The following is a 57,373-nucleotide window of genomic DNA, read 5'->3' on the forward strand; positions in this document are numbered from 1 at the left end:
GCCATGGGCAGGTTGAAGCGGAGGTAAGACTTCGTGGAGGACCGAACCCACCAGGGTTGAAAACCTGGGGGATGACCTGTGGTTAGGGGTGAAAGGCCAATCAAACTCCGTGATAGCTGGTTCTCCCCGAAATGCATTTAGGTGCAGCGTCGTGTGTTTCTTGCCGGAGGTAGAGCACTGGATAGGCGATGGGCCCTACCGGGTTACTGACCTTAGCCAAACTCCGAATGCCGGTAAGTGAGAGCGCGGCAGTGAGACTGTGGGGGATAAGCTCCATGGTCGAGAGGGAAACAGCCCAGAGCATCGACTAAGGCCCCTAAGCGTACGCTAAGTGGGAAAGGATGTGGAGTCGCAGAGACAACCAGGAGGTTGGCTTAGAAGCAGCCACCCTTGAAAGAGTGCGTAATAGCTCACTGGTCAAGTGATTCCGCGCCGACAATGTAGCGGGGCTCAAGCGTACCGCCGAAGTCGTGTCATTCATACACATAGCCCCAACGGGCGTATGGATGGGTAGGGGAGCGTCGTGTGCCGGGTGAAGCCGCAGCGGAAGCTAGTGGTGGACGGTTCACGAGTGAGAATGCAGGCATGAGTAGCGATACACACGTGAGAAACGTGTGCGCCGATTGACTAAGGGTTCCTGGGTCAAGCTGATCTGCCCAGGGTAAGTCGGGACCTAAGGCGAGGCCGACAGGCGTAGTCGATGGACAACCGGTTGATATTCCGGTACCCGCTTTGAAACGCCCAATATCGAATCCATTAATGCTAAGGCCGTGAAGCCGTTCCGGACCCTTCGGGGAAAGGAAAGTGGTGGAGCCGTCGATCCAAGGTGGTAGTAGGTAAGCGATGGGGTGACGCAGGAAGGTAGTCCAGCCCGGGCGGTGGTAGTCCCGGGGTAAGGGTGTAGGCCGTGTGATAGGCAAATCCGTCACACATTGAGGCTGAGACCTGATGCCGAGCCGATTGTGGTGAAGTGGATGATCCTATGCTGTCGAGAAAAGCCTCTAGCGAGTTTCATGGCGGCCCGTACCCTAAACCGACTCAGGTGGTCAGGTAGAGAATACCGAGGCGTTCGGGTGAACTATGGTTAAGGAACTCGGCAAAATGCCCCCGTAACTTCGGGAGAAGGGGGGCCATCACTGGTGAGGGAACTTGCTTCCTGAGCTGGGGGTGGCCGCAGAGACCAGCGAGAAGCGACTGTTTACTAAAAACACAGGTCCGTGCGAAGCCGTAAGGCGATGTATACGGACTGACGCCTGCCCGGTGCTGGAACGTTAAGGGGACCGGTTAGTCACTCTTCGGGGTGGCGAAGCTGAGAACTTAAGCGCCAGTAAACGGCGGTGGTAACTATAACCATCCTAAGGTAGCGAAATTCCTTGTCGGGTAAGTTCCGACCTGCACGAATGGCGTAACGACTTCTCGACTGTCTCAACCATAGGCCCGGTGAAATTGCACTACGAGTAAAGATGCTCGTTTCGCGCAGCAGGACGGAAAGACCCCGGGACCTTTACTACAGTTTGATATTGGTGTTCGGTTCGGCTTGTGTAGGATAGGTGGGAGACTGTGAAGCGGCCACGCCAGTGGTTGTGGAGTCGTCGTTGAAATACCACTCTGGTCGTGCTGGATGTCTAACCTGGGTCCGTGATCCGGATCAGGGACAGTGTCTGATGGGTAGTTTAACTGGGGCGGTTGCCTCCTAAAGAGTAACGGAGGCGCCCAAAGGTTCCCTCAGCCTGGTTGGCAATCAGGTGTTGAGTGTAAGTGCACAAGGGAGCTTGACTGTGAGACCGACGGGTCGAGCAGGGACGAAAGTCGGGACTAGTGATCCGGCGGTGGCTTGTGGAAGCGCCGTCGCTCAACGGATAAAAGGTACCCCGGGGATAACAGGCTGATCTTCCCCAAGAGTCCATATCGACGGGATGGTTTGGCACCTCGATGTCGGCTCGTCGCATCCTGGGGCTGGAGTCGGTCCCAAGGGTTGGGCTGTTCGCCCATTAAAGCGGTACGCGAGCTGGGTTTAGAACGTCGTGAGACAGTTCGGTCCCTATCCGCTGCGCGCGCAGGAATATTGAGAAGGGCTGTCCCTAGTACGAGAGGACCGGGACGGACGAACCTCTGGTGTGCCAGTTGTCCTGCCAAGGGCATGGCTGGTTGGCTACGTTCGGAAAGGATAACCGCTGAAAGCATCTAAGCGGGAAGCCTGCTTCGAGATGAGTATTCCCACCTCCTTGAGAGGGTAAGGCTCCCAGTAGACGACTGGGTTGATAGGCCAGATGTGGAAGCCTCGTAAGGGGTGGAGCTGACTGGTACTAATAGGCCGAGGGCTTGTCCTCAGTTGCTCGCGTCCACTGTGTTAGTTCTGAAATAACGAACAGCTGTGTCTGCACCAGCATCGTTAATTTCATAGTGTTTCGGTGGTCATAGCGTTAGGGAAACGCCCGGTTACATTCCGAACCCGGAAGCTAAGCCTTTCAGCGCCGATGGTACTGCAGGGGGGACCCTGTGGGAGAGTAGGACGCCGCCGAACAAATTTTGAGAAAAGCCCCGTACCGGGATCCGGTACGGGGCTTTTCTGCGTTTACTGGCGTTTAGGGTCGAGCCATGCGCTATGACCTCATCATCTTCGACAACGACGGCGTGCTCGTCGACAGCGAGCCGATCTCGAACACCATCCTCGCGGAGCACCTCACCGAGCTGGGCTTCCCCACCTCGTACGAGGAGTCCATTCGCGACTACATGGGCTCCGCCATGCACCGCATCCACGAGCTGATCCAGGAGCGGACCGGGCAGGCGCTGCCCGCCGACTTCGACGACGCGTTCCACGCCCGCGTCTTCGCCGCCTTCGAGCGGGAGCTCCAGCCGGTGGCCGGGGCCACCGACGTGCTCGCGAAGCTGGTGGCGGACGGGGTGCCGTACTGCGTCGCCTCGTCCGGGAGCCATGAGCGGATCCGGGTGGGGCACCGCAAGACCGGGCTCGACGAGTGGTTCGAGGAGGAGTGGGTGTTCTCCTCGCAGGACGTCGGGCGCGGGAAGCCGGCGCCGGATCTGTTCCTGTACGCCGCCGAGCGCATGGGTGTCGCGCCGGAGCGGTGTGCCGTCGTCGAGGACAGCCCGCTCGGGGTGCAGGCCGCGCGGGCCGCCGGGATGGACGTCTACGGGTTCACCGCCATGACGCCCGAGGACCGGCTCCAGGGCTGTACGGCCCTCTTCTCCGACATGGCACAGCTGCGCGAATTGCTGGGGTGACCTGTCTACCCAGGAGTAGCTTGCGGGCCTAAGCTCTGCGGCCATGACAGACGTACACCTGCGGCGGGGCCGGGCGTCCCTCGCGCTCAGCTTCTGTGCGCAGGGGATCGCCTTCGCCCTCCTGGTGACCCGCATCCCCGCGCTCCAGGACCAGTACGGGATATCCGACGGCCTGCTGCCGGCGTTCCTCGCGGGCGTGCCGATCCTGGCCGGGGTCGGGAGCGTCACCACCGAGCACCTGGTGAAGCGGGTGGCGCCCAGTGTGGCGCTTCGGTGGGTGCAGCCGCTCGTGCTGCTCGCGCTGGTCGGGGTCGCGGCCGGGGACCAGATGTGGCAGGCGGCCGTCTCGCTCGGGGCGTTCGGGCTGGCCGTCGGCGGGCTCGACGCGTGCATGAACATGCTGGGGATCAGCCTTCAGCGCGCGTATGGGCGCAGCATCATCCTGGGCTTCCACGCCGCGTTCAGCCTCGGCGGGATCGTGGGCGCCTCGCTCGCGTGGGTGGGGGCGCACTGGGACCTGTCGCTGCTCACCTCGTATCTGCCGGTCGTCCTCGTGCTGCTGCCGCTGTGTCTGGCCGGGAGCCGGTGGTACGTGGACGGGGCGCCGGCCGCCGGCGCTTCCAAAGCCTCCGAGGCCTCCGAGGGCTCCGAAGGCGATGCCGCGGGCGGCCAGCCCGTGGCCTTTCGGCTGCTGCTGCCGCTCTGCCTGGTGATGGCTTTCGCCTACATCGGCGACTCGACCGTCTCCAACTGGAGCGCGAAGTACCTCCAGGACGTGCTCGGCAGCTCCGAGCAGCTGTCGACCGTCCCGTACAACGTCTACATGGTCACCACCCTGCTGGGGCGGGCGGCCGGGGACCACGGGGTGCGGCGGTTCGGGGCCGTGGCCGTGGTGCGGGGTGGGGCCGTGCTCGCGAGCGCCGGGTTCGCCGTGGTCGCGTTGGCGCCGGGGCCGTGGACCGGGATGCTCGGGTTCACCATGCTGGGGTTCGGGCTGTGTGTGATCGTGCCGCAGACGTACGCGGCGGCGGGGCGGCTGTTCCCGAACGCCTCGGACGCGGCGATCGCGCGGCTCAACGCCTTCAACTACGTGGGCTACCTCTTCGGGTCGCCGCTGGTCGGCGGGGTCGGCGGCGCGTGGAGCTATCGGGGCGCCATGCTCATACCGATGGTGCTGGTTCTGTTGACGCTGGTGTACGCCCGGTCGTTCGGCGCGGAGGGCGCCCGATACGGTGGCGGGCATGAGCGGCCGCGCACTGTTGATGTGGGATGACGCTGTCACGGCGTACGACTTCGGACCGAGCCATCCGATGGATCCGGTACGGCTCTCGCTGACCATGGGGTTGGTGCGGGCGTACGGGCTGGACAAGGCGCTCGACGTGGTGGCCGCGCCGGCGGCGGGGGATTCGACGCTGCGGCTCGTGCACCGCGAGGACTATGTGGCGGCCGTACGGGCCGCTTCGGCGGATCCGGGCGCCGCGGACCAGGCGTACGGCCTGGGGACCGTGGACGATCCCGCGTTCGCGGGAATGCACGAGGCGTCGGCGCTGATCGCCGGGCAGTCCGTGGGGGCCGCCGAGGCGGTGTGGCGCGGGAACGCGGCGCACGCGGTGAACTTCGCGGGCGGGCTGCACCACGCGATGCCGGGCGGGGCCGCGGGGTTCTGCATCTACAACGACGCGGCGCTCGCCATCGCCCGGCTCCTTGAGCTGGGGGCGGAGCGGGTCGCGTACGTGGATGTGGACGTGCACCACGGGGACGGGGTGCAGACGGCGTTCTGGGACGACCCCAGGGTGCTGACGATCTCGCTCCACGAGCATCCCCGGCTGCTGTTCCCCGGGACGGGGTGGCCGGAGGAGACGGATGCCGACGGGACGGCCGTCAACGTGGCGCTGCCGGCCGGGACCGGGGACGAGGGGTGGCTGCGGGCGTTCCACTCCGTGGTGCCGGAGCTGTTGGCCGAGTTCCGCCCCCAGGTGCTGGTGACGCAGCACGGCGCGGACACGCACTTCGAGGATCCGCTGGCGCATCTGGCGGTCTCGCTGGACGCCCAGCGGGCCGTCCAGGAGGCGTGCCACGCGCTGGCGCACGAGCATGTGGCGGGCGGGAAGTGGGTGGCCCTCGGGGGCGGGGGGTACGCGGTGGTGGACGTGGTGCCGCGCTCGTGGACGCATCTGGTGGGGGTGGCGGGGCACGCTCCGGTGGATCCGGAGTCGGTGATCCCGGCGTCGTGGCGGGACGAAGTGTTCGCCCGTACGCGCCAGTTGGGGCCGGGGCGGATGACGGACGGGCGTACGGTGCTGTGGCGGGACTGGGAGTCGGGCTACGACCCGGCGGATCGGCTGGATCAGGCGATTCTGGCTACTCGGCGGGCGGTTTATCCGTTGCGGGGGTTGTTGGCGTAGGGGGGATTCCCCACCCCGCCCCTTCCCGAAAGCCCTCTGGCGGGCGGCCTGGTGCTTCGTCTGCGGACCGTGGTGGGCTGGTCGCGCAGTTCCCCGCGCCCCTGAATGGCCGCTGCGCGGCCAGTCCCCCCCGTTACGCCAACTGTGCGGTCTCCGGCCTGATTCGGCCCCCCGGAGCCCCGACTGCGAGAGCATCGTCCCCGTGTTGAGCACCGGGGCGCTGCGGGCGCATCTGTTGGCTGCGCGGCTGGCCGGGCCTGTGGCCACCTCGCGGGAGGAGAGCCTGCGCAGCTATCGGCTGTTCGCGGCCCGGGACCCTCGGGTCACACTCGGCCTCGACCCCGAATGGGGCTGGGGCGAGCGTGACTTGCTGCGGCTCATGGCGGACAAGTGCGGGGTGAGTCCGGATCCGGCGCATGTGTCGGGGCCGGATGTCATCGATCCGGAGCGGACGCTCGCCGGGCTCGACGCGCTGGCCGCCAGGATCCACGACGTGGCCGCGCGGCGCGGCGCCGTACTCTTCGGAACCGGGCATCCGCACCGGCTGCTCGCCTTCTACGCCGCCCTCGCGGACGCTTTGTCGGCGGCCGGATGTGATGTTCTCACCCCCGCGCAGGGGCGATGTGTCGACATAACGACCCGGTTCGGGGTACGTACGTACAACCTTGACTACGTACGAGGAGTCGCGCTGGTGCGTGAACCCGGCGTGCGGGGTCCCGCCAGTGAGACCGGCGCACACACCCATTCACCGCTGCCGGTTCGGGTCGCCCTGGGGGCCGCGGCGACCCTCCGCGGGCGGCTGCCGGACCTGGTCGTCGGAGATCACGGATGGGTCTGCGGGGCAGGTCAGCTGGGTATCGAGGCGGTCGGTCTGGCCGATACGGACGATCCCGCGCTGTTCGTCGGAGAGGCCGAGGGGCGGGTGTCCGTAGCCGTTCCGCTTGATGACGCTGTGCGGTCTGATTACTACCGGCCGCTTACGCGCTATGTACTCAATCGAGCGTGTCTGTCACAGTAGGCGGCCGTCGGTAGCTCCTCTTCCCCACTCGCACCACCCGCCCCTAGTCTGGGGAGTGAGCGCACAGCGACGAAGAGTCACCGGAGGGGAAGCCGGTGCGCGTCGGGTGCGGAAGGTACAGGTGGGTCATGGCTGCTGATCAGAGGCCTCTGAACGAGGTCGTGTTCCTGACCGTGGCGGAAGTCGCCTCGGTGATGCGAGTGTCGAAGATGACCGTGTACCGCTTGGTGCACAGCGGTCATCTGCCGGCGATCCGGGTGGGCAGGTCCTTCAGGGTCCCGGAACAGGCGGTGCAGGAGTACCTCCGAGAGTCCTTCGTGGGGGTGGAGACAGCCTGACGGTGCCCTCGGTTACGACCTCTGCGCTCAGGCGGGTAGGCTAGCCCCTCGTAGGTCGTGTGGGCCCAGACGCCCCGCACCGAGTGAAGAGAAGTGAGCGAGGGTAGTCGTGGGCTCTGTTATCAAGAAGCGGCGCAAGCGGATGGCTAAGAAGAAGCACCGCAAGCTGCTCAAGCGCACCCGCGTTCAGCGTCGCAACAAGAAGTAAGCGACAGCTGTACGTGAACTCGCAGCCCTTCCGCCGTCCTGGTGGGAGGGCTGCGGTGCGTTTACCGGCCGCATATCCCGCACGCCCTTTCGGTATCCCAAAAGCCGGTGCCGCGCGCTTTCCGGCGGGCCTTTCGGCGCCGCTTTACCGGCCACGAGCGACCACGCGGTCATCACCGGGCAACATCCAGCCGCTACGGTGGCGCCAAGAGTGCACCTCAGGCCAAAGGAAGGCGCTGATCTTGGGGAAGGTCGTGCTCGTCACCGGAGTGGCCCGGCAGCTCGGAGGCCGTCTCGTACGGCGCATCCAACGTGATCCGGAAGTGGACCGGGTGATCGGCGTGGACGCCGTGCCGCCCGGCCACCATCTGGGCGGAGCCGATTTCGTACGGGCGGACATACGGCAGCCCGCCATCGCCCGTGTGCTGGCCGAACATGCCGTCGACACCGTCGTGCACATGGACGTGACCGGCACGCCGCTGGGCGCCGGCGGGCGGACGTCCGTGAAGGAAACGAACGTCATCGGCACCATGCAGCTGCTCGGCGCGTGCCAGAAGTCGCCTTCGGTGCGGCGCCTGGTGGTGAAGTCGAGCACCAGTGTGTACGGGTCGGCGCCGCGCGATCCGGCCGTGTTCACCGAGACGACCCCGCCCAAGTCGCTGCCGAGCGGCGGCTTCGCGAAGGACGCCGTCGAGGTCGAGGGGTACGTACGGGGCTTCGCGCGGCGCCGGCCCGATGTGGCGGTGTGCGTGCTGCGGTTCGCGAACATCCTGGGGCCGGGCGCGGACTCGCCGCTCGCCGAGTACTTCTCGCTGCCGGTGCTGCCGACCGTGTTCGGCTACGACCCCCGGCTCCAGTTCGTCCACGAGGACGACGTCATCGACGTGCTGCGCATCGCCTCGCACGAGCCCCGGCGCGGGACGCTCAACAGCGGCACCTTCAACGTGGCCGGGGAGGGCGTGCTGCTGCTCTCGCAGTGCTCGCGGCGCCTGGGCAGGCCGACCGTGCCGGTGCTGCTCCCGGCGGTCCGCTGGGTGGGCTCGGCGCTGCGCTCGGTCGGCGTGAGCGACTTCTCGCCCGAGCAGATCAGGCTGCTCACCCACGGCAGGGTGGTGAGCACCGCGCAGATGCGGGAGACGCTGGGGTTCGGGCCGAAGTACACGACGGCGGAGGCGTTCGCCGACTTCGCGCGCAGCCGGGGCCCCGGGCTGCTGCCGCCGGACGCCCTGGCGAGGGCCGTGGACGGGGTGGCGGCGCTGCCCTTCCGGCCGTTCGCCGGGGGTGCTCCGGCCACTTCCACCTTGTCCACTCCCGGCGCGGAATGAGGAGCTCAACCACGATGGCGGACGCCAAGGTCATTCCGTTCGACGACGACCGCTCGCGCGGCGGTGCGCAGCGCCCGGGGCGCCGCCGCTCCGGCGGGCGGCGGGGTACGGCCCCGGAGGCGGCTGCCGCCCCGGTGAGCGCCCTGCCGGGCCAGCAGACCGTCCCCCAGGGCCCGGAGGGCGGCCGGGGGCCGCAGGAGGCCGCTGACGCCGTCACCCCGCAGCGGGACGCCTCGCGCGACGGTTCTTCGCGGGACGGTGGCCAGTCCGGCGAGGAGGTGTGGGAGCGGCCGGGTGGCGGCTGGGACCGGCGGGTCGCGGGCGGGCTCGCGTTCCTGCGGCGGCGGATCACCGGCGAGTACGAGGTCGACGAGTTCGGCTACGACAAGGAGCTCACCGACCAGGTCCTGATGTCCCTGATCCGCCCCTTCTACGAGAAGTACTTCCGGGTGGAGGTGAAGGGCGTCGAGAACATCCCGGCCGAGGGCGGGGCGCTGGTCGTCGCCAACCACTCCGGGACGCTGCCGCTGGACGGGCTGATGATGCAGGTGGCGGTGCACGACCACCACCCGGCGGGGCGGCATCTGCGGCTGCTCGCGGCGGACCTGGTGTTCATGCTGCCGGTCGTCAACGAGCTGGCCCGCAAGGCCGGGCACACCCTGGCCTGCGCCGAGGACGCCCAGGCGCTCCTGGAGCGGGGCGAGGTCGTCGGGGTGATGCCGGAGGGCTTCAAGGGCATCGGGAAGCCGTTCAGCGAGCGGTACAAGCTCCAGCGGTTCGGGCGGGGCGGGTTCGTGTCGACCGCGCTGCGGGCCGGGACGCCGATCGTGCCGTGCTCGATCGTCGGGGCCGAGGAGATCTACCCGATGCTCGGCAACTCCAAGACGCTGGCCCGCCTCCTGGGCTTCCCGTACTTCCCGATCACGCCCACGTTCCCGTGGCTGGGGCCGGCCGGGCTCGTGCCGCTGCCGACGAAGTGGACGATCCAGTTCGGCGAGCCGATCCCGACCGACGGGTATCCGCCGGAGGCGGCGGAGGACCCGATGCTGATGTTCAACCTGACGGATCAGGTGCGGGAGCAGATCCAGCACACGCTGTACAAGCTGCTGGTGCAGCGGCGGTCGGTGTTCTTCTGACCTGGTTCTTCTGACCTGTTTTCCGACCCTGTTTTCTGGCAGTGGTACGTGTGTGGGGCGCGCCTGGTGAAACGGCGCGCCCCACACACGTAACCGGTGGAGCTACCTCGCGTCCTCGCCCTCGATGCCCAGGCCCGGGAGCAGGCCGGGGAGGAGCGGGGGCAGGGTGACGTCCGGGACCGGCGGCTTGGCCGGGGTGGTGCCGGACGTCGGTGGGGCGCTCTTCGACGGGGGGTCGAGGAGGCCGCCGGTGTTGCCGCCGAGCAGGCCCTCGTTCGGCTTGGTGCCCGGGGTGGAGGGCTGCGGCTTGGTGCCGCCGCCCACCGTGCCGTGCGCCGGGGCCGAGGAGGCCGGGGCCGGGCGGGCCGTGTGGCTCGCCTCGCCCTGGTGCGTCGTGTCCGTACGGCCATGGGTCTTCGTCTTGGCCGGGGGGAGCATCGAACGCAGTGGCTCGACCTCTTGGTCTATGGCGACGAAGACGGAGGTGACCTGGTCGCCGACATCGGTGAGCTGCGTGGGCAGTTTGCCGCGCAGCTTGCTCCAACTGTCGCGGTGCGCCGAGGCGAACGACGACAGGGCGGCGATGGGGCCGAGCGAGCCGTCCTTGGTGTACGCGGCATGGAGCAGGCGGTGGCCTTCGGTCACGTCGTGCTGCATACCGCTGAGCGCGCGGCGGACCTCGCTCAGCTGCTCGTGGTCGAGGTCGCCGGCGCGACCGCGCTCCATCAGACGACGGGCCTCGCTGAGCCGGGTGGAGGCCTGATCGAGGTAGATCTTGCCGCGGTCGGCGTCGTCGTCCGCCAGGTTGAGCTTGAGGTCCTCCATGCCGCGCTTCAGCCCGTACAGCGAGTCACCGGGGAGGGCGTCGGAGCTGGCAGCGGCTACGCCGCTGAACGCGCCCGCGGCCACCCCGATGCTCAGGCCGCCCGCAGCGATGCCCTTCGACCAGCGGGAGCGGGGGCGCAATTTCCGGAGCGGGGCCGCCCGGTGGGCGCCCCGGCCGGTCCGCTGCTCGGGCATCAGAGGGTCGGTGGCGCCACCTGAAGCGAACATCTGCTCCATGGCGGCCACGAGCAGCGCCCGCTGCTCCACCTTCACCTGTGGGTCCATCTCTGGTTTCGGCAGTTCGCCGAGGACGGTCGCCAGGGTCAACAGGTCGGCTTCCGCCGCCTGTTCGGCCGCGACGGCCGGATTGGCGGGTGGCTGCTGGGCCGCCGAGGCTTCTTCCAGGGCCTGGGCGAAGGCGTTCGCCCGCCGGTGCGCCGATACGTTCGCGATCACTGGCGGCACCTCCTCTCGTCATCACGGTCGACTCCCCAAGGGGCCTGGAAGGTTGCACGCCTTGAGCACATCCACACGATCGAGTGATCGACCCTGGACATGGCGTGACCACAGGGAGCCTGCATCCGGCACAACGACGGACGCGGCACTTGGGTTACGGACGAAGGATGATCGGACCACAGTGTGACCGGGCAGCACTGAGTGCTCACCGAAGGTGAGTTGGACCGGGCCGTCCGGAGGCCTGCGCGGCCTCCGGGATCGGCGGACGTCTAGCGGGCGTCTTCGGGGAGGAGCCGGGCGAGAGTGCGCACGGCGCGGTACTGGAGGGTCTTGATGGCGCCCTCGTTCTTGCCCATGACGCGGGCGGTCTCGGCGACCGAGAGGCCCTGGAGGAAGCGCAGGGTGACGCACTCCTGCTGTTGCGGATTGAGCTTCCGTACGGCTTCGAGGAGCGCGGCGTTGGAGAGGGACTCCAGGACGGAGTCCTCGGGCGAACGCTCCACTTCATTGGCGTCGAGCATTTCGCCGGTGGTCACTTCCAGGCGGAAGCGGCTCGACTTGAAGTGGTCCGCGACCAGGTTGCGCGCGATCGTGACCAGCCAGGCGCCGAAATCGCGGCCCTGCCAGGTGAAGGTCGAGATCCGGCGCAGGGCGCGCAGGAAGGTCTCGCTGGTGAGGTCCTCGGCGGTGGCCTTGCCGCCTACGCGGTAATAGATGTACCGGTACACGGTGTCGCTGTACTGGTCGTACAGCCGTCCGAAGGCGTCGGCCTCGCCCGCCTGGGCGCGTTCGACGAGGTCCATCATGCGGGCGCTGTCGCTGTCCGCGCTGGGGCGGCGGGCGGTCGGCGTCGCGGACGTGCCCGTGCTGCGGCCGCCGCTCCGTCTTCCGACCGCGGCACCACCGTCTGCCAGCGCGTAGCAGGCACCGAGGGGTGAGGCGGTGGCGAAGGCGGGGGCGGTGACGTACGCGGTGGGGACGAAGACGCGCAGACGGTCGACGACCGCTGCGCGCAGCGTAGCCAGGCCCGAGGCGTCAACCCCGACGTGTGGGTACACGGGACTCCCAGAGGCAGAGCTTCCATCACGTGCAGTGCGGGACCGTTCACCCGCCGTGGCGATGTGTGGGTTCCGGTATGCGTCTGAGGAGAATAACGCTTCGTGCAGGGAGCGCTACACCCAGTTGCTCAAATCGTCGATTCCGTCGCTTCTGTTACGTCTATGGGACGGATTGGGTTGCGGAGTGTGAGCGGGTGGTGGCGTTGTGGTGATCGATGTTGATCGGTTGGGGGGTGGGATGTGGCCGAGTGGGGGGTGGGGGACTGGTGGGGGGTCCCTGCGGGTAAGTGGTCCCGGATTGGGCCCCACCCCGCCCCTTCACCTGGACCCTCCGGGGGTGGGTGGGGGCTGAGGTGGTCTCCCGGGGGCTCCGCCCCCGGACCCCGCTTTCGGGGCTCCGCCCCGGCCTTCGTTCGTCTGCGGGCCGCGTGTGGCTGGTCGCGCAGTTCCCCGCGCCCCTCAGGGGGCCGTTCCTCGCGCGCTGGAGGGGCTGGAGGTGCCGCTTTTAGGGGCGCGGGGAACTGCGCGACCAGCCCCCACCGGGCCCACAGATGAAGCGCAGCCGCGGAACCGTCTCAGCGCCTGCGGCGGTGCAGGGCCACCGCTGCCGCCGTGCCGCCCGCCAGGGCGCCCACCCCCGCCGCCGCCGGGATCCCCACCTTCGCCGCCTTTCGGCCCGTCCGGTAGTCGCGCAGGCGCCACTCCCTCGCTCGGGCGTGCTTGCGGAGTTTCGCGTCGGGGTTGATGGCGTAGGGGTGGCCCACCAGGGACAGCATGGGGATGTCGTTGTGGGAGTCGCTGTATGCCGCGCAGCGTGTGAGGTCCAGGCCCTCCGCCGCCGCCAGGGCGCGTACCGCCTCCGCCTTGGCGGGGCCGTGCAGGGGCTCGCCCACCAGGCGGCCGGTGTAGACGCCGCTCACGGACTCCGCGACCGTGCCGAGCGCGCCCGTCAGGCCGAGGCGGCGCGCGATGATCGTCGCGGTCTCCACCGGCGCGGCCGTCACCAGCCACACCTTCTGGCCCGCGTCCAGGTGTGCCTGGGCCAGCGCGCGTGTGCCGGGCCAGATGCGGTCCGCCATGTACTCGTCGTAGATCTCCTCGCCGATGGTCATCAGCTCGGAGACGCGGTGGCCCTTGACAATGGACAGGGCGCTCTCGCGCGCGTCCTGCATGTGCTCGGGGTCCTCGACCCCGGCGAGCCGGAACCACGCCTGCTGCCAGGCGAACCGGGCCAGGTCGCGGCGCTGGAAGAACTTCCGCTTGTACAGGCCCCGCCCGAAGTGGAAGATCGCCGCGCCCTGCATCACCGTGTTGTCGAGGTCGAAGAAGGCGGCGGCCAGGTCGTCCCCGACGACGGGGAACTCCGGAGCCGAGGGGGATTCGGAATCCGGCTCGGCTTTTCTCCTGGCTTCCGCTTCCGCGAGTTCCGCCAGCTCCTGTTCGGACTTGCGGGCTGCCTCCGCTGCGGCCTCGCCGGCCAGCACGCTGCGGGCTGTCGCCGAGCGCCTACGAGGGGTGAGCCATCCCAGTACGGCCATGTCGTGAGCATAGCCAGTATGTTCGGTCCCGCCCGACACGCCGGGATGCGGTGGCGTGAACTCTGCGAGGCGGGACTGTTAAACGGGTCGGACGGGACTGATCCCGCTTATGGGCGGGCCCCCTTCGCCGTAGGCGGAGAATGGACTCATGAGTCCTCTCTTTCGGCGGGGGAAGTCCCCGCAGAGCCCCGACCGGTCCGCCCCGCCGCTCGTCACGCTCATCGGCAAGCCCGGCTGCCATCTCTGCGACGACGCCCGCGTCGTCGTCGAGCGCGTGTGCGCCGAGACCGGTGCGGTGTGGGAGGAGAAGGACATCACTCAGGACGAGGCGCTGCACCGCGAGTACTGGGAGCAGATTCCGGTCGTCCTCGTCGACGGCGCGCAGCACACCTTCTGGCGCGTGGACCCCGCGCGCCTCAGGAGCGCGCTGAGCGTGTGAGGTGCGTGAGGTGGGTGCGGCGGCTGTGTGCGCGTCCGGGCCCCGCCCGCCCGTGATCGAGTGGGTGATCAGCGGTAGTTGTGGTTACCATCGAGGTCGTTTTGTCGTGTTCGGGGGTGACATCGTGGAGAGGTGTGTACGGTTTTGCCCCCTTCGGGTTCTCAACGGACCGACTCCGCTGTCGGTTCCCGGAAATCGGCGCCGGTTCGCGTGAGCCCGGTCACTTTGCTCGGACAAAGCGGACACCATCTTTGTGCACGCGTTCACAAAGACATAGCCTGCATTCGACGGGGCGGTCCTGGGACACATGGCCGCCTGCCTCGCTCATCCCGCAGGAGCACCGTGGCAACTGGCCGAACTCACCGACCGGCGACCCGTAGCCGAGGAATCCCCGAGGCCACCGTCGCCAGGCTTCCGCTGTATCTGCGTGCGCTGACCGGACTGTCGGAGCGCTCCGTACCCACGGTCTCCTCCGAGGAGCTGGCCGCGGCCGCGGGGGTCAACTCCGCGAAGCTGCGCAAGGACTTCTCGTACCTCGGCTCCTACGGGACCAGGGGCGTCGGCTACGACGTCGAGTACCTCGTCTACCAGATCTCCCGCGAGCTCGGCCTGACCCAGGACTGGCCCGTCGTCATCGTCGGCATCGGAAACCTCGGCGCGGCTCTCGCCAACTACGGCGGGTTCGCCTCCCGTGGCTTCCGGGTCGCCGCGCTGATCGACGCGGACCCCGCGATGGCGGGCAAGCCCGTCGCCGGGATCCCGGTGCAGCACTCCGACGAGCTGGAGAAGATCATCAGCGACAACGGTGTCTCCATCGGCGTCATCGCGACGCCGGCGGGCGCCGCGCAGCCGGTCTGCGACCGCCTGGTCGCCGCCGGTGTCACCTCCATCCTGAACTTCGCGCCGACGGTCCTGTCGGTGCCCGAGGGCGTCGACGTACGCAAGGTCGACCTCTCCATCGAGCTGCAGATCCTCGCCTTCCACGAGCAGCGCAAGGCCGGTGAGGACGCGGCCGCGGCCGAGGCCGGCGGTGGCTCTGAGGTAGTGACGCCCGCGGTGCGCGGCGGCGCGGCCGTGGACCGGAAGGGACCCGACGGGGACATGCCCGCCGTGATGCCGGCATGAGCCTCCTGGTCGTCGGCCTCAGCCACCGCAGCGCCCCCGTCAGCATCCTTGAGCGGGCCTCGCTGTCCGCGGACACGCAGGTCAAGCTGCTTCAGGACACCCTCGCCGCGGAGCCCGCGGCCGAGGCGGCGGTACTGGCCACCTGCAACCGGATCGAGCTGTACGCGGACGTGGACAAGTTCCACGCGGGCGTCGCCGAGCTCTCCACGCTGCTCGCCCAGCACAGCGGCGTCGGCCTGGAGGAGCTCACTCCGTATCTCTATGTGCACTACGAGGACCGGGCCGTCCACCACCTCTTCTCGGTGGCGTGCGGGCTGGACTCGATGGTCGTGGGCGAGGGGCAGATCCTCGGCCAGATCAAGGACACGCTCGCGCTGGGGCAGGAGCTCCACACCGCCGGGCGGCTCCTCAACGACCTGTTCCAGCAGGCCCTGCGGGTCGGCAAGCGCGCCCACAGCGAGACCGGCATCGACCGGGCCGGACAGTCCCTGGTCACCTTCGGCCTGGAGCAGCTGGCCGTCGGCGTGCCGGTGGAGACCTGGGCCAAGGACAAGCGCGCCCTGGTGATCGGCGCGGGATCGATGTCCTCGCTGGCCGCGGCGACGCTGGCGCGCGCCGGAGTGCGCGAGGTGATCGTCGCCAACCGCACGCCCGGCCGTGCCGAGCGCCTGGTCGAGATCCTCGCGGAGTCGGGCACGGCCGCCCGCGCCGTGCCGATGGGCGATGTCGCGCGCGAGCTGACACGAGTCGACGTGGCGGTTTCCTGTACGGGCGCGACCGGTCTGGTCCTGACGGCTCAGGCCGTCGGCGAGGCGCTCGGCGCCCCGGTCGCCGCCGCGCCGGCTCCCGCGGGCCACGCGCCCGCCGCCGAGGGCTGCCCCGTCGACTTCGCCGCCACGGCCGCCGCCGGCGCCGGACTCGCCGCGTACACGGCGGTCGCCGAGGCCGCCGACGCCGTACGCGAACAGGGCGAGCCGGTCGACGCCGACTCCCTGGAGCTGCACGGCAGTTGGGCCGACAACGCCACCGGCGCCCGGCCCGCCGCGCGCCGCCGCATCCCCGCGCAGAGCGGCCCGGTCCGGCTCGCGCTGCTCGACCTCGCCATGCCGCGCGACATCGACGCCGCCGTCCACCGCATCCCGGGCGTGCGCCTCGTCGACATCGAGTCGCTCGCCGAGGCCTCGGCCGACGCGCCGATGGCCGCCGACGTCGACCAGGTCCGCTCGATCGTCTCCGACGAGGTCGCGGCCTTCGGCGCCGCCCAGCGCGCCGCGCACATCACGCCGACCGTGGTCGCGCTGCGCGCGATGGCCGCCGACGTGGTGGCCGGCGAAGTGGCGCGCCTGGAGGGGCGGCTGCCCGACCTGGACGAGAAGCAGCGCGCCGAGGTCACCCAGACCGTGCGCCGCGTCGTCGACAAGCTCCTGCACGCGCCGACCGTGCGGATCAAGCAGCTGGCGGCCGAGCCCGGCGGCGCCGGGTACGCGGACGCGCTGCGCACTCTCTTCGACCTCGACCCGGAGACGGTCGCCGCCGTGTCGCGGGCCGATCTGAACGACGTCGACGTCAAGAACCGAGACGCGAAGAACCGAGGGCGGTCATGACCCAGAAAGCACTGAGGCTGGGGACCAGGCGCAGCATGCTCGCCATGGCCCAGTCCGGCCAGGTGGCCGACGCCGTACGGCAGTTGACCGGGCGTCCGGTCGAGCTGGTGGAGATCACCACGTACGGCGACACCTCGCGCGAGCACCTGGCGCAGATCGGCGGCACGGGCGTCTTCGTGACCGCGCTGCGCGACGCGCTGCTGCGCGGTGACGTCGACTTCGCCGTGCACTCGCTCAAGGACCTGCCGACCGCGCAGCCCGACGACCTCGTGCTCGCCGCCGTGCCGGTCCGCGAGGACCCGCGCGACGTGCTCGTGGCGCGCGACGGGCTGACCCTGACCGAGCTGGCCGCCGCCGCCGAGGGCCGTCCGGTCCGCATAGGCACCGGCTCGCCCCGGCGCATGTCGCAGCTGAACGCGTACGCGCGCAGCCACGGCCTCGCCGTCGAAACCGTGCCGATCCGGGGGAACATCGACACCCGGATCGGATTCGCGCACAGCGGTGAACTCGACGCGGTGGTACTCGCCGCGGCCGGGCTCAACCGCATCGGCAGGATCGGTGAGGTGACCGATTTCCTTCCGGTCGACACCATGCTGCCCGCCCCCGGCCAGGGGGCACTGGCGATCGAGTGCACGGCAGCAGATGCCGACCTCGCCGCCGCGCTCGCCGAGCTCGACGACCCGTACACCCGGGTCGCCGTGACCGCCGAGCGGTCCCTGCTCGCCGCCCTGGAGGCCGGCTGTTCCGCACCTGTGGGTGCCTACGCCGACCTGCTGGCCGACGGACAGGTTGTTCATGAGATGCGCCTGCGCGGCGTCGTCGGTACCACCGACGGCTCGACGCTGGTGCAGCTGTCCATCACCGGTCCCGTACCTGCGTCGCACGACGAAGCCGTGGCGCTCGGTCGCGAACTCGCGGTCGAGATGCTTGCCAAGGGTGCGGCCGGTCTTATGGGGGAGCGAGCACTTTGAGCCCCACCAACTCCTCGAACCTTCCCGCCGTCTCCGCGCACGGGTGCGTCACCTTCCTCGGTGCCGGCCCAGGAGACCCGGGACTGCTGACGCTGCGCGCCGTGGAAGCGCTGGCGTCGGCCGATGTCCTGATCGCCGAGCCGGCTGTGCTCGACGTGGTTCGCGCGCATGCGCGGGCAGGTGTGGACACGCCTCAGCTGACGGTAGTTGACGAGACGTCAGCAACCGTTGGTGTCCCCGTGTTGCGGGACGCCGCCAATCTTGTCATGGAGGCCGCACGCTCCGGCAGGCGGGTGGTGCGTGCGGTAGCGGGCGACCCGGGCCTGGACGGCAGGGCGGGCGACGAGATGCTCGCCTGCGCCTCGGAGGGCATCCCCTTCGAGGTCGTGCCGGGTGTCGCGACGGCGGTGGGCGTACCCGCGTACGCCGGTGTTCCGCTCAGCGACACCTCGGGCGGCGCCGATGTGCGCTTCGTCGACGCGCGCAGCGCGGGCGAGCGCTGCTGGACCGAGGTCGGCGCGAGCGACGGCACGGTCGTCGTCTCCGCGACCCTGGAGACCGTGGCCGCGGCGGCGGGCGAACTCGTCGCGGCGGGCCGCAAGCCCGACACCCCGATGACGGTGACGGTCGCCGGTACGACCACGCGCCAGCGCACCTGGAACGCGACGCTCGGCTCGGTCGCCCAGGTCCTCAAGCAGGCGAAGGTGCTGCCGTCGCCGGACGGGCACCAGCCGGTCATAGCCGTGGTCGGTGAGCGCACCGCCGCGGCCCAGCGCGACCGGCTGTCGTGGTTCGAGTCCAAGCCGCTCTTCGGGTGGCGTGTCCTCGTACCGCGTACGAAGGAGCAGGCGGCGTCGCTCTCCGACCAACTGCGTTCGTACGGTGCGGTGCCGCACGAGGTGCCGACCATCGCCGTCGAGCCGCCGCGCACGCCGCAGCAGATGGAGCGCGCGGTCAAGGGCCTGGTGACGGGCCGCTACGAGTGGATCGCCTTCACCTCGGTGAACGCGGTCAAGGCGGTGCGCGAGAAGTTCGAGGAGTACGGGCTCGACGCGCGCGCGTTCGCGGGCATCAAGGTCGCGGCGGTCGGCGAGCAGACGGCGGCGGCGCTGGTGGAGTTCGGCGTCAAGCCGGACCTGGTGCCGAGCGGCGAGCAGTCGGCGGCCGGCCTCCTTGAGGACTGGCCCCCGTACGACCCGGTCTTCGACCCGATCGACCGCGTCTTCCTGCCGCGTGCCGACATCGCCACCGAGACGCTGGTGGCCGGGCTGATCGAGCTGGGCTGGGAGGTGGACGACGTCACGGCCTACCGGACCGTGCGCGCGTCGCCGCCCCCGGCCGACACCCGTGAGGCGATCAAGGGCGGCGGGTTCGACGCGGTGCTCTTCACGTCGTCGTCGACCGTGCGGAACCTGGTCGGGATCGCGGGCAAGCCGCACAACGTGACCGTGATCGCGTGCATCGGCCCGGCCACGGCCAAGACGGCCGAGGAGCACGGGCTGCGGGTGGACGTGATGGCGCCCGAGCCGTCGGTGCTGAAGCTGGCGGAGGCGTTGGCGGAGTTCGGGGCGGCGCGGCGGGATGCGGCCGTGGAGGCCGGGGAGCACGTGACGCGGCCGAGCGAGCGTCGGCCGGGGGCGCGGCGCCGTCGCACCACCTGAGCCCGTGGGCGGCCCGGGGGCAGAGCCCCCGGCCCCCCGGCGGGCTTCGCCCGGCCCTGTTCGTCTGCGGACCGTATGTGGCTGGTCGCGCAGTTCCCCGCGCCCCTAACTACCCAGGGGCGCGGGGGTGAAGCCCCCGGCAGCTTGCCCCGACCCACCACCCGGCCGCCCGGGGCAACCCGGGGTGGGGCAAAACCCCCCGGCCCACCGGCGTAGCGTAGGCGCATGACCTACGGATCCTTCCCCGGTGCCCGCCCCCGGCGGCTCCGCACCACGCCCGCCATGCGCCGCATGGTCGCCGAGACGCGGCTGCACCCCGCCGACCTGATCCTCCCCGCCTTCGTGCGCGAGGGCATCACGGAACCCGTCCCCATCCTGGCCATGCCCGGCGTCGTCCAGCACACCCTGGACACGCTCCGGAAGGCCGCCGTGGAGGCCGTGGAGACCGGGGTCGCCGGGATCATGCTCTTCGGTGTGCCGGAGGACGAGAAGAAGGACGCCGCCGGGACCGCAGGCACCGACCCCGACGGGATCCTCCAGGTCGCCATCCGGGCCGTGAAGGCAGAGGTCGGGGACGACCTCGTCGTCATGTCCGACCTCTGCCTCGACGAGTACACCGACCACGGCCACTGCGGCGTCCTCGACGCCGACGGGCGCGTCGACAACGACGCCACCCTGGAGCGGTACGCCGAGATGGCCCAGGTCCAGGCCGACGCCGGCGTCCACGTCGTCGGCCCCAGCGGCATGATGGACGGTCAGGTCGGCGTCGTTCGTGATGCCTTGGACCAGACCGGCCATGAGGACGTCTCCATCCTCGCCTACACCGCCAAGTACTCCTCCGCCTTCTACGGGCCCTTCCGGGAAGCCGTCGGCTCCTCCCTCCAGGGGGACCGGAAGACGTACCAGCAGGACCCCGCCAACGTCCGCGAGTCCCTGCGCGAGCTCGCGCTCGACCTCGACGAGGGCGCCGACATGGTCATGGTGAAGCCCGCGGGCCCCTACCTCGACATCCTCGCCAAGGTCGCCGAGTCCGTGGCCGTACCCGTCGCCGCGTACCAGATCAGCGGCGAGTACGCGATGGTCGAGGCCGCCGCCGAGAAGGGCTGGATCGACCGCGACAGGGCGATTCTGGAGACTCTGACGGGAATCAAGCGGGCCGGTGCCAACTTGATCCTTACGTACTGGGCGACGGAGGTCGCCCGCGGGTTGTAGGACGATGGGGGTCCAGCGGTGGCGGAACAGGCGTTGGACGTACGGGACTTCGACGACGTCGTCGACTTCATCACGCCCGTCGACAACGTCTTCGTGCGCGCCCATCTCGGGGTGCCGGACGTCGACGTCGACTCCTGGACCCTGTCCGTCGAAGGGCTCGTCGAGCGGCCGTTCCACCTGCGGCTCGACGACGTCCTGGCCCTGCCCGCCCGCCGGTTCACCGCCTTCCACGAGTGCTTCGGCAACCCCTTCAAGCCGGACGTGCCGACCCGGGCCGTCGCCAATCTGGTGTGGACCGGGTTCGATCTCTCCGCCCTCCTCGACCGGGCAGTGCCGCTCGCCTCCGCGCGGCACGTCTGGTTCGAGGGCGCGGACACCGGGTCGTTCGACGGCGAGGACGGGCTCTCGTACGTGAAGGACCTGCCGCTTGAGACCGCCCGGCGGGACGTCTTCCTCGCGTACGAGATGAACGGCGAGCCGCTCACCGTCCGGCACGGGCACCCGCTGCGGGCCGTCGTGCCCCGGATGTTCGGCACGAACTCGGTGAAGTGGCTGACCCGGATCATCCTGGCCGACGAACGGCCGGACCACATGTTCACCACGCGCTTCTACACCCGCGTCCACCCCGGCGAGCAGACCGCCCGCCCCGTCCGCTCCGTGGACGTCGGCAGCAAGATCCTGAGCCCTCAGGATGGTGATCAACTGCCCGGTGAGCACGTGGAGTTGGTCGGGCGGGCCTGGAGTGTCGGCGAAGTCGTCTCCGTCGACGTCAGTGTCGACGAAGGGCCCTGGCGGCCCGCCTCCCTCGAACCCCTCGGGGCCGACCCCGCCTGGCAGCCCTTCACCCTCGCCCTGCGGCTCCCGCCCGGCCGCCACCGCGTCCGCGCCCGCGCCACCGACCGCGACGGGCGCGTCCAGCCGCCGCCCGGTGTCCGCAACTCGGTCCACGAGATCACGGTCACGGTCAGCGGCGGGGGAGCGGGAGCGTGACCGGCCGTCCGGACGGGTGGCCGGTGCGCGGGCTCAGCTCCGTCACCGCGAGCGTGGTCGTGGTGGACGCGTAGAGGTACGTGCCCCGTGGGTGCACCGCGACGCCCGTGCAGTGCGGGACCGTGAGGCCCGGCAGCCGCTCGGGCGCGGTGTCCGGGGCGAGCAGGCCGTCGGGGGCCAGGGCGGTCCGGTAGAGCGCTCCCGTCTCCCGTTCGGCGAAGTAGACGCAGCTGGCCGCCGGGTGGACCGCGAGCGGGCCCGGACCCGGCAGCGGCTGCCGGGTCAGCGACGGCCCGTCGGAGTCCGCACGGCCGTCCGCGCGCAGCGCGAAGACGTGCAGGGCGTGCCCCCGGGGATCGCTGACGTAGAGGTGGGTGCCGGCGGGGTGGACGGCCAGGCCTTTGTGGAGGGGGGCCGTGCCGCGTACCCAGAGCGTCGTCGTGGCGCCGTCGTCCGGTCTGCCGTCCGGGCCCAGCGGTACGCACGAGACGGCGGCCTTCTCGTCCCGGTCGGCGACGTAGAGGAGCGGCAGGGACGGGTGCGCCGCCACCGCTGCGCCGGAGCCGGCCCCGGTCGGCGTGAACACCTGCCAGCCGGCGCCGCGCGTGGGCCGGCCGGTCGCGTCCAGGACGTGCCACAGCAGGCGTTCGCCCGGCGGGTCGGTGACGTACAGGCGGGCGCCCGCGCGGTCCGTCGTCAGCCCGTACGGCCGCACCCCCGGGGTCCACTCGGCCGGGGCCTCCGGGCGGCCGTCCTCGCCCAGCGGGACGCGCAGGATGCCGTGCGGCTCGCCCACGTACAGCCATGTCCCCTCGGGGTGGACGTGGAGCTCCGCCCGGACGGGGCCGTCCCCGTCCTCCCCCGCGCCCCACTGGTCCTGGTCCCGGCCCACTGGCACTCCCGCCGTCGTCTGCGTGTCCGTCCTGACAGAGCTAACGAGTCCGGCGTCGAGCCGGGGCGCAGCCGCGCGGCCGGGTCACCCGGGCGGGCTCAGGGCGCGGCGGCCGGACCAATGGACGGACCGGCATATGTAGGCGGCACCGATATGCGTACGCTGCCCGTTAGTTGGACGTCCTATGAAACGACTGGGGGCCGAATCATGTCCGTCGCCGCTGCTGTTCCCGCCGCCGCAACACCCACCCTCGCCGCGCGCGCCGCGTCCGTGGGCTCCTCGCCCGTACGGGAGATCCTGGCGCTCACCGCGCGGCCCGAGGTCATCTCGTTCGCGGGCGGGCTGCCCGCGCCGGAGCTGTTCGACGTGGCGGGCATGCGCGCGGCGTTCGACGCCGTGCTCGCGGACGAGAGCAGGGCGGCGCTGCAGTATTCGACGACCGAGGGCGACCCGGGGCTGCGGGCGGCCACCGCCGCGCGGCTCACCGGGCGCGGACTGCCCACCGCAGCCGGGCAGTTGCTCGTCACCACCGGATCGCAGCAGGGCCTCACCCTGCTCGCGGCGGCGCTCGTCGAGCCCGGGGACACGGTCCTCGTCGAAGACCCCTGCTACCTCGCCGCGCTGCAGGTCTTCGGGTTCGCGGGCGCCCGGATCGTCGCCGTGCCCTCGGACGAGGACGGCCCGGACCCCGCCGCGCTCGACGAACTCGTCGCCAGGGAGCGGCCGAAGCTCTTCTACTCGGTGCCCACCTTCCAGAACCCGACCGGGCGCACCATGACCGCCGAGCGGCGCCGCGCCGTCGCCGAGGTCGCCGTCCGGCGCGGGCTCTGGGTGGTCGAGGACGACCCGTACGGGGATCTGCGCTACGAGGGCGAGAGCGTGCCGTGGATCTCGTCGTACGAGGGCGCCGCCGACCGGACCGTCCTGCTCGGCAGCTACTCGAAGATCATGGCGCCGGGGCTGCGGCTCGGCTGGCTGCGGGCGCCCGAGGCGCTGCTGCGGGCCTGCGCCGTCGCCAAGCAGGCCGCCGATCTGCACACCCCGACCGTCAACCAGCTGGCCGCCGCCCGCTATCTGGCCGACCAGGACCTGGACGCGCACGTCGCCAAGGTCCGGGCGGCGTACGGCGAGCGCCGGGACGCCATGCTCGCCGGGCTCGCGGACGCGCTGCCCGAGGGCTCCTCCTGGAACCGGCCCGAGGGCGGCATGTTCCTGTGGGCCACGCTGCCGCCGGGAAGCGACGCGACCGCCTCCCTGAAGGAGGCGGTCGCTCATGACGTGGCGTACGTCCCCGGCGCGCCCTTCTTCGCGGGGACGCCCGACCCGACCGCGCTGCGGCTGTGCTTCGTCACCTCGGCGCCGGACGAGATCGCGGAGGGGCTGCGGCGGCTGGGGCGGGCGCTGCGACGGGGCTGATGGCGCCGGTCGGCTACCAGGCGCTGATCGCGCCCATGTTCGACTGCCAGTAGGTGGCCATGGCCTGGGCGTCGACGACGCCGACCGGCTTGGACAGCGAGGCGTAGGCCGAGCGGCCGACGGACTCCATGCCGACCGCACCGCGGAAGTACACGACGACCTGGCTGGTCATGTACGGGTCGGTGCCGTCGGGCTCGCCCTGGGTGCGCACCATCGCGTACGCGGACTGGCCCGGGGCGAGCGTGACCACCGCCTGCGGGATGGTGTCCTTGTCGACCGGGATCGGCGACTGGGCGTTGGAGAACTTGATCGCCGGGGCGTCGTAGGCGTTGCAGGTCGTCTTGCCGGTGTTGGTCGCGGTCAGCAGGATGTGGTTGATCGGGCGGGAGATCGGGGTCGCGGTCAGCTTCATGTTGGAGCCGGTGCAGGTGACCCGCTTGGACGAGCCCGAGCCCGACTGGCCGCCCGACTGCTTGCCGTCCGACTTGGCGGGCTTGGCCGTGCCGTGGCCGCCGGTGGTCGAACCGGACCCGCCGGAGGTGCCGCCCGTGCCCCCCGTGCCGCCCGTCGTCCCGGCCGAGTCGCCGCCGGTCGTGGCGCCCTGGCGGCCGCCGTCCGTGCCGGAGGTGGCGGGCGCCGAGGCGGACGGCTTCGACGCCGCCTTGTCCGACTCCTTCGAACCGGAGTCGCTGCCGCAGGCGCTGAGGGACAGCGCGGCGATGAGGGCGGTGGTCGCGGCGGCGGTGATGCGGAGGTTGGTACGCATGGTGGATCGAGCTCCCCGTTGGTCGGTGCGTGAGTAGTACGTGAGTGAGCGGGTCAGGTGTGAAGGCTGAGGACCAGCACGATGACCGTGACCACCGAGGTGGCCAGCATCGCGGCGGCCATCGAGTCCGCCAGGTTGACCCGGATGCGGAATCGCATTGCCTGCTCCCCGGTGGTGCCGGTGTGGCTGGTTGCTGCACCTACCTTGCGGGCCGGTCGGCGGCGATCGCAATCAGCAGGGGACAATGAGGGAAGCTGGAACGCGGGAACACGCTCTGACCTGGGGAAACTGCCTTCCCCTGGAACGCGTTCCCGGGACGGACAGGGGAGGGAAACGGCTCGTGGCTACGGCTGAGTCCGAGGATTTCGCGGCGTTGCTCAGGGAGTTGAAGGACCGTTCGGGACGGAGCTACGGCGTCCTCGCGGGCAAGCTCCATGTGAGTACGTCGACGCTCCACCGGTACTGCAACGGTGACGCCGTGCCCAATGAGTACGCCCCCGTCGACCGGCTGGCCCGGCTCTGCGGGGCGACCCGGGAGGAGTCGGTCGAGCTCCACCGCCGCTGGATCCTGGCGGACGAGGCACGCCGGCGCGCGCGGGCGGGGAACGGGACGGCGGGAGCGGCCGAGGCGGCGCCGGTCGCCGAAGCGCGTAAGGACACGGCCCCGGCGGCGGCCGCGGAGCCCGCCGCCGAAGCGGCCCCCGAACCGGACCCCGCCCCCGGGCCCGGCCCCGCCCCTGACTCCGCCCACGAACCCGAAGTCGTCGCCGTGCGCGCCGACCCGGGCGCCCCGCGCCGTACCGGCCGGATGAGCAGGCGCACCCGGCTCGGCCTCATCGCCGCCGGGGTCGTCGTCGCGCTCGGCGTGCCCGCCGTGGCCGTCGCGACCCTGAACGGCGGGTCGGGGGACGGCAAGGGCGCCAAGAGCGAGACCGTCGCCGACGCCAAGGCGAGCGGGGGCACCGCGCCGAAGGCCACGCCCCCCAGGTCGCCCTCGCCGGACGCCTCCTCGCCGAGCCCGTCGGCGCCCGCGTCCGGCACCCCGTCCCCGAAGCCGCAGCCGCCCTCGCCCAAGCCCGTCACCGGCACGCCCGTGAGCGTCGGCGTCAGCTCGTACCAGTGGGACGGGCCGTGCGGGAAGTTCTATCTGCTCGACCAGAAGCCGGAAGCGGTGCCGCCGTCCACCCCGCTGGACAGCCGCACCTGGGCGCGGACGCTGGGCGCGGTGGACGGCGGGCACCTCATGCTGCAGCTCACCGCGACCGGCAAGTCGCAGGAGTCGGTCGTCATCAACGCCCTCAACGTACGGGTCGTCGAGCGCAGGGAGCCGCTCGACTGGAACGCGTACTCGATGGGATCGGGGTGCGGGGGCGCGGTCACCCCGCAGTCCTTCGACATCGACCTGGACAAGTCCCAGCCGCTCGCCAAGCCCGTCGCCGGCCTGCAGGGCGAGACGAAGGTGCCCGCCGTGGACTTCCCGTACAAGGTGTCCACGACGGACCCGCAGGTGCTCAACCTCGATGTGCACACCGACGCGCACGACGTGACCTGGTACCTGGAGGTGGAGTGGAGCAGCGGCGACCGCTCCGGCAAGGTCAAGGTCTACGACGCCGGCGGCAAGCCGTTCCACAGCAGCGCCATCAAGGGCCGCCCGGCGTACGAGTACCGGACGGACACCGATGTGTGGGAGCGGCTCGTCACATGAGCCGCTCCCCGCACCGGGGTTGATCAGAGGCGCTCGGGCGTCCGGATGCCGAGCAGGGCCATGCCCTGGTGGAGCGTCCGGGCGGTCAGGTCGCACAGGAGCAGACGGTTCTCGACGACGTCCTGCGCCGGGCGCGGCTTGATGACCGGGCACTGGTCGTAGAACGTCGTGAACAGCGAGGCCAGCTGGTACAGGTAGGCGGCCAGCTTGTGCGGCGCGTACTCGGCCGTCGCCTCCGTGAGCAGCTCGCCGAACGCGTCCAGGTGCAGACCGAGGGCCCGCTCCGCCGGGGCGAGTTCGAGCTCCGGGTGGGCGGCCGGGTCCGCGCCTTCCGCCTTGCGCAGGATCGACTTGATACGGGCGTACGCGTACTGGAGGTAGACGGACGTGTCGCCGTTCAGCGACACCATCTGGTCCAGGTCGAACTTGTAGTCCCGGTTCGCCGACGTCGACAGGTCCGCGTACTTCACGGCGCCGATCCCGACGTACCGCCCGTTCTCGACGATCTCCTCCTCGGTCAGGCCGATCTTCTCGGCCTTCTCGCGCACGACGGCGGTGGCCCGCTCGACGGCCTCGTCGAGGAGGTCCTCCAGCTTGACCGTGGCGCCCTCACGCGTCTTGAACGGCTTGCCGTCCGCGCCGAGCACCGTGCCGTAGCCCATGTTGTGCGCGGTGACCTCGTCACCGAGCCAGCCCGCCCGGCGGGCCGCCTCGAAGACCATCTTGAAGTGCAGCGACTGGCGGACGTCCACGACGTAGATCAGCGTCGTGGCGTTCAGGTCGGAGACGCGGTTGCGGATCGCGGAGAGGTCGCTCGCCGCGTAGCCGAAGCCGCCGTCCGCCTTCTGCACGATCAGCGGCACCGGCTGGTCGTCCTTGCCGCGGATCTCGTCGAAGAAGACCACCAGCGCGCCCTCGGAGCGCACGGCGACACCGGACTCCTCCAGGAGCCGGGCCGTCTCCGGCATCAGGTCGTTGTACGCGGACTCGCCGACGATCTCGTCGTCCCTGACCTCCATGTCCAGCTTCTCGAAGACCGAGTAGAAGTAGACCTTCGACTCGTCCACGAACTGCTGCCACAGCTCCAGGGTCTCCTTGTCGCCCGACTGCAGGGCGACGACCCGCTTGCGGGCCCGCTCCTTGAACGCCTCGTCGGAGTCGAAGACCGCACGCGACGCCTTGTAGACCCGGTTCAGGTTGCTCATCGCCTGCTCGCCGTCGACGTCGGCCGCGGGGGCCAGCTCGCCGGGGTTCTCGATCAGGTACTGGATGAGCATGCCGAACTGGGTGCCCCAGTCGCCGATGTGGTGCCGGCCGATCGTCTTCTCGCCGGTGAAGTCGAGCATGCCGCGCAGCGCGTCGCCGATGACCGCCGAGCGCAGATGGCCGACGTGCATCTCCTTCGCCACGTTCGGCTGGGCGTAGTCGACGATCGTGACGCCGGGGTTCTCCTTCAGCGGCACGCCGAGCCGGTCGTCGGCGGCGCGCGCGGCCAGCGTCTCGGTGATCGCCCTGTCGGTGAGCGTGATGTTGAGGAAGCCGGGGCCCGAGACCTCGACGTCCTTCAGGACGTCACCGGCGTCGAGCGCGTCGGTGACCTTCACCGCCAGTTCGCGCGGGTTGCCCTTGAGCTTCTTGGCGAGCGCCAGGATGCCGTTGGCCTGGAAGTCGGCCCGGTCGCTTCGTCGCAGCAGCGGGTCGGTGGCACCGGCCTCCGGCAGGGCTGCCGAGAGGGCGTCCGCCAGGCGCTGCTGGACAGTGGAAGCGAGGGAAGGGACCGAAGCCATGGGTTCCGTTTCCTGTCGGTCGGCCGCTCGTAAACCGGTTTCGCGAGCGGGATGCGTACAGGACGATTCTCCCACGCGAGCGTCTCCCGTTTCTCCGGGAATACGGGCAACCCCGGAGGTGGTGGTTCCGTCTGGGACAATGGGCGGGCCAGCCTCTTCAAGGCGTACGAGAAAGAAGGACGTGCCGACCGTGGCTCAGAGCAGCACCGAGACCGACTGGGTCTCCCGTTTCGCGGACGAGGTCATTGCCGACTCGGAGCGTCGTGCGCCTGGCAAACCGGTCGTCGTCGCGTCCGGTCTCTCCCCCTCCGGCCCCATTCACCTGGGCAACCTCCGCGAGGTCATGACCCCGCACCTGGTCGCCGACGAGGTCCGCCGGCGCGGGTACGAGGTCCGCCACCTGATCTCCTGGGACGACTACGACCGGTACCGCAAGGTGCCGAACGGCGTCCCCGGCATCGACGACTCGTGGGCCGAGCACATCGGCCGCCCGCTCACCTCGGTCCCGGCCCCGGCCGGCTCGGCGTACCCGAACTGGGCCGAGCACTTCAAGGCCGCGATGACCGAGGCCCTGGCCGAGCTCGGCGTCGAGTACGACGGGATCAGCCAGACCGAGCAGTACACCTCCGGCGCCTACCGCGAGCAGGTCCTGCACGCGATGAGGCACCGCGGTGACATCGACGCGATCCTGGAGCAGTACCGCACCAAGAAGGCCCCCGCCAAGAAGGGCCAGAAGCCGGTCGACGAGGCCGAGCTGGAGGCCGCCGAGGGCTCCGGCGCCGCGGCCGAGGACGACGGCACGGGCAGTACGGGCTACTTCCCGTACAAGCCCTACTGCGGTGGCTGCAACAAGGACCTCACCACCGTCAGCGCCTACGACGACGAGAGCACCGAGCTCACCTACACCTGCTCGGCGTGCGGCTTCTCCGAGACCGTCCGGCTCAACGAGTTCAACCGCGGCAAGCTGGTCTGGAAGGTCGACTGGCCGATGCGCTGGGCGTACGAGGGCGTGATCTTCGAGCCGTCCGGCGTCGACCACTCGTCCCCGGGCTCCTCGTTCCAGGTCGGCGGCCAGATCGTGTCGATCTTCGGCGGCGAGCAGCCGATCGGCCCGATGTACGCGTTCGTCGGCATCAGCGGCATGGCCAAGATGTCCTCCTCCAAGGGCGGCGTGCCGACCCCGGCCGACGCGCTGAAGATCATGGAGCCACAGCTGCTGCGCTGGCTGTACGCGCGCCGCAGGCCCAACCAGTCCTTCAAGATCGCCTTCGACCAGGAGATCCAGCGGCTGTACGACGAGTGGGACAAGCTGGAGGCCAAGGTCGCCGACGGCACGGTCCTGCCCGCCGACGCCGCCGCCTACGCGCGCGCCGCCCGCACCGCCGCCGGTGAGCTGCCGCGCACCCCGCGCCCCATGGCGTACCGCACGCTCGCCTCGGTCGTCGACATCACCGCCGGCCACGACGAGCAGACCATCCGCATCCTCAGCGACCTCGACCCGGCGAACCCGCTGTCCTCCCTCGACGAGGTGCGGCCGCGGCTTGACAGGGCCGAGGCGTGGATCAACACCCAGGTGCCCGCGGACCAGCGGACCGTGGTGCGCGAGGAGCCCGACGCCGAGCTGCTCGCCTCGCTCGACGACCAGGCCCGCGAGTCGCTGCGGCTGCTCGTGGACGGCCTCGACGACCACTGGTCGCTCGACGGCCTGACCCACCTGGTCTACGGCGTGCCGAAGGTCCAGGCCGGGTTCTCCCCGGACGCCACCCCCAAGGAGCTGCCGCCGGAGATCAAGACCGCCCAGCGGACGTTTTTCGCGCTCCTGTACCACCTGCTGGTCGGCCGTGACACCGGCCCGCGCCTGCCCACGCTGCTTCTTGCCGTGGGCTCGGACCGGGTGAGGAAGCTGCTGGCGGCGTAGCGCTGTAGTTCGACTGCGGGCCGTCTTGGGCTGAGCGCGCAGTTCCCCGCGCCCCTGGGCAGTTAGGGGCGCGGGGAACTGCGCGAGCAACCACAGACGGCCCGCAGACGCATAACGGCACCCCCGCGGAGCGCGCCGCGGCTACGCGATGTGGTCCGCCTCCAGCTCCGCGTGGTAGCGCTGCTTGAACTCCGGCATGAGGCGGCGGAGCAGGGCCGCGCCGCGCGGATGCGTCGCGCCGTGCCCGTCCGCGAGGTGTATCTCCAGCGCCTCGACCGTCGGATAGTCGTTGAGCTCGTTCACGTAGTCGACGAAGACCTTGTACGCCATGTCCGCGAACGCCAGGTCCTCCGGCGCCGGCTCCTCGGCGTACACCGGCGCCGCGTTCGGCGCGTGCTGCGTCTGCTGCTCGGGCGCGTTGCCCAGCGGGCGGGTGCGGCCCGGGCCCGCCGGGACCATCACCGGGGTCGGCTCCAGACCCTCGACGTACTGGGGGTCGTACGTGCCCTCGTACGCCTCCTGGGAGAGCTGCTGCGCCGCGAACCAGGGGCTCTCGTCGGGGACGGCCTCCTGCGGACCAGGCTGCGGTCCCGGCTGCGGCTGCGGGGCCTGCTGCTCCTGGGCGTACTCCGGCCGGGGGGCGGGCACCGGCTGGGGCTGGGGTGCGGGTGCCGCCGGGAGCTCGACCGGCTGCGGGGTCGCGCTCACCACGGGGGTGACCGGCGGGGCCGTGGGCAGCAGCGTCGGCTCGATGCCCGCCGCCGCGAGGCCTGCGGGGCCGGTGTCGGCCAGCGGCACGCCGAACTTGGCCAGGCGCAGCGGCATCAGGGACTCGACGGGGGCCTTGCGGCGCCAGCCGCGGCCGTAGCGGGCCTGGAGGCGGGCGCGGTAGACGAGGCGGTCCTGTTCGAGCTTGATGACCTGCTCGTAGGAGCGCAGTTCCCACAGCTTCATGCGGCGCCACAGGCGGAAGGTGGGGACCGGCGAGAGGAGCCAGCGGGTGAGGCGGACGCCTTCCATGTGCTTGTCGGCGGTGATGTCCGCGATGCGGCCGACCGCGTGGCGGGCGGCCTCGACGGCGACGACGAACAGGACCGGGATGACGGCGTGCATGCCGACGCCGAGCGGGTCGGGCCAGGCGGCCGCGCCGTTGAAGGCGATGGTCGCGGCCGTCAGCAGCCAGGCGGTCTGCCTCAGGAGCGGGAAGGGGATGCGGATCCAGGTCAGCAGCAGGTCGAGCGCGAGGAGCACGCAGATGCCCGCGTCGATGCCGATCGGGAAGACGACGGAGAAGTTCCCGAAACCTTTCTTCTCCGCGAGGGCGCGCACCGCCGCGTAAGAACCCGCGAACCCGATCCCGGCAATGACCACCGCACCCGCCACCACCACCCCGATGAGTATGCGATGCGTGCGCGTCAGCTGCGTCGCGGCCACCCGCGATCCCCCTCCGTCGTGTACAACCGGCGCGCAAAGCCTGGCACATGGATACGGAGTCCTGCCCACAGGGGAGGGCAGGACTCCGTATCGAGCCCGGCTCGTTACCGGTTGCTGCTGTAACCGGCTGCCGCTACTGCTTGCCGCCGTTGGCGGTGACGACCGAGGCCACCGCCTCCTTGGCCGCGCTCTGCGCGTCCTTCATCAGATCACCGGCGTCCGGCGCGTCCGCGCCCTGGTAGCCCGCGCCGTTGTAGTCGAGCACGACCACCGCGTTCGCCGTCCGGGCCACGACCACCGCGTACTTGAAGTCCTCGTCCGTCTTGTGCAGGTCGTAGCTGATCGCCGTCGCCTCGTCGCCGATGCCGCTGACCGGCGTCGCCTTCACGTTCTTGGCGCCGTCCGCCGCCTTCGTCGAGGCGAGCAGGCGGGCGTACTCCTTCGCCGCGCGCTGGTCGCCACTGCCGATCGCCGCGTCCGAGCCGTACCGCTTGAACGAGACGTCCAGCCAGCGGTACTGCGAGCCCTTCACACCCTTGTCGTCCAGACCGTTCCACGAGCAGGTGCCCTGCGAGGCCACGTCCGTCGACTTGCCCGCCGTACCCGACTTCGACTTCGCCTTCGGCACCAGATTGTCGATCGTCTTCTCCGACAGCGCCTTGCACGGGTCGGGCAGCTTGGCGTACTTGGCCGGGGCGACGGACGGCGACGAGGACTGCTTGCCGCTCGGCGTGGCGGCCGAGGACGACGACCCCGAGTCCTTCTTCTTCTCGCCGCCGGAGTCCGACGAGCAGCCCACGGCGACGAGCATCACGGGGACGGCGGCGCAGGCGAGCACACGGGCGAGCCGCGTGCGCGGGGCGGTGGCGGGGGCGGGTCGGTGCATGGTTCTACGCGTTCCTTCGCTGGTCGCTGCTGGCTGGTCGCTCATGGGGTCGATCGGATGGCCCGGCGCGCTCACTCGCCGAAGAGCTCGGCGAGCTTGGCGGCCAGGGCCTGGGTCTTCTCCTGGAGTTCCTGGCTGTCGGGGGCGGCGGCGTTCGGAGAGCTCGGCTGTTCCGTGTACTCGACGGTCACGATCACATTGGACGTACGGAAGACGACGGTGACGGTACGGCGCTGGGCGGCCGATCCGCTCGCCGTGAGCGCGTCGTCCAGATACGCGGCGTCGCCGAGCCCGGTGAGGATACGCGGCCGGAGCCCGTCGGGGGTGGTGGCGGGCGGGCCGGAGGAGACCGGAGGGGAGGGGGTCGCAGTGGTGGGGGTCGGCGCGGCGGAGGAGGCGGCCCGGCTCTGGGCGCGCAGCCCGGGGGAGGGCTTGCCGGAGGGCTTCGCGGAGGGGACGGCGCCGGTGGTCCCCGGCTTGCCGCTGCCGCCGGTCCGGGGGGTGCCCCGGGGGGTGTCCTTGCCCCCGTCCTTCGGGGCGGGCAGCTTGGCGGCCGACTCCTTCTTCCCGTAGACGGCCTTCGCCCGGTCGTCGTCGCTGACGGCGGGGTCGTACGAAACGACCCGCTCGAAGTCGACGAACAGCCGGCGCGCCCCGTCCGGCGCCTCGTCCTTCCAGCGGCAGCCCACGCGCCGGTCCGTGTCGTACGTGAGCTCGGCGGCCCCCGCGTACGCCTTGGCCTTCTGGTCGTCCGGCAGCTCGGCGGCGCCCGGCAGCATGTCCTTGAGGACGCCCTTGTTCACGGCTCGGCACGGCTCGGGCAGGGTGCGGTACCGGCCGGGCGGCGCGGCGGCCGCCTTGGGCACGCCCGCCTTGGAGTCCGTGGCGGTGCCGTCGGTGCCGGAGCCCGAGGAGCAGCCCGCGACGAGCGCCACGAGGAGCGCCACACCGGGCACGTACGCCTTTCGCTGCACGGTTCCCAGGCTCCCTTCAGAGGAAAAGCGGTTGCCGCCGGAAGGCGGCGGCTGGACACAATGTCTATCGCACGCGCTGCCGTGAACGCCGGTCCACTGTCCTGTTTGTGGTCTTTGGTGACGGTTTTTGCGCACCAGGCGCATGATGGCGCAAAGGAATGTTTCGGGAAAACCAGTCAAATCACCCAACTGGGGTGACTGTGGAGACTCGGGAGACTCGGGGGAACGAGGAATTATGTCGTACGTAGAGGTACCGGGCGCACAGGTCCCGATCCGGATGTGGGCGGACCCGGCGACGGTCGAGGACGGCGCGATGCAGCAGCTGCGCAACGTCGCCACGCTGCCGTGGATCAAGGGCCTGGCCGTGATGCCGGACGTCCACTACGGCAAGGGCGCGACGGTGGGCTCGGTCATCGCCATGCACGGCGCGGTCTGCCCGGCGGCGGTCGGCGTCGACATCGGCTGCGGCATGTCCGCGGTCAAGACGTCCCTGACCGCGAACGACCTCCCGGGTGACCTCTCCCGCCTCCGCTCCAAGATCGAACAGGCTATTCCGGTCGGGCGGGGGATGCACGACTCCGCAGTGGACCCGACCCGCTTCTTCGGCTTCGCCACGGCGGGCTGGGACGACTTCTGGGGACGGTTCGAGGGGGTGGCGGACGCGGTCAAGTTCCGTCAGGAACGGGCTGTCAAGCAGATGGGAACGCTCGGATCCGGAAATCATTTCATCGAGTTCTGTCTCGATGAGTCGGATTCGGTCTGGCTGATGCTGCACTCCGGGTCCCGGAACATCGGCAAGGAGCTGGCCGACTTCCACATCGGCGAGGCCCAGAAGCTCCCGCACAACCAGGGTCTGGTCGACCGCGACCTGGCGGTGTTCATCGCGGACACCCCGCAGATGGCGGCGTACCGGAACGATCTCTTCTGGGCGCAGGAGTACGCGAAGTACAACCGCGCGATCATGATGGCGCTCTTCCAGGACGTGGTCCGGAAGGAGTTCAAGAAGGCCAAGGTGACCTTCGAGCCGGTGATCAGCTGCCACCACAACTATGTGTCGGAGGAGCGGTACGACGGCATGGACCTGCTGGTCACCCGCAAGGGCGCGATCCGCGCCGGATCCGGGGACTACGGGATCATCCCGGGCTCGATGGGCACCGGCTCGTACATCGTGAAGGGCCTCGGCAACGCGGCGTCCTTCAACTCCGCCTCGCACGGCGCCGGCCGCAAGATGAGCCGGAACGCGGCGAAGCGGAAGTTCACGACCCGCGACCTGGAGGAGCAGACGCGGGGCGTGGAGTGCCGCAAGGACTCCGGCGTCGTGGACGAGATCCCGGGCGCGTACAAGCCGATCGAGAAGGTCATCGACCAGCAGCGGGACCTGGTGGAGGTCGTCGCCAAGCTGAAGCAGGTCGTGTGCGTGAAGGGCTGAACGGGTCGTCGGGCAGTGGCCCGACGATCCCCTCGGCCGTGGTGCCCGCGGGCTACAGCTCGCGGTGGACCTTGGTGTTGGAGGCCTGGGCTCGGGGGCGGACCACCAGGAGGTCGATGTTGACGTGCGGGGGGCGGGTGACCGCCCAGGTGATCGTTTCCGCCACGTCGTCGGCCGTCAGGGGCTCCGCCACGCCCGCGTAGACCTTCGCCGCCTTCTCGTCGTCGCCGCGGAAGCGGGTCGTGGCGAACTCCTCCGTCTTCACCATGCCGGGCGCGATCTCGATCACCCGGACCGGGCGGCCGACGATCTCCAGGCGCAGGGTCTCGGCGATGACCCGGGCGCCGTTCTTCGCGGCGACATAGCCCGCGCCGCCCTCGTACGTGGCGTGGCCCGCCGTCGACGAGAGGACGACCACCGTGCCGTCGCCGGACGCGTCGAGCGCGGGGAGCAGGGCCTGGGTGACGTTGAGCGTGCCGATGACGTTCGTCTCGTACATCTGGCGCCAGTCGGCCGGGTCGCCGGTGGCGACGGGGTCGGCGCCGAGCGCGCCGCCCGCGTTGTTGACGAGGACGCCGATGGTGCGGAAGGCGCCCGCGAAGGCGTCCACGGCCGCGCGGTCGGTGACGTCCAGGGCGTACGCCGTGGCCTGGTGGCCCGCCGCGTTGATCTCGGCGGCCAGCGCCTCGATGCGGTCCTTGCGGCGCGCGGTGAGCACCACGCGGTAGCCGGCGGCGGCCAGTTGCCGCGCGGTGGCGGCACCGATACCGCTGCTCGCGCCCGTGACGACGGCGATGGGGGTCCCGGTGGCGGTCATGGCGTACTCCTCGCGCGAATGATCGGAATGCGGTCAGGATAGGCCGGGCCGGGTGAGGGCCGGGGGGGCGGGGCGGGCGTCGAGGTCCTCCCTTGGCGGGGGTGGCTGCCGGGCGCGGGCGGACTGTCCTCAGCGGCCGCGTGGGGCGTACACGATGACCGCCATCCCGGCCAGGCAGACCAGCGCGCCGGTGATGTCCCAGCGGTCCGGGCGGTAGCCGTCGGCGACCATGCCCCAGGCCAGTGAGCCCGCGACGAACACCCCGCCGTACGCGGCCAGGATCCGGCCGAACTCGGCGTCCGGCTGGAGGGTCGCCACGAACCCGTACACGCCGAGCGCGATCACCCCCGCGCCGATCCAGATCCAGCCCCGGTGCTCCCTGACGCCCTGCCAGACGAGCCAGGCCCCGCCGATCTCGAAGACGGCGGCGAGGAGGAACAGGAGCACGGAGCGGGCGACGAGCATGGGGACAGAGTCGCACGCATCGGGGTGGCAACCCAGGAATATAAGCCGCTAAAGGTATCTTTCGGGCATGGTTGGGATGCGTGGAATGCGTCGGATGCGCTGGATGAGTGGGATGCGTGGGGGGTTCAGGCGGTTCACGGGGTTCTCGGGGTACTCGTGGCTCGCGGTGGGGGCCGCCGCCGCGCTGGTGGCCGTGTGCGGGCCGTCGGCCGGGGTGGCCCACGGCGGCGCCGCGCACGGCGGTGTGGGCGATCCCGTGGGCCGCATGGGTGTCGCGCCCGCCACCGGTGTGGCGCTGGTTGGTACGGATACGGTCGGCGGCTTCGGCGGCTTCGGTGTCGGGGGAGCCCCGGCGGCTTCGGATCCGGGCGCCGTCGCACCCGCCTCCGAGGCCGATCTCGCCTACCACGGGCACATCTCCCTCTGGGACGGGCGCGTCGGCGTGTGGGTCGAGCCGTCGAACCACGGGCCCGCCGCCGTCCCGGACGCCACCGTGCGCCTGCGGTTCTCCGCGCCGCTCTCCGGGGCCGAGCAGCTGCCGCCGGGGTGCCTGCGCGGCAGTCCGGAGACGGTGCTCTGCTCCACGGGTGCGATGCGGGCCGCCGGGGCGGGGCGGGCGTTCGCGCTGGACCTGCGTGTCGCGGGCAGCCCGGCCGAGGTCGTCGTGAACATCAACACCTCCTGGAGCGGTGGCGCGGGCGACCGCAACCCGGACAACAACACGCACCGGGTGCTGGCGCCTGCCACGGGGGACAAGTACGCGTATTGAGTGGGTTTCCCGGCGGCCTTGGGAGCCGTCGCGGCGGGGCGGGCTGCTGAAGTCGCCCCCGCGAGCGGCTCCTTACGCCTGCCCCGCCGCGACGGCTCCCCGCTCGCCCGTCCAGTGGTGCAGGGCCTCTTCGAGGGCGGTGGCGTCCGGGGTCTCGCTCGCCCATGCCACATGGCCGTCGGGGCGGACCAGGAGCGTGGTGCGGCGGGCGCCGTTCCAGTGCGCCCGTATGAGCCGCCGTGCGGGCGCCGTGGCCGCGGGTGTCGCCGCCGTGTGTCCGTCCTCGGGCGTCACCAGGACGAACTCGCCCTCGCGCAGCAGCTCGTACAGGCGGCCCTCCGTCAGCGTCAGGTCCGGGACACGCGTCCCCGTGAGTCGGTGGGCGCCGCGCCGTGCCGGGTAGGCGATCCCGATGCCGCTGATCCGGCCCATCGCCTTGTCCCGCGCGGGCCGCACCCCGTTCAGGAGGCGGGCCAGGAGGGAACGGGCCGTCCGCTGCACGGGGTTGTGCGCCATGGCGAGCCGGACTATCGCGCCGCTGGTGCGCAGCACCGCCGCGCCGACGGGGTGCCGCTCCTCGTGGTAGCTGTCGAGCAGCGCCTCGGGGTCGGCGGTGTCGCCGCGCAGCACGGCGGTGAGCTTCCAGGACAGGTTGGCGGCGTCCTGGATGCCGGTGTTGAGGCCCTGTCCCCCTGCGGGGGAGTGGCAGTGCGCGGCGTCGCCGGCGAGGAAGACGCGGCCCGTCCGGTAGCTGGGGACCTGGCGCTCGTCGCTGTGGAAGCGCGAGAGCCAGCGGGCGTCGTGCATTCCGTAGTCCGTGCCCAGGGCCTGGCGGGTGATCTCGCGGACGTCGTCGAGGTCGATCGGGGCGCTGTCGGGGACCTGGTGCTTCCTGTTCCACCCCATCACCCGGTAGTAGCCGTCGCCGAAGGGGACGATGAAGGCGAACGCCTCGTCCGAGCCCGCCACGCTGAGCGATCCGCCGGGCTCCTCGGCGAGCTTCACATCGGCCAGCACGATGGAGCGGATCACCGAGGTGCCGGGGAAGGGCAGGTCCAGGGCGTGGCGCACGGCGCTGCGCAGGCCGTCGGCGCCGACGAGATAGCGGGCGCGGAGGTGGGTCTCGGCGTGGTCGCCGCCTTCCTCGGCTCCCCTCACCTCGGCGGTCACCCCGTCCTCGTCCTGCCGCAGGCCTATCAGCTCCGTCTCGTGGCGGAACTCCACCCCCGCCTCCCGCGCCCGGCGTTCGAGGAGGTGCTCCACCTCGTACTGCGGTGTCACCAGCAGATACGGGAAGCGCGAGCGCAGGCGGCTCAGGTCGAGGGAGAGGCGGCGGAACGCGCTCATCCGGTCGACCGCCGTGCCGGTGGCGACCAGCTCGTCCGCCAGGCCCCGGGCGTCGAGCAGCTCCAGCGTGCGGGCGTGGACACCGAAGGCGCGCGTCATCGTGCTCGTACCGCGCGGGCGGCGCTCTATGAGCGTGACGCCCAGGCCCGCCGCCGCGAGGTCCCCGGCGAGCAGCAGGCCGGTCGGGCCCGCGCCCACGACGAGAACATCGGCGGTGTCGGTAGTGCCGGTGGTGGTGCCGTTCATAGCGACCTCCTCGGTGCCAACGCTTGTTGGTCAACGCTTGTTGGCAAATGTAGAGCCGTCGGGTCTGGCGTGTCAACACCTGTTGGCCTACAGTTGTTGACATGACAACCGACGCCCCCACCGCCGGGCCCCGCCGCTCCGACGCCACCAAGGCCGCGATCCTCGAAGCCGCCCGCGAGCGCTTCGCGGCCGACGGCTATGAGCGCGCGACCATCCGCGCCATAGCGCGTGACGCGGGCATCGACCCGTCGATGGTCATGCGCTACTACGGGAACAAGGAGGGCCTGTTCGCCGCCGCCTCCGAACTCGACCTGCGCTTCCCGGACCTGGGCGCACTGCCGGACAAGCACATCGGGGCCGCCCTCGTCACCCATTTCCTCGACCGGTGGGAGGGTGACGACGTGCTGACCGCGATGCTGCGCGTCGGCGTCACCAACGCGGCCGGGGCCGAGCGGATGCGGGCTGTCCTCGGCGACCAGCTGGGGCCGGTCGCGGCCGGGATCTGCCCCGACCCCGCCGACGCGCCGCGCCGCGCGGCCCTGGCCGCCTCGCAGATCCTCGGGATGGCGCTCGCGCGGTACGTGCTGAAGTTCCCGCCCGCCGTGGAGATGACCAGCGAAGAGGTGATCGCCTGGCTCGCACCCACCGTGCAGCGCTACCTCACGGCGGAGACGCCCTGACCCCGCCCCTGGGCAGTCCCTGCGTCGTACAATTTCTGCATGCCGCAGAAGAAGGACGGCCGTGCCCGTCTCATGACCGAGCTCGGTGTCGAGTCGCGTCGCTACATGGCCTCGTACGCCCTGTTCAACCAGGCGCTCGCGGACCATCTGCGACTGCACCCCACCGACCTGCAGTGCCTCAACCTGCTGGGACTTGAGCCCGGGCCCGTCACCACGGGGCGGATCGCGGAGCTGACCGGGCTCACCACCGGGTCGGCCACCCGGCTCGTCGACCGCCTGGAGAAAGCCGGATACGTCACGCGCAGGCGCGACACCGAGGACCGGCGCAAGGTCCTGGTCGAGGCGGTGCCCGAGCGGATGGCCGAGTTGGGTGCGGTGTGGGGGAAGCTGAACGGGGCGTGGTTCACCATGTTCGACGCGTACGACGACGGCGAGATCGCGCTGCTCATCGCCCATATGCGGCGGACGGTGGAGCTCTCCGGTGCGCAGATCGAGCGGCTCAGGGGCGGGCAGTTCTGAACCGGCGGATGACTGAGCGGATGACTGAGCGGCTCTGACGAGTCGCCAGCACCCGCCTGCCTCGCTGTCAGTGTCCGCCCGTCGCCGCCCCGCCGAACTCCGCCATCGCGTCCTCGACGATCGCCTCCAGGCGGGCGTGGTGGGCGCCGCGCCAGTACACGCGCTCGCACGCCGTGCACTGGGCGAAGACGTCGTACGCGCTGCGCGTCCCGTGTTCCAGGAGCTCGCGGACGGAGTCCTTGCCGGCCTCCCGGAGTGGCGCGTTGCAGGCGGTGCAGCGGGTCCACGGGGCGAGCACCGGCGCGAACCGCCCCAGGACGTCGCGGAGTTGCTCCTCGGGGCGGCGGCTGTAGACGTACGCGCCCGCCCAGATCTCGCGGCGCCGCAGCAGCCCCCGGTCCCGGGAGAGCAGCACGCGCTGTTCGGCCGCCGAGAGCGTGGCGAGCGCGGGGTCCCCGATGTCCTCGCTCTCGTACGCCGCGTCGACGCCGAGGAGCCGCAACCGGCGGGCCAGCGTGCCCAGATGGACGTCGAGGAGGAAGCGGAGCGGGGCGCCGGGGACCTGTTGGGGGCGGTCGACGGCGTACACCTCGACGCTCTCGTCCGCGCGCGGGATGTGCGAGACGGGCACCTCGTGGCCGTCGACGAGGAGCCGGCCGACCTCGGTCAGCGGGACGCCGAGCGACTCGACGACATGGCCGAGCGTGGACGAGCCGTCCGTGACCACGGCCGTACGCCCCGCGCGGCGCTCCGCCGGGACGAAGAGGTGCAGCTCGGGGGCGAATCGACAGTGGATCTCGGGTCCGTTCACGACGTCAGGATGCCATCGGGTGGCGGGCGGGAGCCACGTATTTGGGGCGGCCCCGGGCGCGCCCCGGCGGGCTACGGGCGGAACGCCTCGGCGTTCTCCGCAGCCCAGGCCGCGAACGTACGGGACGGGCGGGCCGTCAGTTCCTCGACGCCGCGCGTGACCGCGTCGGGGCGCCCGTCGTACGAGGCGAAGTAGGCGAGCAGCGCGTCGGCGACGGCGGCGTCCATGTACGCGGCCATCGACTCCTTCCACGCTTCGGGGCTCACCGTCTCGACCGCGATCTCGCGGCCGGTGGCGGCGGCGAGCGCGGCGATCTGCTCGGTGGCGGTGAGGGATTCGGGGCCGGTCAGGTGGTACGCGGCGCCGCGCAGCCGGGGCTCGGCGAGCACCGCGTGGGCGGCGTCGGCGACGTCCGCCTCGTGGATGGGGCTGGCCTGGGTGCCGGGGTAGGGGAGGGCGACCGTGCCGGTGGACCTGATCGACCAGGCCCAGCCGGCCGCGTTTCCGGCGAAGGCGCCGGGCCGCAGGAACGTGGCGTCGATGTCCGAGGCCTTCAGGGCCTGTTCGACGGCGAGGTGGTGGCGCGCGATCGGGTTGTCCTCGGCGCCCGCGTACAGGACGGAGCTGGAGGAGAGCAGCACGATGTGCTCGACTCCGGCCGCCTTCGCGTCGGTGAGGAAGGCGTCGATGTGCGCGGGGTTGGCGTACAGGAAGACCTGGCGGACTCCGGCGAGGGCGGCCGGGAAGGTCTCCGGATCGTCGAGGCTGAGCCGTACGGTCGCGACGTCCGGGGGCAGGTCGAGCTTTTCGGGGGCGGCGGAGGCGGCGCGCACGGGGGTGCCGGCGGCGCGGAGCAGCGAGATGAGGGTGGAGCCGACGGTGCCGCGGCTGCCGGTGACGAGGACGGTCATGGGGTTCGCCTTCTTTAAGAGGGGTTAGTGGGTTCGTTCCGCAGGAGCTGCGCTTCGCAGTATCTGCGTAACGCAGATAAATATCCGCGAAGAAGGCCCACCGGTCAAGTGGATTCCGGTGAGCCTTCGTGTCTCGTTGTGGCGCGGGGTTACTCGGCGGGGTGCGCGTCGGTCCGTTCCACGACCCGGAAGTGGCTCATGATCCGCCGGTCCTCGTCGAGGACGTGGAAGGCGACCCCGGGCGGCGAGACGATGTTGACCAGGCCTTCTCCGGTCTCCCACGGCATCCGCAGCGTCGACGTCACGCCCGGCGCGATCAGCAGCGGCAGCCCGGCGAAGGTGGTCGCGGCGGAGGTGTGGGCGTGCCCGACGAGCACGGCGGGCACATGCGCGCGCCCCGCCAGGAGCTCGGCCAGCCGGTCGGCGTTGGAGAGGTTGATCGAGTCCAGGTACTCGTGGTGGATCACGGTCGGCGGGTGGTGGAAGGCGATCAGCGCCGGGGTGTCGTCGAGCGCGTCGAGCGTACGGGCCAGCCACTCCAGGGTGGTGTCCTCCAGGACGCCGCCGTCCTCGCCGGGGATCGTCGAGTCGCACATCAGGATCGCGTAATCGCCCACCCGGTGCAGGCGGTTGACCGGTGCGTACGGGTCCGGGGCCGCGCCGCCCGGCTCGCCCGGCAGATCGAGCAGGCCCTTGCGGTACGCGGCGCGGTCGTCGTGGTTGCCGGGGCACGTCAGGACCGGCGCGTCGATACGGGCGAGCAGCTCGGCCGCCTCGGCGTACTCGGCCGGGGTGCCGTGGTCCGCTATGTCGCCGGTGACCAGGACGGCGTCCGGGCGGCGGGACATCGCGTTGATGTACGTGACGACCCGCGCGGCGCGTTCCGCGGCTCGCGCGCCCCCGTCGAGATGCAGATCGCTGATATGGGCAAGCAGCACGGGATCCCCCTGAATGACCTCACCGCAAGCTAATGGTTAATTGGCTTGCTTCCATTAGGACCCTAGGACTCTAGGGGGTGCGTGGCGGTCCGTACAAGAGCCGATCACGTGCCGGTGGCCCGGCCCTGGGGCGGCACTGGCCTCCTGGGGCGCGGAGTGCCTACAGTGCCCGGATGAAGATCATCGACCTTGAGCCGGGCGACCCGCGCCTGGCGGACGACCTGCTGCCCGTCCTGCGCGAGCTGCGCCCGCACCTCACCGAGGACCTGTTCCGCGAGATCTACGCCGAGGGGTACGGGCAGGGGCTGCGCTTCTCCGCCGTGTACGGCGAGGACGGGGTGTGCGTGGGCGCGGCCGGGTGGCGGATCGTCGCCACCACCGTCGCGGTGCGCAAGCTGTACGTGGACGACCTCGTGACGGCCGAGACGGCGCGGTCGCGGGGCGTCGGCCACGCGCTCCTCGCCCATGTCGAGGGGATCGCGCGCGCCGCCGGCTGCACGTCCCTGAACCTGGACTCCGGCACGCACCGCACGGACGCGCACCGCTTCTACTTCCGTGAGCGGATGGCGGTCACGGCGTTCAACTTCGACAAGAAGCTGGGCTGAGGAGCGCGCGGTGTCCTAGCGGTGTCCTAGCCGAGCGGCTGCTCCGCGAGGTCCTCGGGGCCGAGGTCGAGGCACCAGTCGTGGGACTTGAGCGGGTGGCCCGGCGGGTACTCGAACTCGACCTCGCCCAGGAGGCGGAACCCGGCCTTGCGGAGGACGACGTTCGACGCGGCGTTGTCGACGGACGGGTAGGCGTGCAACTCCCGCGGCCCGCCGGCCTCCCGCGCGGCCCGCGCGACCGCCACGATCGCGGCGACGGCGAGCCCGCGGCCCTGGAACTCCGGCAGGATCCCGTACCCCGTCTCGTACACCTCCTTGCCCCGCCACTCGCGCGGCCAGTACCCGACCGACCCGACGGCCTCGTCCGTCCCGGCGAGCGAGACCCGGAACATCCGGCCCTCGACGGGCTCGCGCTGACTCAGCGCGACGTACCGCTGCTGCCGGGCCAACAGCTTCTCCTCGTCCTCCGGGCCGCCGATGTGGGCGGTCATGGCGGGGGAGTTGGAGTGGTGGAGGAGGGGGAGGTCGTCGATGGACCACGGGGTGAGGTGGATGAGGGTGTCCATGGGGGGGACTGTAGGCGGGGGGTCTGACAGCGACACCGGTGAACTGTTTTTGTCTGCGGGCCCGGTGGGGGCTGGTCGCGCAGTTCCCCGCGCCCCTTTTTGGCCCGGTGTTCGGCTGCGGGTCGGTTGTGGTTGCTCGCGCAGTTCCCCGCGCCCCTTAGGTAACTCCGGCCCCTCGGGCGTTCGAGGTGCGGGCCCCTTCAGGGGCGCGGGGAACTGCGCGACCAGCCACAGTCGGCCCGCAGACGAACGGAGACCCGGGGCGGAGCCCCCGGGAAACGAGCCTCCACCCCCCGCCCACCCCCGGAGGGTTAAGGGAACGGGCGGGGTGGGGGGAAATCACCGGTGCCCCCGCCCGCACCACCCCAATCCCCCCGCGTACAACGCCAACACCACCCCCACCAACGGGTAATACACCACCGGCAGCGCAGCCATCCCCAGCGCCGAGCCCACGGGCGTCAGGGGCAGCAGCAGACCCACCGCCGCGAGGGCGGACGCCGCCAGGGAGACCGGGCCGCGGCGGCCACGGCCCGTGCGGAGCAGGAGCATCACCAGCGCCTGGGTGAGCAGGTTCTCCGTGAACCAGCCGGTGTGGAACGACGCCTGGCCCTCCGCGTCGCTGCCCGCCCGCACCGCCCACGCCAGCACGGCGAACGTCGCGAGGTCGGCGGCGGCGTTGAGCAGACCGAAGCCGGTGACGAAGCGCAACACCTCGCGCGGGCGCAGCCGCAGCGGGCGGCGCAGGGCCGCCGGGTCCTGGCGGTCGTACGCGAACGCCAGCTGCGCCGCGTCGAAGCACAGGTTCTGGACCAGGACCTGCGCCGGGAGCATGGGCAGGAACGGCAGGAGCAGCCCCGCCGTCAGCATCGCTATGACGTTGCCGAAGTTGGAGGAGAGGGTGATCCGCAGATAGCTGGCTATCGTGCCGCCGCTGCGGCGGCCCGCCGCGATCGCGTGGTCCAGGGACGTGAGGTCCTTCGCCGCGAGCACCACGTCCGCCGCCTCACGCGCCACGTCCACCGCGTCGCGCGGGCAGATCCCGACGTCCGAGGCGCGCAGCGCGGGCAGGTCGTTGACGCCGTCGCCGAGGAAGCCGGTGACATGGCCGCGCTCGCGCAGTACGCGGACGATCCGGGCCTTCTGGTCGGGCGTGCAGCGGGCGAACACCGTGGTGCGGGCGGCCAGTTCGGCCAGTTCGGCGTCGGGCAGTCCATTGGTTCGGTCGGCCGTGACCACCTCCCCGGGCGGCAGGCCCAGCTCGCGGCAGGCCCGCGCGGCCGTTCCGGGGTGGTCGCCGGTGAGGACCTTGACCTCGACGCCGCTGCGGGCCAGCGCGGTCAGCGCGGCGGCGGCCGTCTCGGCGGTCGCGTCGCGCAGCCCCACCAGGCCGACGAAGGTGAGGCCGCGCTCGTCGGCCGTCGTGTATGCGCGCGTCCGCGCGGGCCGTTCGCCGAGCGCCACGGCGAGCACCCGCAGCCCGTCGTCGGCACGGGCGGCGGCGAGCGCGGTGATACGGGAGCGCTCCCCGGCGCCGAGCGCGCACCGCTCCAGGACCTCCTCGACGGCGCCCTTGACGATCAGGGTGTGGCTGCCGAGGCGGTCCGGGGTGCGGACGACGGCGGTGGACAGCCGGCGCACCGGGTCGAAGGGGAGGGCCGCGACCGGGTCGTGCTCCAGCGCGTCGAGCCCGCCCGGCAGCCGCTGCTCGGCGGCGTCGAGGAGGGCCTCGTCGAGGGCGTCGGCGGCCGGGACCTCGGCGAGCTGGAGCGTCCACAGGCTGTTGGCGGCCGCCCAGCGCAGGACGTCCGGGTCCTCGGCGCCGGACGCGTCCAGGGCGCGGTCGAGGACCGGGCGGTCCTGGGTGAGCGTGCCCGTCTTGTCGACGCAGACGACGTCGACGGCGCCCAGGTCGTGCAGCGCGGGCAGCCGTTTGACGATCACCTCGTGCGTACGGGCCAGGGTGGCCGCGCCCCGGGCCAGCGCCGTGGTGACGATCACCGGCAGCATTTCGGGGGTCAGCCCGACGGCCACCGCCACGGCGAACGGCAGGGTCTCCAGGCCGCGCCCGCGCAGCGCCGCGTTCGCCATCAGGACGAGCGGCGGCGTGAGCAGCATGAATCTGATCAGGATCCAGGAGATGCCGTACACGGAACGGTCGAAGGCGGTCGTACGGCGATCACCTCCGCGCACCTTGCCGTAAGCCCGCCTGCCGTAAGCCCACTTGCCGAAGGCCCGCCTGCCGAAGGCCGCCCCACCGTCGGCCGCCCCACCGAAGGCCGCCCCGCCGTCGTCCGCCTCCCCGTGCGCCGCCGCGAACCGCGTGTCCGCGCCGGTCGCGACGACCACTCCCGTACCGCTGCCGGAGGCCACGCTGCTGCCCTGGAAGCACAGCTCCGGGCGGTCGAAGCCGCTCCCGCCCGGGGACGGCTCGTCGGCCGGGTACTTGCGCACCGGGGCCGACTCGCCGGTCAGCGCCGCCTGATGCATCGTCAGCCCGGTCGCGCGCAGCAGTCGCAGATCCGCCGGGACCAGGTCGCCCGGGCCGAGCCGGACCACATCGCCCACCACCACCTGGTCCACCGGGATCTCGCGCGGCGCCGGGTCCGCGTCCGGGCCCGCCCGGCGCACCACGGTCGCCGTGGTCGCCACCAGCTCGCGCAGCCCGGCCGCCGAGCGGTCCGCCCGGTACTCACCCGCCGCCCGCAGCACACAGCTCACCGCCACCAGGACCGCGATGACGGCCGCCGTGCCCCACGCCGCGACCAGCGCCGACACCACGGCCAGCGACGCCAGCACCGCCGTGAACGGGTCCCGCAGACTCCGTACGAGCCGGAGGGGCCAGGACGGGGTGCGCCGGGTGGGCAGCACGTTGTCACCGTCGCGCGCGAGGCGGGCGTCGGCCTCGGAATCCAGCAGCCCGCGCGGCCCGGAGTCGAGCGCGCGCAACACCTGCAGCGGGGTACGCCGCTCAGGCGCCCAGGTCACGGACGAGTCCCGGAGTCGCGCCCGACCCGAGCCGGTCGTCCAGCCGCGCCACGAGCCAGCGCACCAGCTCGACCACCTCGGGGTCGTTCACCAGGTAGACCACCCGGCGGCCCTCGCGGCGGGAGCGGACCAGCCCGGCGAGCTTCAGCTTCGCCAGGTGCTGGCTGACGGCGGGCAGCGCCCCGCCGACGCGCTCGGCGAGCCCGGTCACGTCCGACTCGCCGTGGCTGAGCGCCCAGACGATGTGCAGCCGCGCGGGCGAGGCGAGCAGCCCGAAGACCCCGGCCGCCTCGCCGAGCACCTCGGCGGACGGATCGGCGGACGGGTCGGCGGGCGCGTCGCCCGACGAACTGGTCAGCTTCTTCACCGGCGCCTCCTGCCCGTGTCCCTACGTGATTCCGTACGTGATTCCGTACGCGATCCCGTACGCGATTTCGTACGCGATGAAGTCAGGCGGCCAGTCTAGGCGCGGCCACTGACACCGGGCCTTGTCCCCGGCCGCCCCGTCCTCCGCCCCCTCGCTCTACAGCGGTACGAGCGTGACCTCGGTCGCCTTCACGCTCGACCAGACCGCCACGCCCTCCGCCAGCCGCAGCTCGGCCGCCGCCTCCGGGGTGATCTCCGCGACCAGGTCCGGGGCGTCCGGAGAGCCGATCAGGACGCGCAGCCGGCTGCCGGTCGCGGTGATCTCGCGGACCGTGCCGGGCCAGGTGTTGCGGGGACTGCCGCCGGGCCGTTCGCGGTGGACCGCGACCGACTCCGGCGCGATGATCGCCAACGCGCGGCTGCCGGCGGGCAGTTGCTCGGCCGCGACGATCCGGCCGCCGCCGGGCAGCGCGAGCCCGTCCGCGCCGGCCTCGCCCGGCCAGGCGTTGCGGCCCAGCATCCGGGCCACCCAGGGGGAGCGCGGGTGGCGGGTCACCTCGGCGGGCGGGGCGTCCTGGAGGGCGCGGCCGCCGTCGAGCACGAGGACGCGGTCCGCCAGCGACACCGCCTCGACCGGGTCGTGGGTGACGATCAGGCAGACCCCGCCGAAGCCGTCGAGGTGGGTGCGCAGGGTGTGGCGGACGCGGGCGCGGGTCGTCTGGTCGAGGGCCGCCAGCGGCTCGTCGAGCAGGAGCAGCCGGGGCCGGGCCGCGAGCGCCCGGGCCAGTGCGACCCGCTGGGCCTGGCCGCCGGAGAGCTGGCCGGGCCTGCGGTGGGCGAGGCGGCCCACGCCGAGCCGGTCCAGCCACGCCTGCGCCTCCCGTCGGGCCTCGGCGCGCGCGACGCCCTGGGCGCGCAGCCCGTACGCCGTGTTGGCGAGCGCCGTCATGTGCGGGAACAGCGCGCCGTCCTGCGGCACCCAGGCGACCCCGCGCCGGTGCGGCGGCAGGCCGGTCACGTCCTGGTCGCCCAGGCGCAGTCCGGCACGCGCGCGTGGGGTGAGTCCGAGCAGGGCGCGCAGGAGCGTGGTCTTGCCCGCGCCGTTCTCGCCCACGACGGCGATGGTGGTGCCGGGCGCGGCGTCCAGGGTCAGCTCGGTGAACCCGCTGACCTCGGCGTGGAGCGCCCAGCGCCCGGCGGGGGAGGGCGACTTCGGGGCATCGGTGGACGTGGGCCCGTCGGACTCGTACGCGCGACTCTCCTCCGTACCGCGACTCTCCTCCGTACGTAGTACGGATACGGAACGCGTCCCGCCCCCTGTCCAGCGGCCGCGCAGGGCGACCAGGACCGCCATCGCGATGGCGAGCAGCAGCAGGGAGACGGAGGTCGCGGCCTCGGGGGAGTTCTGGAGCAGCAGATAGACCTGGAGGGGGAGGGTCTGGGTGGTGCCGGGGAGGTTGCCCGCGAAGGTGATCGTGGCGCCGAACTCGCCCAGCGCGCGCGCCCACGTCAGCGCGGCCCCGGCGGCGAGGCCGGGCGCGACCATCGGCAGCGTGACGGTCAGGAACACCCGGAACGGGGAGGCGCCGAGGGAGGCCGCGGTCTCCTCGTAGCGGGGGCGCAGCCCGCCGAGCGCGCCCTCCAGGCTGATCACCAGGAACGGCATGGCCACGAAGGTGGCGGCGACCACCGCGCCGGAGGTGTGGAAGGGCAGTGTGATGCCGAAGGTGTCCTCCAGCCACGGCCCGAGCAGCCCGCGCCGCCCGAAGCCGAGCAGCAGCGCCACACCGCCGACGGTCGGCGGCAGCACCATCGGGAGCAGTACGAGGGAGCGCACCAGCGCCTTGCCGGGGAAGTCCACGCGCGCGAGGAGCCACGCCAGCGGCACCCCCAGCACGAGGGAGAGGCCGAGCGCCCAGAAGGAGACGAGGAGGGACAGTCGCAGCGCCTCGGTGACGCCCGGGCTGGTCAGATGCGTACCGAGGTCGCCCCAGGAGGTGCGGGCCAGGATGCCGACGAGCGGCATCAGCAGGAACGCCACGGCGACCAGCGCGGGCACCAGCAGGGTGACGGGGGCGCGCAGGCCGCGGGAGCGGGCGCCCCTGCTCCAGCGGTCCGACCGGCTGCTCTTCATCGCGGCTTCCTGGGGCTTCTTGCGGCTGCTTGCGGCTTCGTGGGCTTCTCGGGGTGGTGCGGGGCCGGGGCCGCCCGTTTCGCCCCCCGTACGGAACGGGCGGCCCCGGCAGGGGAGTTACGGCTTCTGGAAGCCCGCGTCCTGGAGGATCTTCTGCGCCTCGGGGCTGCTGAGCCACTGCACGAACGCGGCCGCCGCGTCGGCGTTCTTGGAGGCCTTCAGGGTGGCGGCCGGGTACTGGGCCACCGCGTTCTGCGCGTCCGGGATCTCCACCGCGTCGACCTTGCCGGTGGCGGAGGCGGCGTCGGTCTTGTAGACGATGCCCGCGTCCGCCTCGCCGAGCTCGACCTTGGTGAGGACGGCCCGTACGTTCGGCTCCTGCGAGACCGGCTTGACCGTGATCTTCTGCGCGTCCAGGACCTTCTTGCTGTAGCGGCCGACCGGCACCTCGGGCGCGGCGAGCACGACCTTCAGCTTGGTGTCGGCCAGGTCCTTGAGCGCGCCGACCTTCTTCGGGTTGCCCTTGCCGGTGGCGATGACGAGCCGGTTCCTGGTGATGACGGTCGCCGCGCCGGTGTCCGACTTGAGCCCGTCCATGGTCTTCGTGTCGGCGGTGACCAGGGCGTCGGCGGGGGCGCCCTGCTTGACCTGGGCGGCGAGCTCCTGCGACCCGGCGAAGGAGAACGTCACCTTGGTACCCGGGTGCCCCTTCTCGTACGCGGCGCCCGCCGCCTTGAAGACGTCGGTCAGCGAGGCGGCGGCGAGAACCGTGAGCTTCGCCGCGGGCGCCCCGGTGGAACTCTTGGCGGTGCCCGGGTCGTTCTTCTTGTTGTCGTCGTCCTTGCCGCAGGCGGCGAGGGGGACGAGCAGCGCGGCGGTGACGACGGCGGCCGCGGCGCGGCGCCGGGTGAGGAAGGGGGCCATGGGGGCGGTACTCCTTGGGTGCTGAGCCGCGCCGGTGACGGCGACGCCGCTGGAACGTGGACGTACGGGGGTGTCCTGAGCGGGCGTGTCTAAGCGCGGTCGATGTGCACGCTGGTCGACTTCACGCGGGCGGTGGCCTGCATGCCGACTTCGAGCCCCAGCTCCTCGACGGCCTCCCGGGTGAGCAGCGAGACCAGCCGGTGGGGACCGGCCTGGATCTCGACCTGGGCGGCGACATCGCCGAGCTTCACGGCGGTGACGATGCCCGGGAAGGCGTTACGGGCGGAGGTGTACGAGACGTCGTCCTCGCCGGTGCCGTTCTGGGCGACCTCGACGGAGAACGCGGCCAGGTCGCGGCCGTCGATGAGACGGCGGCCGCTGTCGTCGCGGTGGGTGGCGACGCGACCCGCGTCCGCCCAGCGGCGGGCGGTGTCGGGGCTGACCCCGAGCAGGCGGGCGGCCTGGCCGATCGTGTAGGACTGCATGTGCCACAAGATAGGCCAGTTCAGGCCGCATTTACAGATGCTTTGGGCGTATGTACATCGCAGATGAGATGCCGGTGGAGGAAGCTCCAGGGGGTGTGGGGGTCGGTCCTGGGGGTGGTTCCGGCGTGGGTCGGCTCAAGCCGCACCCCATCGCGCCCTCCACTACCGCGAGCACGCCCTCAGCCTGGGCGTCCCGGAGGGGCGATCCTCGTAGAACCTGAGCGCCCCGCGCCCGACCTACCGGCTTACGGCCACACCAAGCAATAAGGCTGATGCCCAGCCTCATGCAGCCGTACAGAAAAGTCCTGCCACTCGTGCAGCAGCTGGTAGACGTTGAACGCGTCGCGCGGGCCGCCGCGGTCGGGGACCGTGGACCAGATGAAGGCCGCCGCGCCCACCGTCTCCTCGCCGACGCCCCGCAGCGGGTCCACGACCGTCATCGGGAGTTTGACCACCGCGTAGTCGGGGTGGAGGACCACCAGCTCCAGCGGGGGGACCTTGTGCAGCGGTATGCCCTGGATGCCGGTGAGGACCATCGCGGCCACCGTCTCCGGCTTGATCTTGGTGAACATGCCGCCCATGCCCAGCTCGTCGCCGCCGAGCTCCTCGGGGCGCATCGAGATCGGCACCCGGGCCGCGGTGGCTCCGTCGGGCGCGCCGAAGTACTTGTAGGTCACCCCCACTCGGCCACTTCCGTTTCCCGGACCCGTGACGCGGTCGATCCGTTCGATGCGCTCTTCCGCGTCGCGCCGGTGCCGTCCCCGCCGACGGGCGCGCTCGGGACCCCGGTCATCGGTCCCCTCGCCCAGTCCGCCACCGCGATGCATATCTTTCACCCGATTGCTTGTAGCCCGACTGCTTTGTAGACGGTGCGGCCCCCGGCGCGCAACCCGATCATCGTGTCAGTGACCTCCCCCACCGGGGTGCGGTGAAACACCTGTCCGCAAGAACGTCCGGGCCTCTGCCACCATGGCCTGTGTGAGCTATCCGTACGAATACGACGCCCCAGTTTCGCAGACGCTATTCGACCGCGCGTCCCTCGTGACGCCCGGCGGCGTGAACTCCCCCGTCCGCGCCTTCCGCGCCGTGGGCGGTACGCCCCGGTTCATGGTGTCCGGCAAGGGGCCCTATCTGACCGACGCCGACGGGCGCGAGTACGTCGACCTGGTGTGTTCCTGGGGTCCGATGATCCTCGGGCACTCGCACCCGGACGTCATCGCCGCCGTGCAGGAGGCCGTCGCGCGCGGCACCTCCTTCGGTACGCCCGGTGAGGGCGAGGTGGCGCTCGCCGAGGAGATCGTCGCCCGGATCGAGCCCGTCGAGCAGGTCCGGCTGGTGTCCTCGGGCACCGAGGCGACCATGTCCGCGATCCGGCTCGCCCGCGGCTTCACCGGCCGCGCCAAGGTGATCAAGTTCGCCGGTTGCTACCACGGTCACGTCGACGCGCTGCTCGCCGCCGCCGGTTCCGGCGTGGCCACGTTCGGGCTGCCGGACACCCCGGGTGTCACGGGCGCCCAGGCGGGCGACACGATCGTGCTCCCGTACAACGATCTGGACGCGGTCCACGCGGCCTTCCACGCCCACCCGGGCGAGATCGCCTGCGTGATCACCGAGGCCTCGCCCGGCAACATGGGCGTCGTGCCCCCGGCGGACGGCTTCAACGCCGGTCTGAAGGCGGCCTGCGCCAAGAACGGTGCGCTGTTCATCTCCGACGAGGTCATGACCGGCTTCCGGACGTCGAAGGCCGGTTGGTACGGCGTCGACGGGGTCAAGCCCGATCTCATGACCTTCGGCAAGGTCATGGGCGGCGGCTTCCCGGCCGCGGCCTTCGGTGGCCGCGCCGACGTGATGGCCCACCTCGCCCCGGCCGGACCCGTCTACCAGGCGGGCACCCTCTCCGGGAACCCTGTCGCCACCGCCGCGGGCCTGGCCCAGCTGCGGCTGCTCGACGACGCCGCGTACGCCAAGGTCGACGCGGTGTCGAGCGAGATCCAGTCGCTCGTGACGGCCGCGCTCGCCAAGGAGGGCGTCGCCCACCGGCTCCAGACGGCGAGCAACATGTTCTCCGTCTTCTTCACCCCCGACGGGGTGCGCGACTACGAGGGCGCGAAGAAGCAGGAAGCATTCCGCTTCACCGCCTTCTTCCACGCGATGCTGGCGAACGGCGTCTACCTGCCGCCGTCCGCCTTCGAGTCCTGGTTCGTCTCGACCGCCCACGACGAGCGCGCGATCGAGCGCATCGCGGCCGCGCTGCCCGCCGCCGCCCGTGCCGCCGCGGAGGCCACCGCATGAGCCAGAACCACACCGAAGACATCACCGTCGTGCATCTCATGCGCCACGGCGAGGTGCACAACCCCGACGGCGTGCTCTACGGGCGGCGCTCCGGCTACCACCTCTCCGAGCTCGGCCGGCAGATGGCCGACCGGGTCGCCGAGCACCTGGCGGGCCGCGACATCACGCACGTGGTGGCGTCCCCGCTGGAGCGCGCCCAGGAGACGGCCACCCCGATCGCCAAGACGCACGGCCTTGACCTCGGCACCGACGAGCGGCTGATCGAGGCGGGCAACGTCTTCGAGGGCAAGACGTTCGGCGTCGGCGACGGCGCCCTGCGCAAGCCCGCCAACTGGAAGCACCTCACCAACCCGTTCCGCCCGTCCTGGGGCGAGCCGTACGTCGAGCAGGTCGTACGGATGATGGGCGCCCTCGACGCGGCGCGCGACGCGGCCCGCGGCCACGAGGCGGTCCTGGTCAGCCATCAGCTGCCGATCTGGACCGTGCGCTCCTTCGTGGAGCGGCGGCGGCTGTGGCACGACCCGCGCAAGCGGCAGTGCACGCTCGCCTCGCTGACGTCGTTCACGTACCGGGGCGACAAGATCGTCTCGGTGGGCTACAGCGAGCCCGCCCGCGATCTGGTCCCGTCGCACCTGCTGGCCGGGGCGAAGCCGGTCAAGGGGAAGGCGAAGGCCTTCGGCGCGTGAGCGCTTCGCTTTGATGGAGGGCGCTGTCCGCCGGCCGGTGGGGGCTGGTCGCGCGGTTCCCCGCGCCCCTGAGGGGCACGGGGAACCGCGACCCCCTCGTCGCCCTGCGTAGACCGAATCTGACGACCCGTACGATTTGCGAAGATTTGTGCGACTGTACGGAACCATCGCACGCTCACAGGCATCTCATCTGATGTCCACAGGGCTGTGGCCGGTGTGGACACCGGGGACGACGATGCGATGGGGACGAACGGTATGCGTGGGATCAGTCGAAGGGGAATGCTCGGGCTGGGACTCGGGGCCGCCGCGGCGGTCGGTGTGGCCGGTTGCGGCGGCGACGACTCGGGCGGCGGCAAGGCCGGTAGCGGCGACGGCAACGGCAAGGGCGCCCAGGGCTCCGGCAAGAAGGCGGACGCCAAGCTCATCGGCGACGGCTCCACCGCCGACACCGGCAAGCAGCCGCACCAGCCCCCCAAGCCCGTCCCCCTCGAACCCGGCCAGACCCCGCCGCAGTTCGTGGTCTTCTCCTGGGACGGCGCCGGCGAGGTCGGCAACGGCCTCTTCCCGCGCTTCCTGGACCTCGCCAAGAACCACGGCGCCTCGATGACCTTCTTCCTCTCCGGGCTGTATCTGCTGCCCGAGTCGAAGAAGCGGCTCTACCACCCGCCGAACAGCAAGGTCGGCGCCTCGGACATCGGCTACCTCACCGACGACCACGTCAAGGCGACCCTCACCAATGTGCGCCGGGCCTGGAACGAGGGCCATGAGATAGGCACGCACTTCAACGGGCACTTCTGCTCCGGCCAGGGCGACGTCGCCAAGTGGACCCCGGCCCAGTGGCAGAGCGAGATCGACCAGGCGATGTCGTTCGTGACCAACTGGAAGACGAACACCGGCTGGACCGACGAGGACCCGCTGCCCTTCGACTACAAGCGCGAGCTCATCGGCGGCCGCACCCCGTGTCTGCGCGGCCAGGACAACCTGCTGCCGACCGCGCAGAAGCTCGGCTGGCGCTACGACGCCTCCTCGCCCGGCGGCACCCAGGTCTGGCCGGTCAAGCGGCACGGCCTGTGGGACCTGCCCCTCCAGGCGATCCCCTTCCCCGGGCACTCCTTCGAGGTCCTCTCGATGGACTACAACATCCTCGCCAACCAGTCGAAGAATTCGACCAAGGCGCCGCCGGCGAACTACCCGGGCTGGCGCAAGCAGGCCGCCCAGGCGTATCTCAAGGGATTCACGCGTGCGTACGAGTCGAATCGCGCGCCGTTCTACATAGGCAACCACTTCGAGCAGTGGAACGGCGGCATCTACATGGACGCCGTCGAGGAGGCCCTGAAGGGGATGGCGGGCAAGAAGGACGTGCGCCTGGTCTCCTTCCGGCAGTACTGCGACTGGCTCGACGTCCAGGACCCGAAGGTGCTGGCGAAGCTTCGTACGCTGGGGGTCGGCCAGAAGCCCGCCGGTGGCTGGAACACGTTCCTCCAGCAGGCGTGAGCAGCGGGCGGCGCGGTTCTTTAGGCGGTCTTGACAAGGGTCTTTACGGGCACTCAGGGGGGTGCCCAAGATCCCCCAAACGGTCATGCGAAACTTTTCACATGTCCGTGAGCCCTGCCCTTCCCCGTCGCCGCGCCTTCCTGCTGGTCACGGCAGTCGCGGCCACCGGTGCGCTGACCCTCACGTCGTGCGGCTCCGGTGGCACGTCCGGCGGCTCGGGCGACACCAAGTTCGTCACCGGCACCGGCGGCATCTCCACCGTCGCCAAGAGCGGCCGGCACGCCGCGCCAAAGCTCTCCGGCGAGACCGTCGACGGCAAGCAGTTCGACGTCGCCGATCTCAAGGGCAAGGTCGTCGTGCTGAATGTGTGGGGCTCGTGGTGCGCGCCCTGCCGGGCCGAGGCGCCCTATCTCAGCAAGGTCGCCAAGGAAACCCGCTCGAAGGGCGTCGAGTTCGTGGGAATCAATACCCGCGACACCGACAAGGGCCCGGCCGTCGCGTTCGAGAAGCAATTCGACGCGGACTATCCGAGTCTCTACGACCCGATCGGCAAGCTCATTCTCCGCTTCCCGAAGGGAAGCCTGAATCCGCAGGCCATTCCGTCGACGATCGTGCTCGACAAGGACGGAAAGATCGCGGCCCGGGCGCTGATGGCGCTCGACGACAAGAAGCTCCACCAGATGATCGACCCGCTGATCGCGGAGAAGTGATTCCGTGGACGCGTCCCTGACCGCACTCGCCGCGCAGTCGACACTCGCCGCCCAGGCGACGCCCGGCGTCAACGACACGGTCCTGAGCGGGGCCCTGCTCGTCGCCCTGCCGGTGGCCGTGCTCGGCGGGCTGATCTCGTTCTTCTCGCCCTGCGTCCTGCCGCTGGTGCCCGGCTACCTCAGTTACGTGACGGGGGTCACCGGCACCGATCTCGCCGAGGCCAAGCGCGGCCGGATGGTCGCCGGGGCGAGTCTGTTCGTCCTCGGGTTCACCGCCGTCTTCGTCTCCGGCGGGGCCCTCTTCGGCTTCTTCGGCCAGACGCTCCAGGACCACAACGGCACGCTCTCCAAGATCCTCGGCGTGCTGATGATCCTTATGGGCGTCTTCTTCATGGGCATGATGCCCTGGCTCACGCAGCGCGAATTCCGGTTCCACAAGCGGCCGGTGACCGGGCTCGCGGGGGCGCCGATACTGGGCGCCCTCTTCGGCGTCGGCTGGACGCCGTGTCTGGGGCCGACGCTCACCTCGGTGAACGTGCTGGCCATGGACCAGGCGAGCGCCGGCCGCGGAGCCATACTGACCGTCGCCTACTGCGTCGGTCTCGGACTGCCGTTCGTGCTGGCGGCGGTCGCCTTCCGCAAGGCCCTCGGCGCCTTCGGCTGGGTGAAGCGGCACTATGCGTGGGTGATGCGCACCGGAGGCGTGATGATGATCGCTACCGGTCTGCTGCTGCTCACCGGGGCCTGGGCGGAGCTCATCCAGCAGGTGCAGGTGTGGTCCAACGGCTTCCAGGTGGGTGTCTGAACATGAGCAAGACCGAAGCGGCCCCGGAAGAGGCGCCGCGCAAGGCGAACCGGTCGCCGGCGGGGGAACCGGCCGAGGCAGCTGCCCAGCAGCGGGCCGCCGACGAGCGGGACCTCGGCGCGGCCGGGTCGCAGCTCTCCACGGCCCCGACCGAGGACCTCTCCAGCGGCCCGGTCGGCATCGGCGTGCTCGGCTGGGTGCGCTGGTTCTGGCGCCAGCTGACCTCGATGCGGGTCGCCCTCGTCCTGCTGCTGCTGCTCTCCCTCGGCTCGATCCCCGGCTCGCTGATCCCGCAGACGAATGTGGACGAGCTGAAGGTCGCCGACTTCCAGAAGCGGCACGACACGATCTCGCCGATCTACGAGAAGCTCGGCATGTTCCACGTCTACAGCTCGGTGTGGTTCTCCGCGATCTACATCCTGCTGTTCGTCTCCCTCATCGGCTGCATCGTCCCGCGCACCTGGCAGTTCGTCGGCCAGCTGCGCGGCCGCCCGCCGGGCGCGCCCCGGATGCTGACCCGGCTGCCCGCGTACACCACGTGGCGCACCGAGGCCGAGCCCGAGCAGGTGCGCGCGGCCGCCGCGGCGATGCTGAAGAAGCGCCGCTTCCGTACGCACGTCGTCGGGGACGCGGTCGCCGCGGAGAAGGGCTACCTCCGCGAGGCCGGGAACCTGATCTTCCATGTCTCGCTGATCCTGATCCTGGTGGCGTTCGCCGTCGGCCAGCTCTTCAAGTCCGAGGGCGGCAAGCTGATCGTCCAGGGCGACGGGTTCTCCAACACCCTCACCCAGTACGACGACTTCAAGTCCGGCTCGCTGTTCAAGACGGACGACCTCGCGCCGTTCAGCTTCACGCTGGACCGCTTCGACGCCACGTACGAGCGCAGCGGGCCCAACCTCGGCACCGCCCGCGAGTTCGTCGCGCACGTCACCTACTCCGAGGGCGCCGACGGCAAGCCGCGGAAGAAGGCCATCGAGGTCAACAAGCCGCTCGTGGTCGACGGCTCCAAGGTCTACCTCCTGGCCCACGGCTATGCGCCGACCGTCACCGTCAAGGACGG

General features: G+C 71.1%; 51 protein-coding genes and 2 rRNA genes (2 of these 53 only partly in view). 31 read left to right on the forward strand and 22 right to left on the reverse strand.

The genetic code is table 11. The features are described from left to right. The 10 genes from OG965_RS23390 to OG965_RS23435 all read left to right on the forward strand — a co-directional run. Positions 1-2,330 (forward strand): 23S ribosomal RNA (locus OG965_RS23390); it begins 794 nt to the left of the window's first position. A gap of 77 nt (positions 2,331-2,407) precedes the next feature. Continuing rightward, positions 2,408-2,524 (forward strand): 5S ribosomal RNA (rrf, locus tag OG965_RS23395). 74 nt (positions 2,525-2,598) lie between these two features. Further along, positions 2,599-3,243 (forward strand): HAD family hydrolase, encoded by a 645-nt coding sequence (locus tag OG965_RS23400; protein ID WP_371654031.1) that lies wholly within the window; start codon positions 2,599-2,601, stop codon positions 3,241-3,243. Positions 3,244-3,286: 43 nt separating this feature from the next. After that, the gene (locus tag OG965_RS23405; RefSeq protein WP_371654032.1) at positions 3,287-4,516 is read left to right on the forward strand and encodes an MFS transporter; all 1,230 of its coding nucleotides are present in this window, start codon (positions 3,287-3,289) and stop codon (positions 4,514-4,516) included. Further along, a complete protein-coding gene (locus tag OG965_RS23410) occupies positions 4,485-5,648 on the forward strand; it encodes an acetoin utilization protein AcuC (protein WP_371654033.1) in 1,164 nt (387 codons plus the stop codon). The genes OG965_RS23405 and OG965_RS23410 overlap by 32 nt, the downstream gene beginning before the upstream one ends. Positions 5,649-5,850: 202 nt before the next feature. Then, on the forward strand, positions 5,851-6,666 hold the full coding sequence (locus OG965_RS23415; RefSeq protein ID WP_371654034.1) for a phosphatase: 816 nt from the start codon (positions 5,851-5,853) through the stop codon (positions 6,664-6,666). Between the two features lie 128 nt (positions 6,667-6,794). Then, positions 6,795-7,004 (forward strand): helix-turn-helix domain-containing protein, encoded by a 210-nt coding sequence (locus OG965_RS23420; RefSeq protein ID WP_159047648.1) that lies wholly within the window; start codon positions 6,795-6,797, stop codon positions 7,002-7,004. 109 nt (positions 7,005-7,113) lie between these two features. Continuing rightward, positions 7,114-7,212, forward strand: coding sequence for a 30S ribosomal protein bS22 (locus OG965_RS23425; RefSeq protein WP_003948845.1), 99 nt, complete (start codon positions 7,114-7,116; stop codon positions 7,210-7,212). A gap of 241 nt (positions 7,213-7,453) precedes the next feature. After that, positions 7,454-8,536 carry an NAD-dependent epimerase/dehydratase family protein gene (locus tag OG965_RS23430; protein WP_371654035.1) on the forward strand — a complete coding sequence of 361 codons (1,083 nt, stop codon included), beginning with the start codon at positions 7,454-7,456 and terminating at the stop codon, positions 8,534-8,536. A 14-nt stretch (positions 8,537-8,550) separates the two neighbouring features. Next, positions 8,551-9,672 carry a lysophospholipid acyltransferase family protein gene (locus OG965_RS23435; RefSeq protein WP_371654036.1) on the forward strand — a complete coding sequence of 374 codons (1,122 nt, stop codon included), beginning with the start codon at positions 8,551-8,553 and terminating at the stop codon, positions 9,670-9,672. Between the two features lie 102 nt (positions 9,673-9,774). Here the strand turns inward: OG965_RS23435 and OG965_RS23440 are convergent, their stop codons facing one another. From OG965_RS23440 to OG965_RS23450, 3 genes are all read right to left on the reverse strand, one after another. Beyond that, a complete protein-coding gene (locus tag OG965_RS23440; protein ID WP_371654037.1) occupies positions 9,775-10,953 on the reverse strand; it encodes a DUF5667 domain-containing protein in 1,179 nt (392 codons plus the stop codon). A gap of 269 nt (positions 10,954-11,222) precedes the next feature. Next, positions 11,223-12,011, reverse strand: coding sequence for an ECF subfamily RNA polymerase sigma factor, BldN family (locus OG965_RS23445; protein ID WP_371654038.1), 789 nt, complete (start codon positions 12,009-12,011; stop codon positions 11,223-11,225). 575 nt (positions 12,012-12,586) lie between these two features. Next, a complete protein-coding gene (locus tag OG965_RS23450) occupies positions 12,587-13,549 on the reverse strand; it encodes an HAD family hydrolase (protein ID WP_371654039.1) in 963 nt (320 codons plus the stop codon). 148 nt (positions 13,550-13,697) lie between these two features. On the opposite strand from OG965_RS23450, the gene OG965_RS23455 reads away from it, so the two are divergent. The 7 genes from OG965_RS23455 to OG965_RS23485 all read left to right on the forward strand — a co-directional run bounded on the left by OG965_RS23455 (position 13,698) and on the right by OG965_RS23485 (position 21,551). Continuing rightward, a complete protein-coding gene (locus OG965_RS23455) occupies positions 13,698-13,988 on the forward strand; it encodes a glutaredoxin family protein (RefSeq protein WP_371654040.1) in 291 nt (96 codons plus the stop codon). A 342-nt stretch (positions 13,989-14,330) separates the two neighbouring features. Beyond that, complete coding sequence (locus OG965_RS23460; protein WP_371654041.1) at positions 14,331-15,113, forward strand: redox-sensing transcriptional repressor Rex; 783 nt, start codon at positions 14,331-14,333, stop codon at positions 15,111-15,113. Then, entirely contained in the window at positions 15,110-16,717 is a 1,608-nt protein-coding gene (locus OG965_RS23465) for a glutamyl-tRNA reductase (RefSeq protein ID WP_371654042.1), read from the forward strand. Before OG965_RS23460 ends, OG965_RS23465 begins: the two co-directional genes overlap by 4 nt. Then, positions 16,714-17,688, forward strand: coding sequence for a hydroxymethylbilane synthase (gene hemC, locus OG965_RS23470; RefSeq protein WP_371654043.1), 975 nt, complete (start codon positions 16,714-16,716; stop codon positions 17,686-17,688). The genes OG965_RS23465 and hemC overlap by 4 nt, the downstream gene beginning before the upstream one ends. Continuing rightward, entirely contained in the window at positions 17,685-19,349 is a 1,665-nt protein-coding gene (locus tag OG965_RS23475) for a uroporphyrinogen-III synthase (RefSeq protein WP_371654044.1), read from the forward strand. Before hemC ends, OG965_RS23475 begins: the two co-directional genes overlap by 4 nt. 225 nt (positions 19,350-19,574) lie before the next feature. Next, complete coding sequence (gene hemB / locus OG965_RS23480; RefSeq protein ID WP_371654045.1) at positions 19,575-20,561, forward strand: porphobilinogen synthase; 987 nt, start codon at positions 19,575-19,577, stop codon at positions 20,559-20,561. Between the two features lie 18 nt (positions 20,562-20,579). Further along, positions 20,580-21,551: a molybdopterin-dependent oxidoreductase gene (locus OG965_RS23485; protein WP_371654046.1), complete on the forward strand. Its 972-nt coding sequence runs from the start codon at positions 20,580-20,582 to the stop codon at positions 21,549-21,551. On the opposite strand, the gene OG965_RS23490 is transcribed toward OG965_RS23485, so the two are convergent. Further along, positions 21,526-22,443 carry a hypothetical protein gene (locus tag OG965_RS23490; protein ID WP_371654047.1) on the reverse strand — a complete coding sequence of 306 codons (918 nt, stop codon included), beginning with the start codon at positions 22,441-22,443 and terminating at the stop codon, positions 21,526-21,528. The two genes, OG965_RS23485 and OG965_RS23490, sit on opposite strands and share 26 nt — an antisense overlap. A 207-nt stretch (positions 22,444-22,650) precedes the next feature. Between OG965_RS23490 and OG965_RS23495 the strand changes: the two genes are divergently transcribed. Then, positions 22,651-23,859, forward strand: coding sequence for a PLP-dependent aminotransferase family protein (locus OG965_RS23495; protein ID WP_371654048.1), 1,209 nt, complete (start codon positions 22,651-22,653; stop codon positions 23,857-23,859). A 13-nt stretch (positions 23,860-23,872) separates the two neighbouring features. Here the strand turns inward: OG965_RS23495 and OG965_RS23500 are convergent, their stop codons facing one another. After that, positions 23,873-24,625, reverse strand: coding sequence for a DUF4232 domain-containing protein (locus OG965_RS23500; RefSeq protein WP_371654049.1), 753 nt, complete (start codon positions 24,623-24,625; stop codon positions 23,873-23,875). 340 nt (positions 24,626-24,965) lie between these two features. On the opposite strand from OG965_RS23500, the gene OG965_RS23505 reads away from it, so the two are divergent. Then, the gene (locus OG965_RS23505; RefSeq protein ID WP_371654050.1) at positions 24,966-26,330 is read left to right on the forward strand and encodes a helix-turn-helix domain-containing protein; all 1,365 of its coding nucleotides are present in this window, start codon (positions 24,966-24,968) and stop codon (positions 26,328-26,330) included. Between the two features lie 23 nt (positions 26,331-26,353). Here OG965_RS23505 and argS read toward each other — a convergent pair whose 3' ends face one another. Next, complete coding sequence (argS, locus tag OG965_RS23510; RefSeq protein WP_371654051.1) at positions 26,354-28,117, reverse strand: arginine--tRNA ligase; 1,764 nt, start codon at positions 28,115-28,117, stop codon at positions 26,354-26,356. 181 nt (positions 28,118-28,298) lie between these two features. Between argS and lysS the strand changes: the two genes are divergently transcribed. Continuing rightward, positions 28,299-30,035 (forward strand): lysine--tRNA ligase, encoded by a 1,737-nt coding sequence (gene lysS / locus OG965_RS23515; protein ID WP_371654052.1) that lies wholly within the window; start codon positions 28,299-28,301, stop codon positions 30,033-30,035. A 141-nt stretch (positions 30,036-30,176) separates the two neighbouring features. On the opposite strand, the gene OG965_RS23520 is transcribed toward lysS, so the two are convergent. The 3 genes from OG965_RS23520 to OG965_RS23530 form a co-directional block, all read right to left on the reverse strand. Continuing rightward, positions 30,177-31,469 carry a DUF2637 domain-containing protein gene (locus OG965_RS23520; RefSeq protein WP_371654053.1) on the reverse strand — a complete coding sequence of 431 codons (1,293 nt, stop codon included), beginning with the start codon at positions 31,467-31,469 and terminating at the stop codon, positions 30,177-30,179. Between the two features lie 133 nt (positions 31,470-31,602). After that, entirely contained in the window at positions 31,603-32,355 is a 753-nt protein-coding gene (locus tag OG965_RS23525; protein WP_371654054.1) for a DUF3558 family protein, read from the reverse strand. Between the two features lie 71 nt (positions 32,356-32,426). After that, entirely contained in the window at positions 32,427-33,329 is a 903-nt protein-coding gene (locus tag OG965_RS23530) for a DUF3558 domain-containing protein (protein WP_371654055.1), read from the reverse strand. A 235-nt stretch (positions 33,330-33,564) separates the two neighbouring features. Between OG965_RS23530 and OG965_RS23535 the strand changes: the two genes are divergently transcribed. After that, entirely contained in the window at positions 33,565-34,758 is a 1,194-nt protein-coding gene (locus OG965_RS23535) for an RtcB family protein (protein ID WP_371654056.1), read from the forward strand. 52 nt (positions 34,759-34,810) lie between these two features. Here the strand turns inward: OG965_RS23535 and OG965_RS23540 are convergent, their stop codons facing one another. Next, on the reverse strand, positions 34,811-35,575 hold the full coding sequence (locus tag OG965_RS23540; RefSeq protein WP_371654057.1) for an SDR family NAD(P)-dependent oxidoreductase: 765 nt from the start codon (positions 35,573-35,575) through the stop codon (positions 34,811-34,813). 129 nt (positions 35,576-35,704) lie between these two features. Next, positions 35,705-36,040 (reverse strand): YnfA family protein, encoded by a 336-nt coding sequence (locus tag OG965_RS23545; RefSeq protein WP_371654058.1) that lies wholly within the window; start codon positions 36,038-36,040, stop codon positions 35,705-35,707. 112 nt (positions 36,041-36,152) lie between these two features. On the opposite strand from OG965_RS23545, the gene OG965_RS23550 reads away from it, so the two are divergent. Next, complete coding sequence (locus OG965_RS23550) at positions 36,153-36,809, forward strand: hypothetical protein (RefSeq protein WP_371654059.1); 657 nt, start codon at positions 36,153-36,155, stop codon at positions 36,807-36,809. Between the two features lie 72 nt (positions 36,810-36,881). Here OG965_RS23550 and OG965_RS23555 read toward each other — a convergent pair whose 3' ends face one another. Next, the gene (locus tag OG965_RS23555) at positions 36,882-38,402 is read right to left on the reverse strand and encodes an FAD-dependent oxidoreductase (RefSeq protein WP_371654060.1); all 1,521 of its coding nucleotides are present in this window, start codon (positions 38,400-38,402) and stop codon (positions 36,882-36,884) included. Positions 38,403-38,503: 101 nt separating this feature from the next. Here OG965_RS23555 and OG965_RS23560 point away from each other — a divergent pair, with 101 nt between their 5' ends. Further along, positions 38,504-39,082: a TetR family transcriptional regulator gene (locus tag OG965_RS23560; protein WP_371654061.1), complete on the forward strand. Its 579-nt coding sequence runs from the start codon at positions 38,504-38,506 to the stop codon at positions 39,080-39,082. 39 nt (positions 39,083-39,121) lie between these two features. Then, positions 39,122-39,601: a MarR family winged helix-turn-helix transcriptional regulator gene (locus OG965_RS23565; RefSeq protein WP_371654062.1), complete on the forward strand. Its 480-nt coding sequence runs from the start codon at positions 39,122-39,124 to the stop codon at positions 39,599-39,601. 67 nt (positions 39,602-39,668) lie between these two features. Here OG965_RS23565 and OG965_RS23570 read toward each other — a convergent pair whose 3' ends face one another. The 3 genes from OG965_RS23570 to OG965_RS23580 form a co-directional block, all read right to left on the reverse strand. Beyond that, positions 39,669-40,412, reverse strand: coding sequence for a Mut7-C RNAse domain-containing protein (locus OG965_RS23570; protein ID WP_371654063.1), 744 nt, complete (start codon positions 40,410-40,412; stop codon positions 39,669-39,671). 71 nt (positions 40,413-40,483) lie between these two features. Then, complete coding sequence (locus OG965_RS23575) at positions 40,484-41,323, reverse strand: NAD(P)H-binding protein (protein WP_371654064.1); 840 nt, start codon at positions 41,321-41,323, stop codon at positions 40,484-40,486. Positions 41,324-41,472: 149 nt separating this feature from the next. Continuing rightward, the gene (locus tag OG965_RS23580) at positions 41,473-42,261 is read right to left on the reverse strand and encodes a phosphodiesterase (protein WP_371654065.1); all 789 of its coding nucleotides are present in this window, start codon (positions 42,259-42,261) and stop codon (positions 41,473-41,475) included. A 173-nt stretch (positions 42,262-42,434) separates the two neighbouring features. Here OG965_RS23580 and OG965_RS23585 point away from each other — a divergent pair, with 173 nt between their 5' ends. Further along, the gene (locus OG965_RS23585) at positions 42,435-42,866 is read left to right on the forward strand and encodes a GNAT family N-acetyltransferase (protein WP_371654066.1); all 432 of its coding nucleotides are present in this window, start codon (positions 42,435-42,437) and stop codon (positions 42,864-42,866) included. Positions 42,867-42,892: 26 nt separating this feature from the next. Here the strand turns inward: OG965_RS23585 and OG965_RS23590 are convergent, their stop codons facing one another. The 7 genes from OG965_RS23590 to OG965_RS23620 all read right to left on the reverse strand — a co-directional run bounded on the left by OG965_RS23590 (position 42,893) and on the right by OG965_RS23620 (position 51,153). After that, positions 42,893-43,432: a GNAT family N-acetyltransferase gene (locus tag OG965_RS23590; protein WP_371654067.1), complete on the reverse strand. Its 540-nt coding sequence runs from the start codon at positions 43,430-43,432 to the stop codon at positions 42,893-42,895. Between the two features lie 339 nt (positions 43,433-43,771). Continuing rightward, positions 43,772-46,417, reverse strand: a complete 2,646-nt coding sequence (locus tag OG965_RS23595; RefSeq protein ID WP_371654068.1) for an HAD-IC family P-type ATPase — start codon at positions 46,415-46,417, stop codon at positions 43,772-43,774. Further along, positions 46,401-46,784 (reverse strand): ArsR/SmtB family transcription factor, encoded by a 384-nt coding sequence (locus OG965_RS23600; RefSeq protein ID WP_371654069.1) that lies wholly within the window; start codon positions 46,782-46,784, stop codon positions 46,401-46,403. The genes OG965_RS23595 and OG965_RS23600 overlap by 17 nt, the downstream gene beginning before the upstream one ends. A gap of 156 nt (positions 46,785-46,940) precedes the next feature. Next, entirely contained in the window at positions 46,941-48,917 is a 1,977-nt protein-coding gene (locus OG965_RS23605; protein ID WP_371654070.1) for an ABC transporter permease, read from the reverse strand. Positions 48,918-49,034: 117 nt separating this feature from the next. Next, complete coding sequence (modA, locus tag OG965_RS23610) at positions 49,035-49,841, reverse strand: molybdate ABC transporter substrate-binding protein (protein ID WP_371654071.1); 807 nt, start codon at positions 49,839-49,841, stop codon at positions 49,035-49,037. Between the two features lie 89 nt (positions 49,842-49,930). Next, a complete protein-coding gene (locus tag OG965_RS23615) occupies positions 49,931-50,326 on the reverse strand; it encodes a molybdopterin-binding protein (RefSeq protein ID WP_190093134.1) in 396 nt (131 codons plus the stop codon). Positions 50,327-50,571: 245 nt separating this feature from the next. Beyond that, a complete protein-coding gene (locus OG965_RS23620) occupies positions 50,572-51,153 on the reverse strand; it encodes a hypothetical protein (protein ID WP_079125728.1) in 582 nt (193 codons plus the stop codon). 142 nt (positions 51,154-51,295) lie between these two features. Here OG965_RS23620 and hemL point away from each other — a divergent pair, with 142 nt between their 5' ends. From hemL to OG965_RS23650, 6 genes are all read left to right on the forward strand, one after another. Further along, complete coding sequence (gene hemL / locus OG965_RS23625) at positions 51,296-52,618, forward strand: glutamate-1-semialdehyde 2,1-aminomutase (RefSeq protein WP_371654072.1); 1,323 nt, start codon at positions 51,296-51,298, stop codon at positions 52,616-52,618. Next, positions 52,615-53,304, forward strand: a complete 690-nt coding sequence (locus OG965_RS23630; RefSeq protein ID WP_371654073.1) for a histidine phosphatase family protein — start codon at positions 52,615-52,617, stop codon at positions 53,302-53,304. The genes hemL and OG965_RS23630 overlap by 4 nt, the downstream gene beginning before the upstream one ends. Positions 53,305-53,559: 255 nt before the next feature. Continuing rightward, a complete protein-coding gene (locus OG965_RS23635) occupies positions 53,560-54,798 on the forward strand; it encodes a hypothetical protein (RefSeq protein ID WP_371654074.1) in 1,239 nt (412 codons plus the stop codon). Between the two features lie 101 nt (positions 54,799-54,899). Next, positions 54,900-55,508: a TlpA family protein disulfide reductase gene (locus OG965_RS23640; RefSeq protein WP_371654075.1), complete on the forward strand. Its 609-nt coding sequence runs from the start codon at positions 54,900-54,902 to the stop codon at positions 55,506-55,508. 4 nt (positions 55,509-55,512) lie between these two features. Next, positions 55,513-56,313, forward strand: coding sequence for a cytochrome c biogenesis CcdA family protein (locus tag OG965_RS23645; RefSeq protein ID WP_371654076.1), 801 nt, complete (start codon positions 55,513-55,515; stop codon positions 56,311-56,313). Between the two features lie 2 nt (positions 56,314-56,315). After that, positions 56,316-57,373, forward strand: the 5' portion of a protein-coding gene (locus tag OG965_RS23650) for a cytochrome c biogenesis protein ResB (protein ID WP_371654077.1). Its footprint extends 727 nt past the window's final position; the window shows 1,058 of its 1,785 coding nt (coding positions 1-1,058); its start codon is at positions 56,316-56,318; its stop codon lies beyond the right edge, outside the window.

It is taken from the genome of Streptomyces sp. NBC_00224 (genome assembly GCF_041435195.1).
Lineage (GTDB): Bacteria > Actinomycetota > Actinomycetes > Streptomycetales > Streptomycetaceae > Streptomyces.

Bases quoted from the DNA above. Each gene is read 5' to 3' on its own strand.
- OG965_RS23400 (WP_371654031.1), top strand. From the start codon at position 2,599: ATGCGCTATGACCTCATCATCTTCGACAACGACGGCGTGCTCGTCGAC.
- OG965_RS23405 (WP_371654032.1), top strand. From the start codon at position 3,287: ATGACAGACGTACACCTGCGGCGGGGCCGGGCGTCCCTCGCGCTCAGC.
- OG965_RS23410 (WP_371654033.1), top strand. From the start codon at position 4,485: ATGAGCGGCCGCGCACTGTTGATGTGGGATGACGCTGTCACGGCGTAC.
- OG965_RS23420 (WP_159047648.1), top strand. From the start codon at position 6,795: ATGGCTGCTGATCAGAGGCCTCTGAACGAGGTCGTGTTCCTGACCGTG.
- OG965_RS23435 (WP_371654036.1), top strand. From the start codon at position 8,551: ATGGCGGACGCCAAGGTCATTCCGTTCGACGACGACCGCTCGCGCGGC.
- OG965_RS23450 (WP_371654039.1), bottom strand. From the start codon at position 13,549: ATGGCCGTACTGGGATGGCTCACCCCTCGTAGGCGCTCGGCGACAGCC.
- OG965_RS23455 (WP_371654040.1), top strand. From the start codon at position 13,698: ATGAGTCCTCTCTTTCGGCGGGGGAAGTCCCCGCAGAGCCCCGACCGG.
- OG965_RS23465 (WP_371654042.1), top strand. From the start codon at position 15,110: ATGAGCCTCCTGGTCGTCGGCCTCAGCCACCGCAGCGCCCCCGTCAGC.
- hemC (WP_371654043.1), top strand. From the start codon at position 16,714: ATGACCCAGAAAGCACTGAGGCTGGGGACCAGGCGCAGCATGCTCGCC.
- hemB (WP_371654045.1), top strand. From the start codon at position 19,575: ATGACCTACGGATCCTTCCCCGGTGCCCGCCCCCGGCGGCTCCGCACC.
- OG965_RS23495 (WP_371654048.1), top strand. From the start codon at position 22,651: ATGTCCGTCGCCGCTGCTGTTCCCGCCGCCGCAACACCCACCCTCGCC.
- OG965_RS23500 (WP_371654049.1), bottom strand. From the start codon at position 24,625: ATGCGTACCAACCTCCGCATCACCGCCGCCGCGACCACCGCCCTCATC.
- argS (WP_371654051.1), bottom strand. From the start codon at position 28,117: ATGGCTTCGGTCCCTTCCCTCGCTTCCACTGTCCAGCAGCGCCTGGCG.
- OG965_RS23525 (WP_371654054.1), bottom strand. From the start codon at position 32,355: ATGCACCGACCCGCCCCCGCCACCGCCCCGCGCACGCGGCTCGCCCGT.
- OG965_RS23535 (WP_371654056.1), top strand. From the start codon at position 33,565: ATGTCGTACGTAGAGGTACCGGGCGCACAGGTCCCGATCCGGATGTGG.
- OG965_RS23540 (WP_371654057.1), bottom strand. From the start codon at position 35,575: ATGACCGCCACCGGGACCCCCATCGCCGTCGTCACGGGCGCGAGCAGC.
- OG965_RS23545 (WP_371654058.1), bottom strand. From the start codon at position 36,040: ATGCTCGTCGCCCGCTCCGTGCTCCTGTTCCTCCTCGCCGCCGTCTTC.
- OG965_RS23550 (WP_371654059.1), top strand. From the start codon at position 36,153: ATGCGTGGGGGGTTCAGGCGGTTCACGGGGTTCTCGGGGTACTCGTGG.
- OG965_RS23555 (WP_371654060.1), bottom strand. From the start codon at position 38,402: ATGAACGGCACCACCACCGGCACTACCGACACCGCCGATGTTCTCGTC.
- OG965_RS23560 (WP_371654061.1), top strand. From the start codon at position 38,504: ATGACAACCGACGCCCCCACCGCCGGGCCCCGCCGCTCCGACGCCACC.
- OG965_RS23565 (WP_371654062.1), top strand. From the start codon at position 39,122: ATGCCGCAGAAGAAGGACGGCCGTGCCCGTCTCATGACCGAGCTCGGT.
- OG965_RS23575 (WP_371654064.1), bottom strand. From the start codon at position 41,323: ATGACCGTCCTCGTCACCGGCAGCCGCGGCACCGTCGGCTCCACCCTC.
- OG965_RS23585 (WP_371654066.1), top strand. From the start codon at position 42,435: ATGAAGATCATCGACCTTGAGCCGGGCGACCCGCGCCTGGCGGACGAC.
- OG965_RS23590 (WP_371654067.1), bottom strand. From the start codon at position 43,432: ATGGACACCCTCATCCACCTCACCCCGTGGTCCATCGACGACCTCCCC.
- OG965_RS23605 (WP_371654070.1), bottom strand. From the start codon at position 48,917: ATGAAGAGCAGCCGGTCGGACCGCTGGAGCAGGGGCGCCCGCTCCCGC.
- modA (WP_371654071.1), bottom strand. From the start codon at position 49,841: ATGGCCCCCTTCCTCACCCGGCGCCGCGCCGCGGCCGCCGTCGTCACC.
- OG965_RS23615 (WP_190093134.1), bottom strand. From the start codon at position 50,326: ATGCAGTCCTACACGATCGGCCAGGCCGCCCGCCTGCTCGGGGTCAGC.
- OG965_RS23620 (WP_079125728.1), bottom strand. From the start codon at position 51,153: ATGCATCGCGGTGGCGGACTGGGCGAGGGGACCGATGACCGGGGTCCC.
- hemL (WP_371654072.1), top strand. From the start codon at position 51,296: ATGGCCTGTGTGAGCTATCCGTACGAATACGACGCCCCAGTTTCGCAG.
- OG965_RS23630 (WP_371654073.1), top strand. From the start codon at position 52,615: ATGAGCCAGAACCACACCGAAGACATCACCGTCGTGCATCTCATGCGC.
- OG965_RS23635 (WP_371654074.1), top strand. From the start codon at position 53,560: ATGCGTGGGATCAGTCGAAGGGGAATGCTCGGGCTGGGACTCGGGGCC.
- OG965_RS23640 (WP_371654075.1), top strand. From the start codon at position 54,900: ATGTCCGTGAGCCCTGCCCTTCCCCGTCGCCGCGCCTTCCTGCTGGTC.